Below are 57,671 nucleotides of genomic sequence, written 5' to 3'. Positions count from 1 at the left end.
GGTGACATAATAGAATTATATGGGAAATATTCTGGGGCGATTGTTCAAGCTGCAAAACACAGCCCTTGGAAACGTTCATCAATTAGCTATGGTTTCACCTATAATACGATTGATGATATGAGATCCCCCCATGATGGGTGGTACGTGCATCTGCTTCAGGAATATGCAGGGCTTGGTGGGAGTGCAAAGTTCTTGAAGACCACGGGTAAGGCGATGATGTACAAGACTCTTTCTGACCAGAAGGATATCGTTGGTTTGCTTTCCTTTGGGGGTGGTTATATCCATGAAGTAGGCAAAGAAGGTGTTCGTATTTTCGATATGTTTAAAGTAAATTCTGATATGATTCGAGGGTTCAAATATAATGGAATAGGTCCGCGCCAGGTTTCCAGTAAGGGTGAGGTTTATTTCTTGGGGGGAACGACATATATGAATGCGACTGCTGAAGTACAGTTTCCTATCCCTGTTGTGCCTGAAGGATTCGGGTTGCGCGGTGCTTTATTTGCGGATGTTGCCACGCTTTATGGCAATAATTATAAAGCCGTTTTTCAGGGTGAACCGTCTGTTACCAATACCAAAAGTGCTTGGCGTTCATCTGCAGGTGTGAGTTTGATGTGGGATTCTCCGTTTGGTCCTTTGCGTTTTGATTATGCTTGGCCAATAACGAAGCAGGAAGGTGATCGTTTGCAACAATTGAACTTTGGTATTTCTACGAAGTTCTGATTTGAGCGATTTTAAGAAGGAAAAATTTGAAGAGAATAGCTTAAGCTGGGAGAGAAAGTGTTTTGATGGCGGATACATTTTTTTTTACGCCGTCCCGACGATTGACAGTTGCAAATGCTGCTGAGTTGACGGGTGCAAAGCTTCTTAATCCAGAGTTTTCTCATAAAGTTATCAATACTCTTTCTTCACTTGAGAGTGCGGTGGAAGGTTCACTTGTTTTTGTAGAGCATCGGAAGTTTTCTGATGCTTTACTGGACAGTTCTGCTGTTGCTGTTTTGTGTACGAATGAGATTGTTTTTAAAGTTCCCGAAACTATGGCAATTTTGGTGACATCCACACCACAGCGTGACTTTGCTCAGATTGGTCGTATTTTGTTTCCAGATTCTGTCAAGCCAATGCCTTGGTTGGGGCAGAAGGGGATTTCATTACATGCGCATATTCATCCAACGGCTAAGTTGGCACATGATGTGTGTATTGAAGCGGGAGCTGTTATTGGTAAAAATGTTGAGATTGGTGCAGGAACTCTTATTTCATCCACAGCTGTTATCGGTGAAAATTGCCGTATTGGATGTGACTGCTATATTGCTCCTAAGGTAACAGTTCAGTGTTCTATAATAGGTGATAAGGTTCAGCTTTATCCTGGCGTTTGCATTGGACAAGATGGTTTTGGTTATGTTGGAGGCGGAGTTGGAATCGAGAAAATTCCACAGCTTGGTCGTGTTATTATTGAGGATGGTGTAGAAGTTGGTGCGAACACGACAATTGATCGTGGGACATTTCAAGATACTGTTATTGGTGAAGGAAGCAAGATTGATAATCTTGTACAAATTGCCCACAATGTAAAAATTGGCCGCTATTGTCTTATTGCCGCTCAATGTGGCATTGCGGGAAGTACATCTATAGGGGATATGTCTCAGCTTGGCGGAAGTGTGGGAGTAGCTGATCACATCATAATAGGTAAATCTGTTCAGATTGCTGCTCGTAGTGGTGTTATGAATGACATTCCGGATGGCGAAAAATGGGGAGGTAGTCCAGCGCGACCATTTAAACAATGGTTTCGTGAAGTAGCGGCGTTGCGCAGTATGGGAAAAGTTAAAAAGGAGAAACGCTGATATGATCAGCAGTGAAAAAACTAAAAACTTAGAGGCTGTCGATATTGAAAAACTATTATCAATATTACCGCACCGTTATCCATTTTTATTGATTGATCGTATCGTTGATATTGATGGTGAACAAGAAGCGATTGGTATTAAAAATATAACGATTAATGAGCCACATTTTACGGGACATTTTCCCGCAAAGCCTGTTATGCCTGGAGTTTTGATTTTAGAAGCTATGGCACAAACGGCAGGAGCAATAGCACTTTTAAATTTAGGCAATAAGCAAACAAATTTAGTTTACCTTATGACGGTTGATAATGCGAAATTTCGTAAGCCGGTTATGCCTGGTGATCAGCTCAAGATTCATGTTCAGCTTTTGAAAAAAAGATCTGGTATGAGACGTTTTTCATGTGTTGCAAAAGTAGAAGATGTCCGCGTCGCTGAAGCAGAAATTGCTGCAATGATTGTCGAAGAAGAATAAACGATATTTGATGGGAATTTAAAAATGTCCGGTACGAAAATCCATCCAACTGCTCTTGTGGAGAAGGGAGCGCAGCTTGGTGAGAATGTACGCGTTGGACCATTTTGCCATATTAGTTCAGAGGCTGTTATTGGTGATGAATGTAGTTTGACAAGTCATGTTGTAATAATGGGAAAGACAACATTAGGAGCCAAGAGTAAAGTATTTTCTCATGCTGTTTTGGGGGCAGATCCGCAAAATAATAAACATAAAGGAGGAGCTACAACTCTTTTTATTGGTAAGAATTGTACGATTCGTGAAGGTGTAACAATGCATAGGGGTTCCGATTCGAGTGTAGGAATGACAGTTGTTGGTGATAATTGCCAATTTTTTTGTTATGCGCATATCGCTCACGATTGTTATGTAGGCAATCATGTAACATTTGCCAATAACGCAATGATTGCTGGTCATGTCACTGTTGGTGATTATGTGATTATTGGTGGTGGTGCTGCTGTTCATCAATTTGTTCGTGTTGGACATCATGCATTTATCGGCGGCGTATCTGCACTGGTTGGTGATCTGATACCTTATGGAACAGCTGTTGGTGTGCAGGCAAAACTTGCCGGCCTCAATATTATTGGCATGAAGCGTGCAGGACTTGAGCGTCAAGATATTCATGCACTCCGTCATGCAGTTGCCATGCTTTTTGATCATAGCAAACCATTTAAAGAGCGTGTTAGTGATGTTGCTTCTTTTTATTCTTCTTCTCAGTCTGTTTCTGAAGTTGTTAATTTTATTAAAGAAGAAGGAAAGCGTTTTTATTGTACACCAAAATTTGAAGGTGATAAAATAAAAGAACATAAGGATTAAAAATGCCTATTTGGGGAGCCAGAAGTTTTCTTTCCGGCCGTACTGCTATTATAGCAGGAAATGGTGTTCTACCGATTACTGTTGCGCAGACTCTTGAGAAGAATGGAGAAAATCCTTTTCTTGTGCTTTTGCATGGTGAGGCAGATTCTGTTCTTTATCGCTATGAGCATTGCGAGCTATCAATTGTAGAGTTAGCGCGACTCGTTAAAATTTTAAAAGAGGCTGGTGTATATAATGTTGTTTTGGCAGGTGGTGTGAAAAAGCGTCCACTTCTTAAACAATTGCGACTGGACTGGACAACATTTTTAGCTCTTCCTAAGTTAATCGGAGCTTTGAAGAGGGGAGACGATGCGTTATTAAAAGCTTTTATACGGGTTATTGAAGCACACGGTTTTTGTGTTATCGGTGCTCACGAAATAGTCCCAGATCTTTTAGCTCCCATAGAATTTAATTTAACAGTACGGCGCGCTACTCCAAAAGAGAAAAAAGATATTTTTTTAGCAGTAGAAGCAGCAAAGCTTTTAGGTCAATTAGATATCGGGCAAGCCGTTGTCGTTGTCCAAGGAAGGGTGGTTGCTCTGGAGGGTGCTGAGGGAACTGATAATATGTTGTGGCGTGTTTGTGAAATGCGAGAAAGAGGGCAAATTCCCCTTAAAGGTGGCATTCTTGTAAAATGTGCAAAACCACAACAGGATAATCGCGTTGATTTGCCATCAATTGGGCCAGCGACAATAATGAATATTGCAAAGAGTGGTTTATCTGGTGTTGCGGTGGAGGCAAATAGAAGTCTAATATTATCGGTGAAAACAACAATAGAAAAAGCCAACAAATATTCTCTATTTATAGAGACATTTGAAAGGTTTGGTCATGAATAATTGTTTCTTAAAGATTGCTGTGGTTTCAGGTGAGGAATCTGGTGATTTACTTGGGGCCGATTTAATTACTTGTTTATCACAACAGATAGGATGCAATATTCATTTGATTGGTGTTGGGGGGAGGCATTTAAAGGCATTAGGTTTAAAAAGCTTTTTTGATTCCCATGATATTGCTTTAATAGGTTTAAAGGAAGTATTGAAAAAACTACCATTGTTGTTGCTACATATTCGCAATTTATCCAAATTTATTGCACAAGAACAACCTGATTGTTTAATTATTATTGATAGTCCTGATTTTACACATCGTATTGCAAAAAAGGTACGTGCTTTAGCGCCTTCTATTCCTATCATTAAATATATTGCACCAACCGTTTGGGCATGGAGGCCAGAGCGTGCAAAAGCTATGCGTGGATTTGTTGATCATGTTTTAGCGGTTTTTCCTTTTGAAGAAAAGATTATGCAAGATTTGGGAGGTCCTGCCACGACCTATGTTGGACATCGTCTTTTGACATATCCTCCCCTTTTGAGAGTTCAGTCAGAAAAAAAAAGCCAATTAGAACAAAGAAATTTGATCGATACACAAATATCATCGCCTACATTAGTTATTTTGCCAGGATCACGCAATTTAGAAATTCGTTCCTTAATGCCTATTTTTCGAGAAACAGTAGAGATTCTTGTACAACGTATTCCTCATTTACGTATTATTTTACCAACCTTACCTCATTTGGTAGATAGAATCCGTGATTTTGTGCAAGGCTGGAAAAGCAAGATAGAAATTGTCGTTGGTGAAGATGAAAAATGGCGTGCTTTTGCACAAGCAGATGTTGCTCTTGCGGCACATGGAACTGTTTCACTTGAATTAGCCTTAGCAAAAATTCCTATGGTTCTTTGCTATAAACTTGATCGTTTTTCTAAATTATTTATTTTTCCTAAAATGATGTTATGGAGTGCTGCTCTTCCAAATATTATTGCTGATAAGCCTATTGTTTCGGAATATTTGAATGAATTAATCCGTCCTGGTATGTTAGCAAGACAAGTAGAACAACTTTTGGCTAATCCTTTATTGCGACAGGCACAACTTGATGCCTTTGAGATGGTAGAACAGAAAATGAAAACTGAAGTACCATCGGGGGTTGTTGGCGCACAAACAATTATCGCTCTTTTAAAAAACAAGAATAAAATTGTATAAATAAAGCAATATTTTAATGATTAATATTTAATTTTAGCAAGAAAATTACAAGCACGTTGGCTTTTAGGATTGGTAAAAAATTCTTCAGAGGCTGTATCTTCAACAATTTTTCCATTTTCTAGAAAGAGTATTCTTTCTGAGACTTTACGTGCGAAGCCCATTTCATGGGTAACACAAAGCATTGTGATCCCTGTATCGGACAATCGAGCCATCACTTCCAAAACTTCTCCCACACTTTCTGGATCAAGAGCAGAGGTTGGTTCATCAAAAAGCATGACTTCAGGTTCCATACAAAGTGCACGGGCAATCGCAACACGTTGTTGTTGCCCACCAGAAAGTTGTAAAGGATATTTTTCACAGTGTTTTTCAATACCAACATGTGTTAAGTAACGAATTGCCCGTTCTTGTGCTTGTTGTTTGGAAAGCCCTTGAACGGTCATAGGTGCTAAAATACAATTTTGTATAACGCTCATGTGGGGAAATAAATTAAAATTCTGAAAGACCATTCCTATCTTACGAAGAACTTTTTTTTGCTGTTGTATAGGAGCGGTATGGATATCAACGTTATGGATACAGATTGAACCTTTTTGTGCTTGTTCTAATTGATTAATACAACGAATTAACGTTGATTTTCCTGATCCGGATGGTCCACAAATAACGATATGTTCACCAGCTTGAACATTAAAGTTGATATCATGTAGGACCTGAAAGTTTCCATACCATTTATTTAGATTTTGAATAGAGATCACTGGTTTTTTATTGGGAGAGATCGATTTATTATTTTTCAAATTCATCTTATTTTATTCTTTCATTGATGAATAACGTGATTAATTCAACATTTTGGTTTGGTAAAGTTTTTTATGATCATTTTATTTAACGTAAATATCGAGTGAGGCGCTGTTCGATAAAAACAATAAAACGATGAATGAGTTCAACGATAAAGAGATAGATAAGAGCAGCCCAAACGTAAACTTGAAAATCAAAAGTCCGTGAATAAGTGAGTTTAGCAACTCCCATTAAATCATAAACAGTAATAAGTGAGGCAACAGCACTGGATTTAATCATTAAAATCAACTCATTTCCTAGGGGGCGTAATGCTACAATCATTGCTTGTGGAAGAATAACTCTAAAAAATGTGACAGAGTTACTTAAACCTAAAGCTTTTGATGCTTCACGTTGTCCAGTTGTTACGGATAAAAAACTTCCTTTAAAGATCTCAGATTGATAGGCAGCAGAATTGAGTGTAAAAATAAAAAGACAACAATACCACGCGTTTTGAAAAAACCACCATAGTCCCACCTGTTGCCAAAAACTATTCATTGAACCAAGCCCATAATAAAAAAGAAAGAGTTGAGCTAATAAAGGAGAGCCACGGAAAAAATAGACATAAGCATTTGCAAAATATTGTAAAAATGTATTCTTTGATAGACGAGCAAAAGCGATAAGCATACCAAGAAAAAGACCTAGAGAACAAGAGATAGAAACAAGCTCAACAGTAACAATAAAGCCATTAATAAATTTGGGTCCATAATGGCTTAAAAGATCAGGATTAAAAAGGAAATAAAGCCACTCAGGAATCATTGACCTAGCACCTTTTTATAGCCTATTTGAGTGTATGTTTCCAAATGGCGTAAGATTGCAGTAAAAACCGCTGAAAATAACAAATAGAGTAAGCATGCTACAAAATAAAATAGCATGGGTTTATTGGTAGCAGCGACAGCTAAATTCGTTTGTCGCATGAGGTCAACAAGCGCGATGGTAGAAACAAGGGATGTATCTTTCAGTAAAGTAAGCCAATTATTAGAAAGTCCTGGCAAGGCATTTCGGATGAGCTGAGGGAAGACAATACGAAAAAATGTGGTTGACCGTGAAAGTCCTAAAGCTTTAGCCGCTTCATATTGACCTTTATCAAAAATATTAAATGCTCCAAGCCAAACTTCACAAGAAAAAGCTGCAAGAACCATACTAAGGGCAAGAACACCAGCAACAAATGCATTGATACTGAACATGATTTCAAAATTAAAATAGTCAAATAAATTTTGAATAAGGCTTTGTAATCCGTAGTAAACTAAAAACAAAGTTAAAAGCTCTGGTAGCCCACGGAATACTGTTGAAAAGAGGCGTGCCATAGCTTTGGCCATCTTAATATTGGATCGAATCATCACTGCATTGAGAAGTCCTAGAGGAAATCCTAGAAAGCCACAACATAATGCCAATGACAAAGTCATTCCTGCACTGGAAAGTATAACCACTCCCCATCCACCATTGCTAAATGATAGCAATGCTAAATTTTCAATCATTCCTGTGTTCCTCATGAAAGAGTTCGATAATATTTTTTAGCAATAACCAGTAGGTTTCATTTAAATATCATATCGATATTTAATAAACATCACCTGTAAAATACTTTCTCATAATTTTTTCATAAGTTCCATCCAAACGGATTTCTTTTAGCGCCTTATTGAACTTATTTTTAAGTTCATTATTATTTTGACGGACTGCAATTGCAATAGGAAATCTTGTTTCTTCTAGAGTTCCCAAGAGGAGACAGCAATCTTTTCCTTCATTTTTAAGCCAATTTAATGCTTGTAATTTATCAACAATAATCACATCAAGTCGATGATTTAAAAGGTCACGATTCACTTCTATTGTGGAAGGGTAGAGTTTGATTTTCACCTCTTTAGAAGCATAATGATCTTCTGCATAGAAAGCTTGTGTTGTATTTGATTGCACACCAAGATTTTTACCTCTAAAGTCTTGTGTCGAGATTTCTTTAATTCCCGAAGCTTTGGTAACGATAACAGCCAGTGCTGTATCGTAGTAAGGATCTGTGAAGTCAATTTTTTGTAAGCGCTCTTGTGTGAGAGAGAGGGAAGCAATGATAGCATCATATTTTTTTGCAATAAGTCCAGGGATCATTCCCTCGAAGTCTTGTGTAACAATAGTACACTCAACATTCATTTTTTTACAAAGTGCATAAGATATATCAATATCAAGTCCCTGCAATTTATTATTTGAGTCAATATAACTAAAGGGAGGGTAGGTGCCTTCACTCGCAATTTTTAATGTTTTCGCATCAGCCAATTGGGTGAATAGTACGGCGCTTATTATAAGAGCTCCTGCTAATAATTTCATGATGTTCTCCTATTGGATAAGCGGGCAAATATGAAATCATTATGTTTTTATAATCTGTAAGCTTTTTTGGAGCAATTCAAAAATTTATTAATGCTTATTTTAGATCATTATGTTGGGCATTATTATCAAAAAAATAGATTTTGATACGATAAAAATACAACTTTATCGTTGTCATTAGATTCTATAAAGTGTTTAAATATTGAGGAACAATTAAAAATTATTTTGATAAATGTAAATTTTCTTATAGAAATGCCGAATTTCCAATTATACCTGCATGTCCAATAAAGAGTTAAAGATACTCCTTAAATATACAGATTGAATTTTAATTCATAGTGAGATCTAATCGATATCGAAAGTAAAATATTTTCTCATAATTTTCTCATAGGTTCCATCGGCGCGGATTTCTTCTATTGCTTTATTAAAACTGTTTTTAAGATCATTATTATTTTGACGGAGTGCAATTGCAATAGGAAAATTTGTTTTTTCTAGAGTTCCCAATAGGAGACAGCAGTCTTTTCCTTCATTTTCAAGCCAATTTAATGCTTTTAATTTATCAAAGATGATGATATCAAGCCGATGGCTTAAAAGATCACGATTAACTTCTGCTGCTGTAGGATAAAGTTTGATATTAACTCCTTCAGAGGCATAATGATCTTCCGCATATGCAGCTTGTGTTGTATTTGATTGTACACCAAGGTTTTTACCTCTAAAGGCTTGTGTTGAGATTTCTTTAATTTCCGAATTTTTGGTAACAATAACAGCGAGTGCTGTATTGTAGTAAGGATCTGTAAAATCAATTTTTTGTAAGCGCTCTTTTGTAGGAGAAAGGGAAGAAACAATAGCATCGTATTTTTTGGCAAGAAGACCGGGAATCATCCCCTCGAAGTCTTGTGTGACAATAGTACATTCAACATTCATTTTTTTGCAAAGAGCATAAGATATATCAATATCAAACCCTTGAAGTTCGTTATTTGAGTCAATATAACTAAATGGCGGATAAGAAGCATCGCTTGCAATTTTCAGCGTTTGAGAATTAGCCGATAGGGTAAATAGTGTCGCGCTTATTATAAGAACTCCTGCTAATAATTTCATTATGTTCTCCTATTAGATAAGCTGGCAAATATGAAACCATCATGAATTTTTATAATCTGTAAGCTCTTTTGGAGCAATGTAAAAAATTTATCTGTGGTCATTTTGCTATCATTATGCTGAATATCATTGTCAAAAAATAATTTCTTTTTATCAAGTATGGGAATAAAAAATACAGGAAAGAAGGACACCTCTATTGATTATATGATTTAATGATTTTACTTAAAAAATCAATAATTTATCTTTAAAAGAAAAACTATTAACTTAAATACAAAGAAAATTTCAGCTCTTAACAGGACAAAATGTAAAGTATTTTTATTCGAATCTATTTGAAGAGGGATAAGAAGTTTTGGCATCTTAGAAAAGCACTTAATGTAAGCCTTTTGCAATTTTATCTGAAGAAGATAGAAAGAAAAATTCTGACATTGCTAGATTTTAATATGTAATAGGGCTTTTAAACATGGGGGAATGATAGAGAATACATTTCTATTAAAGATAATGAGGATTATAAGGTAAAATTTTCAATTTCTTTTTGCTAAATGTTTGGCTAATTCGCAGAAAAGTATTCTCAATTTCTTTACAGAGCTAAAACTTAGAATTTTTTAGTAAATTTTTATGATGATGTTATCTCTGTAGAAAGAGTTTTAAAATCACGTTTTATAAAAATTCTTAAAGGATGTTTTTTGATTACTCTCAATAAAGCTTCAGTAAATTGAAGCTTTATTGATCTCTTTTTTTAATTTGCACGTTCATCTATAGGAACATAGTCACGCATAGCATAGCCTGTGTAGAGTTGTCGAGGACGACCAATTTTTTGTGCAGGGTCTTCAATCATTTCTTTCCATTGTGCCACCCACCCGACACTGCGCGCCAATGCAAAAAGGACAGTAAACATTTCAGTTGGAAAACCTAGAGCTTTTAATGTAATGCCGGAATAGAAATCAACATTGGGATAAAGCTTTTTCTCAATAAAATATTCATCACTTAAGGCAATTTTTTCAAGCTCTATTGCAATATCAAGAAGAGGGTCATCTTGAATGTTGAGTTCTTTTAAAACTTTATGACAGGTTTTTTGCATGATTTTTGCACGTGGATCATAATTTTTATAGACACGGTGCCCAAAGCCCATAAGGCGGAAAGGATCATTTTTATCTTTTGCACGTGCAATAAATTCAGGAATTCTTTTAATAGAACCTATTTCTTGTAGCATTTTTAGGCATGCTTCATTGGCACCACCATGTGCTGGTCCCCAAAGGCATGCAACTCCTGCTGCAATACAGGCAAACGGATTAGCACCTGAGGATCCAGCAAGACGTACCGTAGATGTAGAAGCATTTTGTTCATGATCTGCATGAAGGATAAAGATTTGATCCATCGCCCGAGCAAGCACAGGGTTTGTTTTATATTCTTCACAAGGAACTGCAAAGCACATATGGAGGAAATTTGCAGCATAATTAAGATCATTACGTGGATAAACAAATGCTTGTCCGATACTGTATTTATAGGCCATAGCAGCAAGCGTTGGAACTTTTGAGATAAGACGAACAGAAGCAATCATTCTCTGGTGAGGATCTGTAATATCAATAGAGTCGTGATAGAACGCAGACATAGCGCCAAGGCAGGCAACCATGACGGCCATAGGATGAGAATCACGACGGAAGCCATGGAAGAAGCGTGCAAACTGTTCGTGTACCATGGTATGCTGCATAATACATCGATCAAATTCATTTTTTTCTTGCTGTGTTGGGAGTTCACCATAAAGTAAAAGATAACAACTTTCGAGAAAGTCTCCTTTTTCAGCCAATTGATCAATAGGATAACCACGATAAAGCAATATACCTTTATCACCATCGATATAAGTAATTTTTGATTCACAAGAAGCTGTTGAAGTAAAACCAGGATCATAAGTAAAAATATCGGTTTTTTTGTAGAGAGAAGCAATTTCAATGACTTCAGGTCCACTCGTGCCTTTACGCAAGGGAAGCTCTACTTTTTTATCATTCACAATAATATATGCGTTATTCTCAGACATTCGGTATTCCTTTCAGATCCTTCACTTCTAAAAATTAAGACTCTGCTTCATCAGAGTGGGGGATGTATAACTGAAGCTTTTCTTACTTATATTAAGGGTAGATTGCCTCTAAAAGTGAGTACATGCAATCTAAAAATATTTCCTTATTGATCATTATTACTCAATAAGAAATGTATTTCAATGATATAACATAAAAAACTCTTTTAAGGCGCGTTGAGATATCTGTATAGATCCTTATTTGAGGAAATATACTCAGTGCACATCATGGGCATATTGTTGTGATAAGTTGGTCCTTGATGCGATGAAGGGATTCATCGCGTCCTAATAAAATAAGAATATCCAAAACACCTGGTGATGTTGCACATCCTGTAAGAGCTGCGCGAAGTGGTTGGGCGATAGATCCAAATTTGAGATTCTGTGTTTGGACACAAGAGCGAAGTGTTTCATCTAGAGTTTTTGTATCCCAAGAGGGGCACGCTTTCAGAGCAAGATAAAGATCGTTTAAAATGGTTTGTCCATTTTTATCTAAGAGCATTTGAGCTTTTTCATCAAGTTGTAAAGGTCGTTGCGTAAAAATGAAGGAGGCATTGTCAATCAGTTCGCACAGTGTTTTTGAACGTTCTTTCAAATGCGGGATTGCTTTTAAAAATTGAACACGGCGTTTTTCATCAAGTTTTTCAATAATTTGTGCTCCCCTATCGGTTTCTGGTAGAATATTAAGAGCGGCATCAAAAAGTTCTTGATCATTACTCATACGCATATAGTGTCCGTTGATGGAATCGAGCTTTTTGAGATCAAAACGAGCAGCACCTTTGTTAATATCCTCAATATCAAACCAAGAAATCATATCTTTAAGTGACATCAGTTCGTCATCACCATGACTCCAACCTAAACGGACAAGGTAATTGCGCAAAGCAGCAGGAAGATATCCCATTGTTCGGTAGGCATCAACACCGAGCGCACCATGTCGCTTTGATAATTTTGCACCGTTTTCACCATGGATAAGAGGAATATGGGCCATAACAGGAATGTCCCATCCCATTGCTTTAAAGATAATCGTTTGTCGGGCTGCGTTGGTAAGATGATCGTCACCACGTATAATATGTGTGATGCCCATATCATGATCATCAACGACAACAGCATGCATATAGGTAGGCGAACCATCAGAACGCAAAATAATGAAGTCATCGAGATCTTTATTGGGAAAACGGACATCACCTTGAACACGATCATGTACAATCGTTTCTCCATCTTGAGGGGCTTTGATGCGAATAACAGGCTTAACACCTTTAGGAGCTTCAGAACTATCACGGTCGCGCCAACGTCCATCATAACGTGGTGGGCGCCCTTCTGCACGGGCTTTTTCACGCATTTCAGCTAACTCTTCAGGTGAAGCATAACAATAATATGCTTTACCATTCTTGACCAACTGTTCAGCGATTTGGCGGTGACGTTCTGCACGTTCGAATTGCGAAATAGGGGCGCCATCGTAACTAAGACCCATCCAGTGCAAGCCATCTATAATGGCTTTTACAGCTGCTTCTGTTGAACGCTCTCGGTCTGTATCTTCAATTCGTAAAAGCATTTTTCCACCGGTATGTTTTGCATAAAGCCAATTAAAAAGAGCAGTACGAGCACCACCAATATGAAGGAAGCCAGTGGGTGAAGGGGCAAAACGAGTAATAACAGACACGAATATTTTCCTTTAAACTAAGATATTACTTATGGAATTTTATAGAAAAGTCATGTTAGCATAAGTGATGGGGCGTGCAATAGCCGTATTGCGAGTTAAAGTGGGGGACTGATGTTTTATAAAAGTAAAGAGGGTTTATCCGAAAAATCTGTTACAGAAGGAAAAAAGCCATGTCAGATAGGGCAGAGTGTTTTTTCTAGATATGATGATGCAAAGAACGGTAGCTATAACCAACAAAAACTTTTTTTATTGACACTCTTAAAAGAAGTAATCATTTTTTTTCGCAAATGGTTAGAAGATTGTATCAATAAAGAAGTTTCTTTTGGTATCCTTTTTTCGCTGATTTTAGTCTTTTTTGCCCTAGGAATCATTTTCTATTTTCATTTAGAGTGGGAACCAAGTTGGGGACAATTGGGGGCGTTGGTCAGTATTTTTCTGGGAATATTCTATGTTGCACGTTTTTATCGAAAAATATGGATTCCCGTGGGGTTTCTGTTTTGTATTATATTGGGTGCTTTAGCGGCAAAAATAGAAACGTGGCGTATTGCAACACCCATGCTAAGCAGTGACATTGTCACTACATTGACGGGAAGAATTGTTTCTATTGAGTCAGGTGCCAAAGGAGGATTTCGTTTAGTTTTGGAGATTTTGAATACAGAAAATCCTGTATTACGCCATAGTCTTCATCGTGTTCGTTTATCGGCAAGATATTTGCCATCTGGCTTAGCGATTGGTGATGGACTGCATGGAAAAGTTAAGATTCGTGCATTCTCTGGGCCTGTGCGTCCAGGAGGCTACGATTTTAGTTTTCATAATTATTTTAAAAGAATTGGAGCACAAGGCGTTTATTTAGAAAAACCAAGAAAAATATTCGTTTCGCAGCCTGATGGAATATTCGCTATCATTCTACAGAAAATTGAAAATTTACGCACGAAGATGACACAAAGAATCCATATAGCCCTTGAAGGAGAAAAGGGGAGTGTTGCAGCTGCCCTCATAACAGGGCAGCGTGCTGGTATTTCAAATGAGACAAATGAAGCATTACGTACAGCTGGATTAGCTCATATTTTATCAATATCAGGTTTACATATGGCGTTGTTAAGCGGCATAGTTCTTTTGAGTATCCGTAGTTTTTTAGCATTTTTTCCAGTTTTTTCTTCCTATTATTCCAGTAAAAAATTTGCTGCTATCGTTGCTTTTATGATAACAGCTTTTTATTTGTTATTGTCGGGCTTAGCAATATCAGCGCAAAGAAGTTTTGTGATGATTGCTGTTATGTTGGTTGCTATATTGTGTAATCGCTCTGCTATAACAATGCGTAATTTTTCCATTGCAGGGTTGATAACTCTAGCGATGACACCCCATGAAATATTAGGTCCTAGCTTTCAAATGTCCTTTTCTGCGACTGCTGCTTTGATCGCTTTTTTTGATTGGTGGAGTGGAAGATCATTTTTTCGTAAAAGAAAAACAACTCCCTCTTATGTTGGAGGAGGAGTGATAAATTTTGTTTTCTCATCGATGCTTTCAACATGTGCTTCTTCCTTTGTTGCAGGGAGTGCAAGTGGAATTTATGCTGCTTATCATTTTTCTAATATGGCATCTTTGAGCATTATTAGTAATGCTTTTGCTTTGCCTGTCATTTCAATTTTTGTCATTCCCTTTGGATTAATCGCAGTTCTTGCAATGTTAGGAGGATTCGAATGGCTTCCTCTTCAAATTATGGGTTTTGGAGTTGATCTTGTAATAAAGATTGCACATGCTATCAAGGCTATTTCTCCTGATTTGAATCCTGGTTTTATGCCGTTATCAGCGTTAGTTTTATTGAGTATAGGCTTGGTTGGACTGACTTTTTGCAAAACACCCATCCGGCTCTTTTTTAGTTTGTTTATTTTGGCAGGTATTTCTATTTGTGTAATGCATTCACCTGTACAACTGATTATAGCAGATAATATGCGTCTCGTGGGCGTTATCCATGATAAAAAATTATATATTGATCGTTACCATATTTCTAAGTTCACGACATCCATATGGAAAAAGTCATTTCGTGTGAATGAAACGATTAAACCAACAAAATATGGTCCTTCGTTGCACGGACAATTTATTTGTGATTATCATGTATGTACATCTTTATTGGATAATGGATTAAAAGTGATCGTTTTACAGAGAGAAACAGATCAATGTGTAGAGGCAGATATTCTCATTCAGACATTTATGATGCATAATCCAACTTGTTACAAGAAGGCAAAAATAATATTTATGCCTCAACAATTGTTATCACGAGGAAGCGTTATGATGACCAAAGGTGGAGATATTATTTGGTCTTCTCTAGGGTTTCATAGACCATGGAATATGCACAGACAGCATTCATAAAAACATATAATCGGTCATATTTTGCTTCACATTTGGATAATGACAAAACAAAAAATAACAGAAGACTTTTCTCATAATATTTTACGGTATTTAGATTGGTAATTTTATCAATGTCATTGAAACGAGATAATAATCTACAGTTTTCTAGAAATAGATGATTTTTTATATCTGATCATTTTAATTTTTTCAAAAAAATTGATATGTGCATCTTTGTGCATCCTATTGATAGCACAAGATAAATCAAAAATTCTTATTGAATGAAAAAAATGCTAACAAATCTTCTCAAAGAAATAAAAAAGATAATTGTTGATTATTCTATTTTATTCTTATCATATATTTCTATAACGGGTAACATCTCTTCAAGCAAAAGATGATGGTAAATTTAAATAGATTGCGTCAAGAGGTTATCTTTTATTATCATTATTATCGGTGGTAATAGGGGTGATAAATGCTGCTTATACGGATAGAAGGCAAAGTCATTCATGAATGTTCAGCAGTTAAAAAAAATGGCAGCTATTAAAGCGCTTGAGTTTGTTGAAGATGGTATGCGGCTTGGTATCGGATCTGGTTCGACAGTCAATGAATTTATTCGTCTTCTAGGTGAGCGTGTTGCGGATGGTTTGCGTGTGACTGGTGTTGCTACTTCAAGATATTCTGAACAACTCTGTCATAAGTTTGGAGTGCCTGTTAGCACTTTAGAACAAATACCTGAGCTGGACCTTGATATTGACGGAGCAGATGAAATTGGTCCTGAGATGATGCTCATTAAAGGGGGAGGGGGAGCATTGTTGTATGAAAAAATTGTAGCATCGGCATCTCGTGCAATGCTTGTCATTGCGGATGAAACAAAGGTGGTAAAAAGACTTGGTGCTTTTGCACTACCAATTGAAGTTAATCCATTTGGTATCCACACAACATGCAGAGCCATTGAAAAAGTCGCTGATGATTTAGGGCTTTCTGGGAAAATTTCATTGCGAATGAATGGAAAAGATCCTTTTGAAACAGATGGTGGCCATTTTATTCTTGATGCATTTTGGGGCTGCATTTTGCAACCAAAACCATTATCGGATGCACTTCTTGCTATTCCTGGTGTTGTTGAGCATGGCCTTTTTTTGGGGTTGGCTTCACGTGCAATTGTCGCTATGGCTGATGGTCAAATAAAAGTTTTAGAACCGTTTGATTTTTAGAAAAGGCATTTACATGATGATATGTTAGCACAGTAAATAAAGGGTCTTAAAGATTTTAGGTAGAATAACGAATTAAAATTATAATTAGCTATCGGGGTAATCATTAAATGAAAATAATATTTTCTTTTCAGCGTTTTGTCGTATATTTTGGTGTAATTGCTATTTTTTTTGTAAATGTTGGAACGGTTTATGCACAAGGTGTGAGTGATCAACATTTGGATTCAGCGCGAAAGGCAATCAGAGCTATTCATGCAACGGATCAATTTGATAGTTTTTTACCAAATGCGGTCCATGATTTCAAAAATGAACTGATCAGCGATGATCCGAATTTAGCAACAGCTATTTCTGATATTGTTGATAAGCAGGCGCTTGCTTTAATTAAAAGGCGCTCTGATCTAGAAAAAGAGATTGCTCATGTATATGCAAAATATTTTACTCAAAAAGAGCTTGATGCGATAACAACATTTTATAATTCTGATACCGGTAAAAAGTTTTTGACAGAAGTCCCCAATATTGCACGTGATTCTTATTCAGCATTTGATATATGGCGTACTGCTCTTATGCGGGATCTTGTAGAAAATGTGAAAAAAGAGATGTCTGAAACACTTAATTTGAATAATTCTACTATGCCTACAAATATGCCAATAAAATCAGAATCTTCAGAAAATAAAAAATAGCTTGATCGATATCATGACAACAATGGGCAATTTCTGATTTTTTTAATAGCGGCGGTTTTCCCGCCGTTTTTAATATTTTAATGAGAGTAGGTCTTTTTAGAATACTGCTTTATAAAAAATGCTTCTTCAAAAGAAAAAAAGACTTTCATTTGATAATAAAAGACCTTAGCCTACTCTTGCAGCTATATAAGAAGGAATAATTCGTGGGCTCTTTTGATTTTGATTTATTTGTTATTGGAAGTGGTTCTGGTGGAGTGCGTGCAGCACGGCTTGCTGGAGGTCTTGGCAAGCGGGTCGCTATAGCAGAGGAATATCGTATAGGGGGCACTTGTGTTATTCGTGGTTGCGTTCCCAAAAAACTTTATGTTTATGCATCACAATATGTAAAAGAATTTAAGAAAAGTGTTGGTTTTGGGTGGGAATATGCGGATCCAATTTTTAGCTGGGAAAAGTTGGTTGCAGCTAAAAATAAAGAAATATCAAGGTTAGAAGGGCTGTATCGTAAGGGATTAGAAAATAACAATGTGCATATTTATGAAAGTCGTGCTACTTTTATAGATGATCACACATTAGAGCTTTCTGCCACGGGTGAGCGGGTAAGTGCAGAAAAAATTTTGATTGCAACGGGAGCAAAATTTGCACAAAATACTCCCATAGAAGGTGGTGAATTTTGCCTTACTTCTAATGAGATTTTTGACCTTGATCAACTCCCAAAATCAATAGTCATTGTTGGTGGAGGGTATATTGGTGTTGAATTTGCTAATATTTTTCATGAATTAGGTGTAAAAACAACACTTCTCCATCGGAGTGATTTAATCCTTCGTAATTTTGATCATGATTTGCGGCAATTGCTCAGCGATGCAATGATTGAAAAAGGGATTTCTATTCTCTACGGAATAACAATTTCTAAAGTGCAGGCTGCAGAAAATTGTTATGAAGTTGTTTTATCAAATGGGAAAATAATCAGTGCCGATCAGATTATGTTGGCTACGGGGCGTGTACCAAATACAACGGGTTTAAGACTTGATAGGGCAGGTGTTCAAGTGGATGAATTTGGTGCAGTTGTTGTTGATGAGAAAATGACAACAAATATCCCCCATATTTGGGCTGTTGGTGATGTAACAGGTCATATTCAATTAACACCTGTTGCGATTCATGATGCAATGTGTTTTGTTAAGACAGCATTTGAGAATATTCCCACAACACCTGATTATGATTTAATTACAACAGCAGTTTTTTCACAGCCAGAGATTGGAACGGTTGGTCTTTCAGAAGAAGAGGCGGTAAAGCGTTATAAGCGTCTTGAAATTTATCGTACAGTTTTTCGTCCTATGCGTAATGTTCTTTCTGGTAGTTCAGAGAAAATGCTTATGAAACTCATTGTTGATGGTGAAAGCCGTATTGTTGTGGGCGCTCATATTTTAGGGGAAAATGCTGGTGAGATGGCACAGCTTATAGGGATATCTCTCAAGGGTAAGCTGACGAAGGATATCTTTGACGAGACGATGGCAGTGCATCCAACGATGGCAGAAGAATTGGTAACAATGTATAAACCAAGTTATATATATGAAAATGGGAAGAAAATAGAAAGTTAAACAGCATATATTATGGTAAAAAGTTTTTGAGATGCTAATCTTTAAGCTTAATCTTTAGAGAGAGTGTAATGATAAAAGAATGGGCGCCTGACACTTGGAGAACAAGGCCAATTAAACAAGTTCCGACTTATCCGGATAAGTCTATGTTAGAAGATGTTGAGCGAAAACTGAGAAGCTATCCTCCTTTAGTTTTTGCCGGTGAAGCACGTGATTTAAAAAATGAATTAGCAGCCGTTGCGAAAGGCCAAGCTTTTTTATTACAAGGTGGTGATTGTGCCGAAAGCTTTGCAGAACATGAAGCTGATAATATCCGTGATTTTTTTCGCGTATTTTTGCAAATGGCGATTGTTTTAACCTTTGGTAGTTCTAAACCGGTTGTTAAGATTGGTCGTATTGCTGGTCAATTTGCAAAGCCTCGCTCTTCTGATATAGAAAGAAAAGAGGGGGTTGAATTTCCTGCTTATCGTGGGGATATTATTAATGGCATTGAATTTGAAGCCGGTTCTCGTATTCCAGATCCGCAACGGATGTCTATGGCTTATCGCCAATCTGCGGCAACACTTAATCTATTGCGTGCTTTTTCACAAGGTGGCTATGCTAATTTAGAAAATGTTCACACATGGATGTTGAGTTTTGTTTCTAACAGTCCGCAGGGGGAACGTTATGAATTATTGGCAGAGCGTATTTCTGAAGCAATTGATTTTATGCGTTCTATAGGGATTACATCCAAAACACATTCTTCATTGCGTGAAACATCTTTTTATACCAGTCATGAAGCACTGTTGCTTGGTTATGAAGAGGCTTTGACTCGGATTGATTCAACTTCAGGAAATTGGTATGCAACATCTGGTCATATGCTATGGATTGGTGACCGTACGCGTCAGATTGACCATGCTCACGTTGAATATTGTCGCGGCATTAAAAATCCTATAGGATTAAAATGTGGTCCTTCCATTGAGTCTGATGAGCTTTTAAAATTAATTGATATTTTAAATCCTGAAAACGAGTTGGGGCGGCTTACTCTCATTACGCGCTTTGGTTATGATAAAGTTGAACGTTATCTGCCTAAACTCATCCGTGCCGTTGAACGCGAGAAGCGTGCGGTTATATGGTCATGTGATCCAATGCATGGCAATACAATTACTGCCAATGGTTATAAGACGCGTCCCTTTGATTATGTTTTAAAAGAAGTAGAGAATTTTTTTGCAGTGCATCGTGGAGAAGGAACTTATCCAGGGGGCATTCATATTGAGATGACAGGTCGTGATGTTACTGAATGTACAGGAGGGGCGCATGCCATTTCTGTGGACGATCTATCTGATCGTTATCATACGCAATGTGATCCTCGGCTAAATGCAGATCAAGCGTTAGAATTGGCTTTTCTTGTTGCTGAACTCCTTAAAAAAAATCGTGCGACTGACTCGTTAGCAATTGCTGCTGAGGGGTAGGCAAAAATTTACTTAATATTTTTTTTAGGTCATTATGGCAGAAGAGAATTTTTAAAAAAGTGATATTTCCGATGATGAGGAATAAAGTTGTGGTTGCTAAACTGATGAAATGATACAAAGGCTTATGAAAAATGATTTTCGGGTATCAATTGCCCAATTAAATCCTATTGTCGGTGATATTGAGGGGAATTTTTCTTTAGCTGTCATGGCGCATCAAAAGGCCAAAGAAGAGGGGGCTGATCTTGTTTTATTCACGGAACTTTTTATAAGCGCTTATCCGCCGGAAGATCTTGTTCTAAAACCTGCTTTTACAAAAACATGTGAAGAGACTGTTGAGAAATTAGCAAAGATAACCGTAGGCGGACCAGGAATTGTCATTGGTCTTCCATTAAGGCGCAATGGTAATATTTACAACGCTGTCATGGTTCTTGATGAAGGGAGAGTCATAGCCGAAAGTTTGAAGTTTGATTTACCTAATTATGCTGAATTTGATGAAAAGCGTTTATTTTCTTCAGGTCCACGTCCTCAGCCTATTGTCTATCATGGAATCAAATTAGGAATAGTCATTTGTGAGGATCTTTGGAATGATTCCTCTCTGAGTACAGAGCTTAAAGATAAAGGAGCGGAAATTATTCTTGTCCTTAACGGATCTCCCTACTATCGTAATAAAACTTTAAAACGTATAGATGTTATTCATACGCAAGCTCTACAATCTGGAGTGCCAATTATCTACGCTAATCAAGTAGGTGGTCAAGATGAGCTCGTTTTTGATGGTGGGTCTTTTGCCTTGAATGGACAAGGCAAAAAGATATTTCAAATGAAACACTTTGATAGCCATATTGCTTTAAGCCATTGGCAAAAAACAACGACGGGATGGCACTGTATTTCAGGTCCTAATGAAAGTCTTCTCAATGGATTAGCGGCTGATTATCAAGCTTGTGTTTTGGGGTTGAAAGATTACGTTAATAAAAACGGCTTTAAGGATGTTATTCTTGGTCTTTCAGGAGGAATTGATTCAGCCCTGTGTACGGCAATGGCGGTGGATGCTCTTGGTGCTGAGAGGGTTCGCACCATTATGATGCCCTATCATTATACTTCGCAAGAATCATTAAAAGATGCCAAAGAATGTGCACAACTTTTAGGATGTCGTTATGAAATCATACCGATTGAGCAAGCTGTTGAAGCTTTTCTTGAAACAATGGCACCTCTTTTTTTAGGGTTACCCCCTGATATAACAGAAGAAAATCTTCAAAGTCGTATACGCGGTACAGTTTTAATGGCGCTTTCAAATAAATTCGGTTCAATGGTGGTAACGACAGGCAATAAGTCAGAAATGGCTGTGGGATATGCAACACTGTATGGGGATATGAATGGCGGGTTTAATCCTATAAAAGATATTTATAAAATGCAGGTTTATGCATTAGCTGAGTGGCGCAATAAAAATCACTTGCATAATTTAAGAGGACCAGAAGGGATTGTCATTCCATCCAATATTATAGAAAAAGCGCCTTCTGCAGAGCTGCGAGAAAATCAAAAAGATGAAGATTCTCTTCCGCCTTATCCTATTCTAGATGATATCTTACAATCTCTTGTAGAAAATGACATGAGTATTTGTGATATTGTTAAACGTGGACACTCACGAGAAACTGTTGCGAAAGTTGAACAGCTTCTTTATGGTGCCGAATATAAAAGGCGTCAATCTGCGCCTGGTGTAAAAATCAGTTACAAAAATTTCGGACGCGATCGTCGCTATCCCATAGTCAATCATTTTCGCGATAAAAATTGAGTATTATTTTATGGTTAAAGTTCGTTTTGCTCCCTCTCCAACAGGTTATATTCATATTGGCAATATCCGTATTGCGCTTTTCAACTGGCTTTATGCGCAAGCGTATAAGGGAGAATTTATTTTACGCTATGATGATACAGATATTGAACGTTCTAAACAAGAATATATCGATGCTATTGCTGTTGACCTTGAATGGCTTGGTATTCAACCAGATGCAATTTATTACCAATCCAAGCGATTTAATCGATATGATGAAGTGGCAGAAATTCTCAAACAACGTGGTCTTCTTTATCCTTGTTATGAGACAACAGAGGAATTAGAGCGGCGTCGTAAAATCCAGCTTTCACGCAAATTGCCTCCTGTTTATGACCGTGCAGCATTGAAGTTGACAACAGAAGAGAGAAAAAACTTTGAATCACAAGGTCGTAAACCCCATTGGCGTTTTCTTCTTCCTAATTTTGAAAGTGATCCTTTACACACAAAGCGAACAGAAGTTTGCTGGAATGATGCAATAAAGGGAAAGCAGACGATTGATTTAGCTTCTCTTTCAGATCCTGTTCTTATTCGTGAAGATGGAACCTATCTTTATACATTGCCGTCTATTGTTGATGATGTAGATATGGCTATTACGCATATTATTCGTGGGGATGATCATATTACAAATACAGGCGCTCAAATTGCTCTTTTTAAAGCTCTTAATGCAGAATTACCGGTTTTTGCTCATACCAATTTATTGGCGACAGTTTTAGGAAAAGGATTTTCAAAACGTAATAATGATCTTTCTATTCGTTCTCTACGGGAAGAAGGATTTGAATCTATAGCTGTTCAATGCCTTGCCGTTTTGATTGGGACATCGCAAAATGTGCATCCCTATCCCAATCAAGCTGCGCTTTTAGAGCATTTTAATCTCCAAGATACGTCAAGATCCGTTGCAAAATTTGATATTGCTGATCTTCTTGCTTTGAATAGTCATCTTGTCCATGAGTTAACCTATGAGGAAGTAAAAATGCGCCTTAAAAAACTTTCTATTGAGGGAGATAAGGCGGAATATTTCTGGAACGCGATAAGAAGCAATATTAATAAAGTCAATGATGCTGTTTTTTGGTGGAAAATCATTCATGATGAACAGAATTTTGATACAGTAGCACTAGAGGATCGTGCTTTTGTGCACCAATCACTCGATTTCTTACCTGAAGGTGCTTTGAATGAGGAAAGTTGGAAAATTTGGACAACAGCATTAAAAGAAAAAACAGGTCGAAAAGGAAAAGCTTTATTTATGCCATTACGTCAGGCACTTACGGGCATGGATCATGGACCTGAAATGGGAAAAATTTTGCAGCTTTTAGGGCGTGAAAAGGTAACGGAAAGGCTCTCTAGGAAATAAGAGCGGATTTTTTAAAAGTATTTCGTTCATTTCACTCTTAAAGAGAGTAAAGAACGGGTTTATTTACACGTTTTTATAAGCATGAAAGCAGGAATATCATCACCAAATCCAATGGGTGTGTAATTCTTATTTTTTCGTGAGCGTTGTTGCTCAGATGGCTTCTCCTTATTATTTGCATTTTTGATATATTCTATTTTATTCTCTTCTACAGATTTTTTAGTGTGAACAACAGGCTCTTTTGGAGCAGTTTTCTTTGATGGTTTTGAAGATTTTTTCTTTACAACAATATCTTCTGTTTGATCATCAGCTATTAAAGTTGAGAGATCTCCATTGAGCCATTCAATTTTTTCATTACTCATTTCTTCGATGGCATTGATATATTTTTGATCAGCTTTTGTGACAATTGTAAAAGCTTTTCCGCTGCGATTTGCACGCCCTGTACGACCAATTCGATGGATATAGTCTTCAGCATGTGTAGGAACATCATAGTTAAATACATGACTTACAGCTGGAATATCGAGTCCACGGGCAGCAACATCAGAAGCAACAAGAAGTGTAAGTTTATTATTTTTAAAATCAGCTAGGGTGTTCATGCGCGAATATTGGTCCATATCTCCATGAAGTGCCCCTACATTAAAGTTATGTTTAATGAGCGATCTAAAAAGTTCAGAGATATCTCTCTTTCGATTACAGAAAATGATTGCATTTTGAAGCTCTGCACCTTCATTTTGGATAAGCTCTCGTAAAACCGCTCTTTTATCCCATGATTTATTTCCAGATTTGACAAGCCGCTGTGTAATTGTGGTTGCAGTTGAGGATGCTTTTGTAACTTCAACAGATACAGGAGAATGTAAAAATTGTTTCGTTAGTTTTGTAATTTCTGGCGCCATTGTTGCAGAAAAGAACAAAGTTTGACGCGTAAAAGGAGTTAGCTTACAGATGCGTTCAATATCAGGAATAAAGCCCATATCCAACATGCGATCAGCTTCATCAATCACAAGGATTTCAACGCCCATCAGGAGCAGTTTACCGCGCTCGCAATGATCAAGAAGGCGCCCTGGTGTTGCTATAAGAACATCAGCTCCCCGTTCAAGTTTGCGATCTTGGAGTTCAAAAGAAACTCCACCAATCAAAAGAGCAACATTTAAACGATGATTTATTCCGTATTTATCGAAATTTTCTTCAACTTGAGCTGCAATTTCTCTTGTTGGTTCTAAGATGAGCGTACGGGGCATTCGTGCTCTTGCACGACCTTTTTCAAGGAGAGTGAGCATAGGCAATACGAAAGAGGCAGTTTTACCTGTTCCCGTTTGGGCGATTCCTAAAACGTCTTTTCTTTGAAGGACATGCGGAATTGTTTCGCTTTGAATGGGTGTTGGAGCTGTATACCCCGCTGATTTCACCGCATTAATAACCTTTGCGGAAAGACCTAAATCATCAAAACTGTTTAAAGATGGTATCATTTTTTTATCAACTGCTCTGTGATTTTAACTGCGTTATCTAAATGATAATTATAACCAATATTCTACACTCTTTAAAAGTGTTAAGATGTTTTTACAAAAAATTAACTATAACAATCATATACACATAAAACGCATAATACAATCATTAATAGCGAAATTGTTCTGATAAAATGCGCTCATCCCATGAATGATTTGAGTCAAAAAGGATTGAAGCTGTTACTTCTGTTGCCATTGAAATAGTAACTGAATGGACAGATTTAACTTCAATATTATCTGCAGCAGCGTTTACAGGGCGTTTGTCAGGTTCAAGCATATCAAAGCGCACTGTTACTGTATTGGGAAGCAAAGCTCCATGCCAACGCCGAGGGCGAAAAGGGCTAACAGGAGTGAGGGCCATAAGGGGAGCCATAAGAGGTAAGATAGGTCCTTGTGCTGATAAATTATAGGCGGTTGATCCAGCTGGTGTAGCGACGAGGACACCATCACAACTTAATTGTTCCATGCGTACGTTGTTATCAATGGTGATGCGAATTTTTGCGGCTTGATAAGATTGCCGAAAGAGGGATACTTCATTAATTGCAAGCGCCTCGATAGAATCTTGACATTCAGATTTTGCGATCATGCGCAGGGGATGGATTTCTTTTTTATGTGCGGCAGCAATACGATTGGGCAATTTTTTTTCATGAAATTCATTCATAAGAAATCCTACAGAACCTTGATTCATGCCATAAATAGGTTTGCCTGTGTTCATGACGTCTCGTACGGTTTGTAACATTGTCCCATCACCACCGATTGCAACAACAATATCAGTTTCTTCCAGAGAAGAATGACCATAAACGGAAATTAATTTATGGGTAGCTTTGATAGCCTCCTCAGTTTCTGCGGAAATGAAATGAAAGCGACTTGGTAATGTAGCCATTTAAAAATTGTCCTGATACTTATAATTTATGTTGTAACTTATTTATGAGAGTTTTGAAGTTGTAATAAAAGCTCTTTTTATAATAAAAAGAGCATTGAATAAAGAGAAGTTATTTCAAGGTAAAGTATCATTAAAAAGTAAAAGGAGTGCGTCGTTAGATAAATCACAAACAAGTAATTTTTTTATTAGAATGATAATTTAGCATTGAAGCTAAGAGTATGATTAGTTAAAAGACCATAACTGATTTTAATAATCAGTGTGAAGCACCCGTAGCTCAGCTGGATAGAGCGCTGCCCTCCGAAGGCAGAGGTCACAGATTCGAATTCTGTCGGGTGCACCAAATTTTTCAACTTCATATTATCCTAAATAACAATATTACCTAAAAAGAAGCCAATTTCCTCTTTTATGAAAATGGTTATTTGAGTTGTTTATTAAGTTTTTTAGCGAATAAGCAAATGATTTTAAGAGAAGCAAAATTTACGGCTGCGTATATAATTCTTCGGTTAGTCATTTTGAATATCGAGATAAAAAACAAGATTATCTAAATATGCTTTCAATTTAACTATAAACATTTATAACATAAAAATACATATTAATTCAATATGTTATTGTACAACTGATCTGGCGATGTTGATAGTAGATCGCTAAATATATTGTTTTGAGCATTAAAATAGATAGCTAAATTTTCTTTTATTCTATTTTTGGAGCTAAAGGCTGTTATGGTGAGATGGAACGCGGATGAGAAATATCACCAGTTAAAGGAACAATAAGGAGGAAAAACAACCTTCAAGATTTGAATTGTTTCAAAATGCTGTATTCGGTATGGTTTTGATATGGGTATCTGGTGATTTCTCTATACACCAATATTGCCAGTTATGTTGGATGAGGGATTGTTTACCTTTAATCAACGTTCTTATATACCAAGCGCTAATTATGATGGTTATTTAGTTGGGAGTATGTTCTTTACGTTTGGCAGAATTTGGAATATATTCCTTGCTCCTCGTATGCTATCTTATACAGTATAGTAATGAGTGCACTTAATTATTTCCATGGCGTTAATACTTAGTTCTTTTGATCCGTTTTGCTGCTGGTGTTGCGAGTGTAGCAATGATGGTTTTGGGTTCTATTATAGTCATACAGCATAGCCATATGGGCTGGGTTATTGCTTCGCTTTATGCAGGTGTAGGAGTTGGTATTCTACTACTAGGTAATGAATATGTTATTATTAGTTTGAACAGAGCACTTGATTCAACAAACATTTGGTTTGGAGTTGGCTTAATGTCTGTTCAAAACTTTTAAAAACATATAGGCTTAATTATAACAACTATATTAAGAAACACCTCCGTTATTTCTTCCATTACAAATGAAACCGCTCCTGTTAATAAGAAAAACCATCCAAAATATGAATTGACCAATCAAAAGGATTTCGTAACTGGCATTATATCGCATTCGTACTTTAAGAGATTTTGGTGATGTAAAAAAGGCGATCTAGATGCTTTTATTGAAATTGAAAGCAACCTCTCTCATGATGGCAATTGCTGGGTTGCTGATAATGCCTGTGTTGTAAAATCTGGTCGTGTTTATGAAAAGACAAGGGGCTATGGCAATACTGCCATTGGGGGCTATGTCTATGGCAATACCCTTATATGTGATAAAACCTATGTGTATTTTGGTGCTCATGTTTATGACAATGCTCATCTTTTTTATAACGGTTGAGTTTATCATTATGCGTGGGTTTATGGGAATGAAAAATTATCCGGTAGTGTACGTATTTATAGCAATGCCGCGGTTTATGATCATGCGGTTGTTTAGGCAAGGTTTAGGGCAATGCTAGTGTGGGGTGTCATACTAAGGTCTACGGCTCTGTTTATGGCAATGCCAAGATCTCCTGATTATATCGTGATTAGAGGTAATGTATATGGCAATGCAAGACTTGTTGTGATGATAGTATCTACATAATGTCTGCCTATCATTTACTAACTTTTTAGTAAGTGGTGCTTTAAAATTGACTTGTCTTTAAATCCTTTTATGTGCCCTTAATGAATTAAAACCTATCTTATGATAGTTTCAAATGATTATTTTTTTAAGGTTTAGCTCAAAAAAAGAGTAAACCCCATACCATTCTTTAAACGCATGCAATTTATGTTTATCGATAATTTCAAACGATTACGTTTTTAACAATACGATTTGTGTGTGATAAAAACGTATCATAAAATTTATGAACTGTTATGAATGATAGCTGCTTTTCACTTCATTTGAATGTTTACATGCGTTATAACATTTGCATCATGATTTGCTTTTTGTGGTCTATTCATACATGGTAATTGTTTATAAAAAATGGTCAATTAAATCACGTATAAAAGTGTAGATTTTAAATGGGATTTATATAAAATAATTGCACAAAACCTATTGACTTTATTGTGTTTTTTTATGAATAAGATTCCATCTCGTTTAGACGTTGCAAAAGAAATCACCAAAGACCTTATTGATAAGATTCTTCTCTTACACGGCGTTATCACTTTTGTTTGCAAAAATCTGCTTCGCTTTTGACTTTTGATATGGATACAACCTCTTTTGAGGTAGAGCAAAGAATTTTTTCATCATGGAGAGTACAACAGTGCTCTTCAAAAATCTTGATTGGTCTGTTGAAAAATTAAAGAGGTAGATAATTATTCAGCACGTTACCAACTACCAGATTGTGAAGTACAAATTCTTTATAATGACGCAATTATCAAAGGTTATCCGCAATTTGATTTTGGAGTTTCGATTACGACTGGTATTTTAGCTGCTGCCTGCGTGGTAATTGATCCCTATCAATTCTCAGCACTTACAAGATCTACAGCTTGATTTTGATAAAAAGGGGTGGAGAGTTTGTGAAGAAGAAATATATGCAGATTGGTTGGAATTAAGCTTGATTATGTCTTGAAATAGGCGATAGAAAAAATTGATCTTCATAAATGCTTTTATTCCAGATATGGAGCACCACCTTGGCGATAGAGTGAAGTTGGAGGCACATAAAGGTTATCAAGGTATATGATGCAGATTATAGCTTACTTCATATTGGTGCACTGTCTTTATTAGGTGATGTTGCAACCTTACAATCTTATTATCAAAGTTTCAGTGCAGAGGATCATTTAGGCTTTGATGAAAATACCCAACAGATTCATCTGAACGTGCATTGGCTTTAGTCAAAGAAGTGGTGAAATCTAAGCAGCTCAGCTACGCTTTAATTAAAAAGTAGCAAAAATATGAGCTATCTAGAAGAAAAACAAAGTTCTTAATAAGGGCCTTTCCAGAGAGGTTGAGTCTCATTCTTGGAAGGAAAAAAATAGCTAAATTTATCGAAACAAAAGATAAGGAATAGCTCCTTAAGAAATATCAAGAAGATCTAAAAAGATTATAGGAGCCAGAGTCTGGTTTAAAGATGCCATCATCAGTTGAGTGAACTCAACAATGGTGGAGTTTTATCCATTGGCGGAAATCTGATGTTTGAAAGAGGCTTTCTTGATATAAAGGTAATATTGTAATAAATAATTATTATAAATCAATATGTTGTATATATTCATTGTTTTTTAGATTAATGACCATTGACAAATAATTTTGCACCATTTTTTCTCTTCCAGCTTTTCGTCAATCATCAATGAAAATTTTTTATAATGGAAAGTTCATTGATATATAACTTTTGTATGTCATTATTTTACGCTTAAAAAAATATAAAAATAATGAAATGCAATTGAGTTATCAACTGCTTATTCTTTTCAATTTTTAATCATAAAAAAATCTTTTTATTCATTTTGCTGATAAAAAGAATTAGTTTTTTTCTGGTGATACAAGTGGAGAAATAAGGATTTTAGATATGTTTCGGCGTTCCATTTCAATCACTTTAAAGTGTAAACCATCAGTTTCAAAGCTTTCTCCCTCATTTGGTAAATGACCAAACTGCCAAAGCATAAAGCCTGCCAGAGTCGTATAACGATCTGCTTCATCCACAAGGTTACGCCCAAGATAACCACTTAAACGGCGGATATCAGCATATCCCTCAACAAGAAGACTGCCATTTTCAAGTTGTTCTGCGATCATGAGTTCTTCATCGTCATCAGGAAAGTCTCCTGCAATAGCTTCAAGAATATCGGTTGGTGTTGCAATTCCTTCAAAAGATCCATGCTCATCAACAATAATTGCAAGCTGAATCGAAGAATGACGTAATTGCTCCATCAATCGTAAAACACTTGTGTTTTCATGAACAACGAGGGGTTCTCGCATAGCTTTTTTCCAATTAATCTTTTTCCCCTCAGCCAAATTCAAAAGAAGATCTTTTGTCAACGCAACGCCAACAAATTCATCCACTTTTTCACGCGCAAGAATTAAGCGGCTATGTTTAACCTTTTGTAATTCTTCACGCATTTCATTTTCATCAGCATTTAAATCTAACCATTCAATTTCATTACGCGGCGACATGATAGAGCGAACAGGGCGATCAGCTAAATCGAGAACACCACGAATCATCTCCTTTTCTTCTGGTCTAAACAACTCAGATGCTGCGGCCTGTTCAGCAATAACATCTACAGTCTCAGCAAGGTGACTATCTTTGCTTCCTCCTCCTAAGAGCCTCAAAACAGCATCAGCTGTTCTACTGCGTAGATCATTCGTTTTAATCATTTTTTCACGGTTACGACGTCCAATTTGATTAAAAACTTCGATGAGAACAGAAAAACCAATAGCAGCATACAAATACCCTTTTGGAATATGAAAACCAAATCCTTCAACAATGAGAGTAAAACCAATCATCATCAAAAAACCAAGACAAAGGATTACAATGGTGGGATGACGATTAATAAAACGCATAAGAGCACCAGATCCGCACATCATTACTCCCATAGCAGCTATGACTGCGATATACATAACTGCTGCCTGCTCTTTTGCAATCATACCTGTTGCGGTAATAATACTGTCTAGTGAAAAAACGGCATCCAGCACCACGACTTGGACGATTACTTGCCAAAAAACAGCATAACCAAGGCCTGTTTTTCTTTCATGTGATACCCCTTCTAACCTTTCATGTAATTCTAGCGTTCCCTTTGCTAGCAAAAAGGCTCCACCACCGATTAAAATAAAGCTATGCCAACTAAATACAAAAGATGAAAGTGAAAGAATGACCCTATCGAGTCTCATAACCCATCCAATAACTGTAAGAAGGAAAAGCCGCATAATTAATGCTAAAGTAAGACCTATAAAGCGTGCGCGGTCACGCAAATGCAGTGGCAATTTTTCAGCTAAAATTGCAATAAAGATAAGGTTATCTATTCCTAAAACAATTTCGAGAAAAACCAGCGTGATCAAACCAAACCACGCATGGGGATCAGTGATCCATTCCATCATTCCTTACCTTTTATAAGCTTAAAAGCGCGCGATTGACAAAAAAAATTCATAGGCTTTTATTCGTATATTGGATCATGAACATTGTATGTAAGAAAACTTATATTCAAAGAAAAAAACAACACAATATTGCTTGAATGCATGTGATTGCTGATAAAACAAAATGATGCCCCATCCCGCTTACAACCACAAGAAGGTCCCTCTAAATTTTGCTCGGGCATTATGCTCGATAATCCTCTAACTATAGGTTCTGTGTAACAATCAGAACATTTATTTATAAAGCTTCTTATAATGGGTTTATTTTTATATAAGATCAAGTGGTGAATATCATATTTTTAACCTTACAGACAATGAGTTTATATAACAAACAACAAAATATCTGGACATCCATCCTTAGGAGCGTTATAGAAACGCTCATTCTCGTCTTTTGAGAAGCTTATGGGTGATTAGCTCAGTCGGTAGAGCAGCTGACTCTTAATCAGCGGGTCGTGGGTTCGATCCCCTCATCACCCACCATTCTATTTTATACCGTAAATAACTCATTGATTGCGTAAATTTTTTTTAAGATACGAGTTTCTAAATAAAATTGGGCAGTAGGATTTCCCCATATCTGTTTGTTTAAAAGTGAAGATTGTTGATATAGCTTAGTCATCGGTTTTTGTACTTTTTAGGGGACACAAAAAACTTCCAAAGGACATTTAAAGATCTTTTAATGCGTATTGTTTCTTTTTTTAAAGTCGCAATTGGTAAGGAGAAGCTTCTTACCGACAATTATCTTATTTAAAGGGGTATAAAAATCAACAGTTTTCACTTCTTTTAATATAAATTGATTAAATTTTTTTTGGATTTTTAGCATATTGTTTAAAGACAGAAGAAACTTTGCACTTTAGTTGTATTAGCAGCGTGGATATTTTTTGATAACTCTCCCGCTTAAACAAAAAACTTCTGTAATAATCATCAGTATTCTAAGAGGGTAAATCAAGATAAAATAAAGTATTTAGCGGACATAACAGGAATAAAATTAGATCAGTTTAATTGTTTAAAACTAGTACCTGTTAAACGAAAGACAATAGGCTTTAATGAGGCTTCAAGTTTAAAAATATTAAACTATGAAGTTATGCTATGCTGTCTTTCCGTTAGCTTAACCTCTAAAAATATAAATATTAAGAAAGCCGCTCAGAATCATTATAATATATTGATTTATAATGATTAATTATTATTTTTTTAAACTTTACTATCATAAACTTCTTTTGTTTCAATCCCTCTTATAATGAATCAATTAAAATTATTATTTTTGCATTATAAATGGGATTAACGTGCGGATAAAGACTATTGAAGAAAAGCATAAAAATGATTCTTATTAACGTTCTTAGGCGCCAAAAGTTATCACAACATTGGGAAAATAGTATAATGGTGCAGGCTTACTCTTTTATTAAGTATAAAGATGATGTTGCAACAATGACTTTATTATTATACCATTCACGGGTATTGTTGTGTAATGGGGAAGAGCACTGAGAGAGTTTTCTTAAAAAAAATATGTAAATTGGTAACACGATGGTGTCCTGTTCTTATATAGGCACACAAAAAGAAGTAATTGATAACCTTTTATTTATTCAGGTGGTGTTTTGGGGGCTCTTTTCCAATATTGTTGCGCTTCAAAAATGGCGACCACAAATAATGAAATGATGAGCGGTATAATCAAATAAAACATTCTAAAGACAATAAGTGCTGCAATAACATCGGTTGGATTTATATTGGGCATGCCTGTGATGAAGAGAGCTTCAAGAACTCCTACTCCTCCTGCTGGAGCATTAGAGAGAAGAGTTATCGTAAAAGATGCTAGGAAAACACCAAGAACAGAGATAAAATGAATATCTGCGTTGTGTGGGAGAACAGCATATATAATTCCTGCTGCTCCTAAAAGTTCTAGAGGGCTAATGAGAAGCTGTTGAATAACAATTTTCAGCCGTGGATAGGAAAGTTGAATTTTCTTACCCAAGCGTAAGGGTTTTAACTGAAGCCAGCTGCCAAACGTATAAAGTGCTATACAGCTGAGTAAAATTGCTCCAGCTGCTGTTCCTAGCCATTCAGGAAGTTCTTTATGAATGAGGGTGATAATTTCGGGTTGCAGCACCAAAACGATTCCCAAAAGTAAGATTGTACCGATTACAAAAGTAAAAGAGCAAAAACCTACTAATATTGCGATTTCTGTTCCGTTTAACCCTTTCATTTTATAGGCGCGATAGCGTACAACGGCACCAGAAAAAACTGAAGCACCGATATTGTGTGAAAGAGCATAGGTTGTAAATGAACATATAGCGATAAAAATCCAAGAAATTTTATGGCCTAGATGTTGCAAGGCAATTCGATCATATCCAGCAAGAGCAGCATAAGCTAGGAGAGAACATAAACAGGCTAATAACCAGTGCTGTGCATTTAAATTGCTCAAGCGCTCCAATACATCCCCAAATGAAATGGCAGAGAGCTTCATGTAAAGAATTCGAATAGATACCAGCATTGCTAAGATACCAATCAATGGCCATATAAATTGCTTTATTTTCACGATTCTGTATCCATTTTATGTTTTCTGTAAATTTTCATGATTGAGCATATTCCTTACAGATCTTCGTTCTGTTATATACTCTATAATGCCATTGGCAATTTCTTCATCATCTGTTACTACAACATCAGCACCTAAATCAATGAGATATGTTGTTTCTGTGTCGGATAATGCATGTGTGATTATTTGGATATCTTTCTTCATATCACGGATATTCACGATACATTCTCCTACTTCAATGGTACTTCGCATTGTAATAACAACTTTATGTGCATTATTTATATTTGCTGCGTTCATTATTTCTTGTTGAATGATATTGCCGCAAATAGCCTCAAAGCCATCTGCAATCGCTTTATCAGAGAGGCGTTTTGATTCTTCTACGATCACTATAGGTTCACCTCTATTTATTAAAGATAATGCAACACACTTACCGATACGACCATAGCCAATAATTACGATATGGTTATTTTTTAAGGTCATCGGTAAAAAATCTTGGTCAGGATCTTGTGGATCAATATCAATAATTGTTTGGGTATTTTGTGAAGATGCAGAATTTTTTTCTAAACGTTTTTTAATTTTATTACAGGCAATGAAAACAAGAGGATTAAGCAAAATAGAAAAAATTGCTCCTCCAAGAATTAAATCATGAGCGTCATTGTTTAAAAGTCCTAAGCTTAAACTTAAACCAGCAAGGATAAAGGAAAATTCTCCGATTTGGGCAAGGCTTGCAGAAATAGTCAAAGCTGTTGCATTAGAATAGCGAAAAGCCTTAACGATGAAAAAGGCAACAGCAGATTTTCCGATTACGATAATGAATAAGGTTGCTAAGAGAGGGAAAAAATGAGTTAAGAGTTTCTCGGGGTCAAATAACATGCCTACAGAAACAAAAAAGAGAACAGAAAAAGCATCGCGCAGTGGTAAAGATTCTTCCGCGGCACGGTGGCTTAATTCTGATTCGCTCATGACCATACCAGCAAAAAAAGCACCGAGAGAAAGGGAAACACCAAATAAATGAGCAGCTCCGAAAGCTACTCCTAATGCAATAGCAAAGACGCTAAGACGAAATAATTCACGTGATCCCGATTGTGCGCTCATTTTTAAAAGCCATGGGATAACGCGTCGCCCAATGACGAGCATAAGTGCAATAAATACAATTACTTTCAGGATGGTGAGACCAAAAATACCCCAAATACTTAAATCCAACCATTGAACAAGAGGATCCAACGCTTCTTTTTTGGTATTGCTGAGAGCACTTGCCAAGGAAGGGATGAGGACAAGTATAAGGACCATTGCTAAATCCTCAATAATCAACCATCCAACGGCAATGCGTCCTTTTTCTGTTTCAATAAGATGACGCTCTTGCAAAGCACGTAGCAGGATAACAGTACTTGCTATGGATAAAGCAAGACCGAAGATCAAACTACCACTGAAGCCCCATCCCATAATCAGACCAAGGCACAAGCCTAGAAAAGTAGAAAATGCCATTTGTGCAATAGCAGCAGGGACAGCAATAGCTTTGACAGATAAAAGGTCTTTTAATGAAAAGTGGAGCCCAACACCAAACATCAGCAAAATAATACCAATTTCAGCAAGTTGATTAATGATGACGGAATCTATTTTAAATCCGCCTGTATTGGGTCCCACAATAACACCAGCTAATAAATAGCCTACAAGTGGTGAAATACGTAAACGGCTCGCAATCATTCCCAAGAGAAATGCTAAACATAAGCCTGCAACAATAGTTGTGATAAGTGGTGTGTCGTGGAGCATGGATTATTTACTATTCTTGATCAAAAAGCGAATGAATGAAAACGACTATATTTCTATGAGAAGAGAGGCGAGATGTACCATACGCATTAAAGGGCATTTTTATTTCACTTTGATATTTGCACGATTATTTCGCTCACGCCACCAATTTCCTAGCAGGAGTAAAATAGGAGCAGCAATAAAGATAGAGGATGATGTTGCAATAATAATCCCAAAGACCATGGGTAATGCAAAATTATGAACAGCACTTCCACCCCATATCGCCATGGGGAGCATCGCAAGAATTGTTGTAGCTGATGTAAAAAAACAACGTACAAGAACCTGATTAATTGACAGATCAATCAGCTCGCGCAACGGCATTTTTTTATAAAGACGCATATTTTCGCGCATCCTATCATAGACGACAACTTTATCATTTATAGAATATCCAACAATTGTTAAGAGCGCAGCGATAGCCGTTAAATTAAAATCAAATTGAAATAAAGCAAAAAAGCCAATCATTTTTGTGGTGTCTAGAATGAGAGTGATAATTGCTCCAACTGCAAAGAACCACTCGAAGCGTAACCATATATAGAGAGACATGGCAATAGCCGCAAGAATAACAGCAGTAAAAGCAGCTGTGGCAAGCTCGCCTGAAATTTTGGGACCCACAACTTCTATTTGATCGAATGTGGTATCGGGATAGATATTTTGTACAGCTGTTTTAACCTTATCAATGGCGATGGTTTGTTGTGCTTCGCTACCGCTTTGTTTCTGCATGCGAATTAATACGGTGTTTTCGTTATCAATATTTTGCAAGGAAACTTCACCAACATTAAGAGTAGAAAGCTTGGAACGCAGAGTTGCTAGATCTGCTGGTGCTTTCGTGGTAATACTCATTTGGCTTCCGCCAATGAAATCAATACCAAAATTCAATCCAGGCTTAAAAAAGAGAAAAACTGAAGCCATTGATAAAACAATTGAGACGCCAATACCAATGAAGCGTGCTTTCATAAAGTGGAAAGTTGTGTTTTGTGGCATGATGTTGAAAGCAGAGTGAATATGCAACTTTTTAATTTTCCATTTACGAACGATCCAAATCATGATGATGCGTACAATGGTGATATTTGTAAACATGGAGATGATAATACCAAGCAACATTGTTACGGCAAAACCACGAACGGGACCGGTGCCGAACCAAAATAGTAAGACAGTCGCTATAATTGCCGTAACATTTGCATCAACAATGGTTGCAAAAGCGTGTTTAAATCCACGATCTAGGGCTGCAAAAGCACCCACACCTTTTCGACTTTCTTCACGGATACGTTCATTGATAAGGATATTAGCATCAACAGCAATACCGATGCCTAAAATAATACCAGCAATACCAGGCAGCGTAAGCGTAGCTCCCAAAAGACTCAGTGCAGCAAATGTTAAAATCGTGTGCAGAGCTAGTGCTATATTGGCAATTAATCCCCAAATACGGTAGAGAAGAAAAATAAAAATTGCAACAAGAATAAAGCCAATTATGCCGGTGTAAAGTCCCATTTGGATGGCATCAGCACCAAGATTTGGGCCTACGGTTCTCTCTTCAATGACCGTGAGTGGTGCGGGGAGGGAACCAGCACGAAGCAGAGCAGCCAGAGTTGAGGCTTCTTTGGGGTCAAAGTTTCCTGTAATTTGACCTTGTCCATTGGGAATGACACTATTGATGGTCGGAGCGGTTAAAACCTTATTATCCAGAACAATGGCAAAAGGACGGTTAATATTTTGTCGTGTTATATCGGCAAATATTTTTGCGCCAGCGGAATCTAGAGTAAATGAAATAATGGAACGTCCTGGTATTTGGGGGTCAAAACCTGCACGGGCATCTTTCAGGACATTTCCATCTAAAGCAATTTGATCATAAATTGCATAATGTTGTGTTGCATCAGTGTATCCAGGGAGAATAGAAACACCTATAGGGGGATTATTGGGATCCACATTAGAAGGAACAAGATGAAAACTCATCTTAGCGGTTGTTCCTAAAAGATCACGCAGTTGTTTTGGATCTTGTAGGCCAGGCAATTGGACCATAATACGATCATTTCCAACCTTTTGGATGGCTGGTTCTGAAACACCAACTTGATCTATACGACGACGGATGATTTCTAAGCTTTGTTCAATAGCATTGCTTACACGGTCTTTTATACCAGCTTCCGTTAATGTGACGCGGAGAGTTTCATTTTGAGCACTGATCGTGATGTTATGTTCTGTTGTGCCAAAGCTACTGTGTATGGGGGTTATTAATGTTTTCAAAGCAGAGAGTGCTTTTTCAGTTTGCGATGGGTCAGAAATAAGGGCAATAACGCTATCTTCAACGATACGCACACTTGAGGTGCGGATTTGTTTTTCACGCAATACATTGCGCACATTGCTTAAAACTATATGTAACTGATCGCGTTTTAACGTTTTGCTATCAACCTCGAGCAGGAGAGAAGAGCCTCCTTGAAGGTCAAGACCAAGTGCTACGCGGGTGTCGGGTAAGAATTTCGAGTTTTTAACTTGTTCTTGTGAAAATAAATTGGGTAAGGCAACATAAATGCTGCTTAAAAGAATAAAACAATAAAGGGTAGTTAACCAACCAGGTGTACGCATGATATATTCCGCTAATAGGCAATCTAACAGTTATTCAAAGTTAAAAGCACAAGTAAAATAAGATGATCGTTTTTATAATTCAAGGAAGAGAATTAAGTATGTTCATTGGGAGGAGCGCGTTTATTTGAGAAATATTGCGTTTTAACGTTACGAAATCGTGTGTCAACAGCTGGAATCTTTATTAAAAAGAAATCCAATGTTAGGATTCTTTGAACGGTTCTCATAAAAATAGATTCTGCATGGGGTGTTACAAGTTTTTTGTTTTCAGTTGTGGTAGCATTCAACTGATCACACTTATTTTGTAAATCAAATCTATTCGTTTTAATGATATTATTGGTGTGTGATTGTTTGATTAAGTTGGTGTGTGATTGTTTGATTAAGTTGGTGTGTGATTGTTTGATTAAGTAAGCACGCGTTCCTAAGGTACTCGTCAAGAATACACCTAAACTGGATAGAAAAATCCAGGTTGTCAAAGGAAGAAAATCTTCTTTTTTGCAATAAAGGTGCAAAAAAAACATGCTAGAGTGCCTTCGTTAATCTTATTGAGTTCATATTATTTATCATTCTTTTATCTTATTATCAGTATTATAGGATAAGGGAAAGCTTTTATAAGATTATTCTATAAAAGTTGAAAATAGCTGCTTTATACCATATTTAAAAGAGAGGAATAAAATCCTTTTTGTGCTTGTAAGGTAGATATGTATTCATTTTGTAGAAAAAACATCCACATACTTTTCCTTCTTTTGGGGATTATCTTTGTATTTAATTCTGGTGCATGGGGGAATCGGGGGGCACAAAGTACAATTGTCGAACAAACGATAGCTTCTTATTCAGTTGATGAAATTATTCAACAACAACTGTTGATTATTGAGACTCTTGAAGAAAATACTGAAACTTTAAAAAGAGATTTTGACAGAAAGCCAGAAGATGAGCGTGCTTTAGAAGAATTGCGGTTACGTGCACAAGATATCAGTGAACGTGCTATTGAGGCAGCATTTGTTTTGCGTCCTCCTCTTAATGAGATTAATACACTTCTTGATCAATTAACGGAGCTCCATCGTGACGTGAAAAAACTGAAAAGCTCAGTGAAGGAATATTCTTACTTGATAGAGCAAAAAGCTAAAATTAACAGTATCATGCTTCGTTTTGAAGCAATTTTCTTAGCAGCAAATAGAATAGCTGAACTTTCTATTTCTCAATCTCGGGAGCTTTTTAAACGCACGCTTACGTATAGGCTTGAGTTTTCGATTCCGATGGTTAAAAATCTCGCCCAAAAAACAAAAGAGGCTTCATCAGATTTTCTTTTGTTGTTAGATTCTTGGTGGAATTTTATATTTTATTTCAAGTTTTTACAACTATTTCTTTGCTTTTTAATTCCACTTTTTATTACTTTGGGTCTTTCGTATTTTTCTCAAAAAGTTCTTGTTCATGTGTATTGCCACTTTACGAAGTCTAATGAGGAAATATCTTATTTACAACGCTTATTGATTGCCTTTATTTCAGTTCTCTTACCTTCACTTGTATGTATTCTTTGCGTTTATCTTGTGTTGTTTTTGTTTCGTAGTTTTAACTTAGATCTAGGTAAGCTTACAACAGTTTTTGATATGATAGGTTGTCAAATTATTTTAGTATTTTTAATCAATCGCTTAGCGATTGTTCTTTTATCATCGAATATGCCCCATGTGCGTCTTCTCAGTATTGCACCATCATCTGCTTATCAATTAGTGATTTTACTCACTTCTTTAGGGGGTGTTTTGGCATTTGACGCTGTTCTTGATAGTATTTATGAAATCATTTCAGCGCCTCTATCTTTGACAATTGCTAAAAGTTTTATTGCTGTTTTTCTTGTAGCAATATTGCTGTTTATAATATCATTTGTACCTTTGCGGTTTAGACGTAGGCCTTTTCAAGGAGAAAAAAAAGAGCCATACTTTTGTCCATTTTACATACGCATTCCTCTTATTGGCTTGGGATTACTGCTCTTTGTATTGAATTTTTTAGGTTATGTTGGTCTTGCGCGTTTTATTATGCAGCAAATTATGATTGATGGAGCATTTTTAGTTCTCATGTATTTAGGAATACAAAGCGCTCAAGCACTTGGAACTAAAGACCAATTTATGAAAACAACGGTTGGTCACCTTTTGATGCAGAGGTTTCATTTAGAAGAAAAAACGATGAATCAATTGGGAGTTTTTGTGAGCGTTTTTCTCAATTTATTTGTTGTTATATTTTGTGCAATACCAATTGCTGTACAGTTTGGATTTTCCTATTCTGATTTAAAAGCAGTTTTGTGGCAATCGGTGACCGGTTTTCAGATTGGAAATATTACTCTTTCTTTGATTTCTCTTGTAACAGGAATGATTTCTTTTTGTGTTTGCTGGTTTCTTATTCGCCGATTTATTGGTTGGTTAGATAGTGTGGTGTTGGTTCATGGAGAGTTCGATTCTGGTATACGTAATTCTATCAAAACAGTGATAAGTTATGGAGGCATTGTTGTATCTGCTTTGACGGGATTATCAATGGCAGGTTTGGATCTTAGAAATTTCGCTCTTATTGCTGGAGGACTTTCACTGGGTATAGGTTTTGGTTTACAGAATATTGTCCAAAACTTTGTCTCTGGACTTATTATTTTAGTTGGAAGACCATTTAAAATAGGAGACTATATAGAATCTGGATCAGTAGCTGGTATTGTTAAGCGTATTAGTGTGCGTGCAACGGAACTTGAGACTATTCAGCGTAAGACGATTATTATTCCCAATTCAAGCCTTATTAATAATAATGTTAGTAATTGGACACGACGCAATAAAGTAGGACGAATTGATATACCAGTTATTGTATCATCTAAGGTTACTCCAGAGCATGTTGTTGAAATTTTGTTAGAGATTGCTTCTTCGACAGAAGGCGTTTTAAAAAATCCTATCCCACAGGTGAGTTTTACGGCATTTGATCGTAAGAGTTTTTCCTTTAATTTAGCTATTTATGTGCCTAATATTATTTCACCTTCTCATATAACCAACGCTCTTCGATTTAGCCTATATAAGCGTTTTGCTGAGGAAGGAATCTTAGAATGCTGAAATATACTTATGTTTTGATTACAGTTATTCTGTTAAGTATTTTTACCATAACAGCTTTTGCTGCAACAGTGAAGAATACTGATTTAAAGATACAATCTCTCATTGTTGTTGAAGGAAGTATACCTTCAAAAATTTCTTTAAATACTCATCAAACAATTACAATTTGTATGAAGGGATGTTTTATAACTTTTCCTAATAAAGACCGTTTTGCAATAAAGGCAGATGATAATATAGAAATCAATAGGGGAAGAGCAATTTTTAAATAAAATAATTGAGAATTTTTGTTTGGGGACAAGATTTAGAAGGATAATGATATTGTGCGTAATTAATAATCTCATCCTTTAGAAAATGGTAGAAAAAAGGTATGATTTTAGTATAAAATAGGTGTGATTTTTTATACTATGTAGAATCTACAGTTATGCATTTTTGATGTAAGATTATTGAGGTATTTATAATATTTTTAATGGATATCAATTTTCTAAAAATTATTACATCATTTTTAGAATTTTTTCTCATAAAAAATGCATAAAATGTACTATTTTGTGATTTTTTTGCAGTATTATTGGTACAAAATGTTTTATATTTTTTCCTTTTAAAAATATAATAGGTTTTTTTATTAAATATTTATTATTTGAAGTATTGATTATTATAATATTTTAAAATTTATTTGATAATATTAAATTTTGATGTAATGATATATTAGTATAGTGATAGATTTAAATGTAACTATAAAGGAGTACATGCGATTTTGCGGCATAAGATTTTATAAAACTTTGTTTTTCTAAATGTGATTTTTGATTATATTTAAATTTAGCAATGGGGTATAATTTTATGAATACAAAATTTATAACAGCATCTGTTTTTTCGTTAATTTCACCTTCTATAGTACAGGCTGCAGATGTGGTAGCTCACGAAGAGCCAGTACATGTTGCCTCAGAAGTTGTTGCTTCTTCACCTTTTTCTTGGGCAGGTTTTTATTTTGGGGGGCAAGTTGGGGGCTTTTCAAGTAAAATTTCTGCAATAACGCCTCATGTTGATATTCCTCTCCATCATACTGAGGAGAGTAAAAGTAAACCATGGATCCCCATCGAGAAACAGTATCTGCCCGATCTTTCTGGATTTATAGGTGGTTTTTATGCGGGTGTTAATTTTGATCTCGGTAATAATTTTATTATGGGGATTGATACGGATATCGTTTTAACGGAAAAAAAGGATACAAAAACAAAATTTCAGGCTGATGAATCGAGTGCTGGTGGGACTGATACTGATGGAAAGGACACTGAAGGATTGGGTACTAAAGAATCGGGTAGTGATACTGATGCAAGTACAGAAAAAAAAAGTCAAAAAAGGGCAAAACTTGTCAGGAGACAGGGTAGAGGCTTTTCTCGTTCTGCTACAGAGGCTAAAGAAGAGAAAGACAGTTTAACTTTTAATCATACGTTAAAACAAAAATGGACAGGTGCTACACGGGTGCGTGTTGGGTTTTCTGCAGGGCGTGTGATGCCTTATATTGCTGGTGGTGTTTCTTATGGACAGTTTCAAGATATTTTGTCGACAGTAATTACGGGAAGTGAGCCATTTAATAGGACATCGGATGTAACAAAAACGATGATGGGTTATACTCTCGGTGGTGGTGTTGATTTTGCAATGACAGACCATTTTGTTGTGCGTGCGGAATACCGTTACTCAGATTTTGGTAAAAAGAAATTTAAAGACGAGATTGAAGTTAAGTATAAGACGAATGATTTTCGCGCAGGAATAGCTTACAAATTCTAGTTTTGTAGGATAAAGGAGCTTAAATTTAAGAGGTCCTATTTCTTTGATAGGGCCTTTATTTTTTAATTTTATGCATTGCAAATACTATTTTATGGTGAAAAAAGGGAGCTTTGACTTTGAGTGAGAATGAGGAGGTAAGGAAGAGTTACTCAGATTCTTAATTGTTAAGAATGAAAAATTTTTAGTTCACGAGGTGTGGTTGAAATATTTGTTAGCAAAGAAGGATTAATTCGTCTTTCATATTATTACAGTTATCATTTTATAATATCGTTATAGAGTTACAAACAGTAAATTTAAAGAGAGTTTTTACTATCTAAGTAATGAGAAAATAAAGAAAATTCACATGGAGCGATGCGGGCGGCGTGCACGTTTGTGCACCAATTTTTTCTTCCCTTAGAACTCTCTACAATATCATCTGATAGCGCGGTTTATCTTTGTTCTATTTAATAACTAATTGTTTTTATTTATTTATTAAATTGCCTTTTATATATAATCTTTGTACCAGATGAAAGTGCTCTAAGTGCGATTCAAAAGATGGTTTTTAAAAGGTGGTTCGAAGAACAAGAACACGTGATAGACTGTCTGTCTTATCTGTATCTATCTAAAGGCAAATATGCTGACAAAGCTGGTTTATGGCTTATCAAAACTACACCAGATCAAGGATGATAGTTTTTTAGATTTTACCTCAATAAAAGACGACGAGAAATGGGATTAGGCTCTTGTAGCAAGATACCTTTAAAAGAAGCATGGTTCAAAACTTCAGCTTGTTGTGATCTTTTGGATCAAGGAATTGACCCAATTTGCCGAAAACAAAAAGAAAATTTGCGTCGGGCAGGGGAGGTATTTCTTTACGAGAAATTGCCTCCAGTGCGTTTTAAGCAAAAAAACGAATTGAAAAATGAAGGAAAAGCAGCAAGGTGGCTAATATCTCTTGAGTAACATGTTTTTCCTAAATTTGATGATACGCCAATTACTGAACTGACGCAAATTGATATAAAAGGATGCATTTCTCCCATTTGGAAGACAAAAAACGAAACAGCAAGTAAAACTCTATCCCACTTGAATATAGCTATAAAACATGCGGCGGCACTTGGTATAGATGTGGATATGCAATTAAAAGCAAAAGCTTTATTAGAAAAGTTTATTCAAAATACCAAAAATATCCAGCAATGCCATGGAAAAAATGCCTAAGTTTTTTCAATCTTAAAATGATGAGCTTGTATCAAATCTAGCCTTAACACTTCTTATTTTGACGGGGGGAGGGCGTTCTATTCCAATCAGGCATATTCGGTCAGAAGAGATTTATAGATCAATATGGATTATCCCAAAAGAAAATATGAAGAGAATTGTTGGAAAGGTTTCTGACTTTCATGTGCCGCTTACAGCTGAAGCGCTTGCTGTTATTGAAAAAGCAAAAAAATGTTTTTTTATTTGCTGAGAGTTCTGGAAAGCCTATATCGGATGTAGCACTTTCTAACTTCATGAAAGACAAAGGTTTTGATTATAGACTTCATGGTTTCAGATCGATTCTGCGGGACTGGATAGCAGAGACAACGTCAACACCATTTGAAATTGCAGAATCTGTTCTTGCGTATTCAGTTGAGAAGTCAGTGACAAAGGCTTACATGCTGACGGATTTTTTAGAACAGCGCCGTGTCCTCTTAGAACAATGGGCGTCTTTTATATCAGGAGAGGCTTGATAATATGTCTATTATCGAGTCAGGTGTCTAAGAAACACTTAAGCGATTAGCGGATAGATTACGATATAATCTCTCATTCCTTGTTTTAAAAGCGGGGAAGGGTAAAGCTTTCAGTTTTTGGTTAGTCACTGTTTTAAATGTGCACAGACATTGTCTATCACATCCATAAGACGAGCAAAATCAAGGATAAGCAAAAAGAGGATGAATACAATCCATTTTGTATAACGCGACATCACTTTTACACTTTTGTAGTTCATGATGATTTCTTGAAGTATTTCTTTTTCTGCTTCTGTAAGTTCTGTATCGTCTTGTGTTTTTTTTCTAGCCATGTTTCCACCCACACACGCGTTCACCTAGATTATTGTGCTTTAAGATCTCTCTTGCTAAGTTTGAACTGATGGCGTTCAGATCTTGCTGGCTTAAATAAATTGGCAACCAACCAACACAAGAAGAAGCATATTTATTTGTCGTGCAACCAGTCAGAGAGAGCAGCACGCACATCAGCATCACTTTTTTGATTAATTTCATTTTCTACCTCAAGACGGGTTGTGGCTGCTTTTAAAGCTTTTTCTGTTTGCTTTTGTTGCTCTGCTTTTTTCCCAAGAGTAAAAGCTCTTGCCAAGGCAATAAAAAAAGCGGCTAAAGCCGCACCTGTTACCATCAAGTTTCTTTTCATCCATAAGATCATAGACGATGCTCCTGAAAGCGTTTAGCAACAAAGAAAATACCAACACATGCGGCTAAAACCATAATGGTTGCCAAAGCCCATTGGATTGGTCCATTTCCAGCTAACAAACCACCAAGCCCAGAAAAAGAACCAATAATCGGTGCAAGTGCTTCTGCTTTGAAAAGCCCCGTTGGTGCTTGCGTTTCTACTGTTTGATAATTGGAGGAAACAAAAGCCCCTTTCGCCCATAAGCCTGTTTCTGCCGCACGCCGGTGTGCTAGACCTTCAAGACGCTTACCGCCTGCTTTGGTCCATTTCTGTAGCTCTGCAGGGACAGCTTCATATTCACCTTGATTGAGCTTTTTTAACAGTGTCGAGTTACAAAAGGCTCCTGTTCCTACATTATAGCAAAAGGACACTAACGCCACGAATTGTTCATCAGTTAATGAAACTGTAACCGCGCGTTCAACAGCATTATCAAATTGTCTTAAGTCTTGGCAAAGAAGTTCTTCTGCTTGCTTTTCAGGGATTGTCATGCTTTTGTGAACAAAAGGTTTTCCAGCACTGTTTGTATGTCCATAACCTATTGTCCACACCCCAATGGCATTTTTATAGGCGTTCAAACGCAAACCTTCCCATTGTTTAATAAGTGCTAGTCCTTCTGGTGATATTTTTTGCATGTGATTCTCCATAAAAAAAGCTCCGCAAAAAGCAGAGCTGGATTAAAAAATTGACATCTTTCTCATTCGGAAAGATAGCTTGTTAAAATCTATGTAGCATATAAACACAGATGTTTGTTGTCAAAAAAACACTATATTTTATAAAGTGGTTAGATTCATTAAAAGACAAACAAGCGCAAAAGAAGGTTGCTGCACGTATTTTTCGCCTTGAATATGGTCTTTTAGGTGATATGAAATATTTTCGTGAAATTGGAGAATTAAAACTAAATCACGAACCAGGCTATCGTGTTTATTTTTTCAAATAAAGATAAAGAGATTATCTTATTACTGAATGTTGGTGATAAATCTATACAACAAAAGGATATCGAAAAAGCTCTTCAATTAGTAAAGAAAATAAAACATGGAAATTACTAAATTTGATGCAAGTGAATATTTTAATACACCTAAAGATTTTAAGATTTTATTAGAGGATGCCTTCATAGGAGTAAAAAATTTCACAGATATGTCTTATAAACAAGCCAAAATCGCTTTGTTTTCTTTGAAAAAAAAGCAATGCTCGCAAATGAATCAAGCACAATAAGAGCAACAAACGGCGGTGTGAGATGGACAAAGAACAGCAGAATGTTTTCAAGCAAGGTTAGGGAAAGTCACCGCATCTAATGTCTACAACGTACTCAGTAAGACAGCAAAAGGTTTGCCTACAAGCAAATATGAAGACTACAAAACGAAACTCATGACAGAACGCTTAATAGAGGAAATAAGTCAATCTTATACAACACCTGCTATGCAATGGGGCATTGAACATGAAGAGAATGCCTTAAGAGAATATGAATTCATTTATGACACCAATGTCACAAGATGCGGGTTTATCCCCCACCCCAAAATGGAAATGGCGGGGGCTAGTCCTGATGGGTTGATTGGAGAGGACGGTTTAATCGAAGTCAAATGTCCACAATCAACCACGCATTTGCGTTTTTTTATGTATGACGAAATCAAACCAGAATATCACGCACAACTGCAATTCCAAATGGCATGCACTGGACGAAAGTGGTGTGATTTCATGAGCTATAATCCAAACTTTGTAGGCAAATCTACTGGTTTGAGAATGAAAATAAAACGCATTCTCCGTGATGAGAAACACATTGAAGAGATTAATAAAGCGGTCGAAATCTTTTTAGGGGAAATAGAACAAGAGATGCAAAAGATTTTGACAAAAGCCGCTTAAACCTATGGGGGTGCTCTCTCCTTCTCCTCTTTCCTAAGCATCCCCACCCATTTAATTAATATAAAAAAGAGAAAGGTAATGAGATGATATTTGATGATGGAGATAGATGGGAATTTTAAAATAATATAAGATAAAGTTCTTATATTATTTTAAGAATATAATTATTATGTAACGACACGTGAGTGTGTACAGCTTTTTAGTGTATCCACAACAACGATTCGCAATTTGGTGCTTCCAAGGGGGTGTTTCTCGGAGCCATATAAGCTAGGGAGAGCAGTGAGGTGGAGAAAAGAAAGAGATCTTAACCTTCACTCCAAAGAAAAATAAGGAGCAAATAAGAACAAATTAGATAAAATTATATAAACTGTAGAAGGTGGTCTAAAAATGGCTATTTAAAGAAAAAAATCTATATATTTCAATATATTAAAGATACAAAATGGTGCCCAAAAGAGGACTCGAACCTCCACGCCTTACGGCACAGGTACCTGAAACCTGCGCGTCTACCAATTCCGCCATCTGGGCTCATAAAATTCATCTAAGCGCATGACGCAATTCTGTCAATAAAATTATAGAATTTATTTTTTCAGCTTAAAACGATTGAATTGAATTTTTGGGGAGATCATGATTTTAGAAGTTTAAGGTGTGAGGACTTTCTTTGATAAAATTGTTGAATCCGGATTAAATGTGTAAATAATAGGAATACCGGTCGCTAATTCTTGAGATATAATTTCCTCACCGGAGAGACCTTCAAGTGCCATAATAAGAGCACGAAGAGAATTTCCATGCGCTGCGATTAAAACAGTTTGGGAGCGCAAAATATGAGGCTGGATATGGTAAAGATAATAAGGCCAGATGCGTGCACCGGTGTCGCGTAGGCTTTCTCCATTCGGGGGTGCAATTGTGTAGGAGCGGCGCCACATTTGCACTTGCTCTTGCCCCCATTGTTGGCGTACTTCATCTTTATTTAAACCAGAAAGATCACCATAATTACGTTCATTTAATGCAGGATTTTTTATCACTTCTAAATCTGATTGTCCCATTTGCTCTAAAATGTGCTGAGCGGTTTTTTGAGCACGCTGTAAGGCTGATGTATAAGCGATATCAAACTTCAAACCATATTCTTTCAGTTTTTTTCCTGCTGCTATCGCTTCGGCATGACCTTTTTCTGTTAAATCAGGATCTTTCCAACCGGTAAAAAGGTTTTTGAGATTCCATTCACTTTGTCCATGACGAATTAGTGTAAGTATGCGTCCCATTATGCATTGCCTCTATTCTATTGATTGTTTAAAATTCATCGTTCAATCCCAAAACATCGAACATTGAATAAAGACCGCTTTCATGATTTTGTGCCCATAAAGCTGCTTTTAATGCGCCATTGGCAAAGATAGAGCGTTCTTGCGCTGTATGTGAAAGAACAATGCGCTCATTGGAGCCGGCAAAAATGACACTGTGTTCTCCAACAACTGTCCCACCACGTGAACAGGAAAAGCCAATGGTGCCTTTTTTGCGTTTACCTATATGACCATTGCGTTCGTTGACACGCACATTTTTAAGCATAACATTGCGCCCTTCAGCTGCTGCTTGGCCAAGAAGAAGGGCTGTTCCAGAAGGGGCGTCAACTTTGTTAGCATGATGCATTTCATAAACTTCGATATCAAAATCATCGGCTTCTAATGCTTTAGCGGCTTTCTTTACAAGGTTGGCTAAAAGATTTATTCCAAGGCTCATATTTCCGGATTTGACAATTGTTGTATATTTCGCAAAATCTGCAATTTTTTCTTCTTCTGTTTTGCTAAATCCTGTGGTGCCAATAATATGGACAAGGCTTTTTTGAGCAGCGTAGTTAGCATAAAGAATACTGGCTTCTGGTTGTGAAAAATCTAAAATACCTTCTGTATTAGAAAAGGCATTTTCGGGATCGTCAGTGATACCAATCCCAAGAGAATCTGAACCAATTAAGGCACTGGCATCTTTTCCTACAAACGGTGAGCCTTTGCGTACAAGAACAGCACAAAGTTCTACATCTCTCCTCTGCTGGATTGTTGTAATGAGTTCACGTCCCATTCTTCCATTTGCACCAACAACTGTAAGGCGCATTTTTATCTCCTTATAATACTTTACTGTGCAGTATAGGCAAATTCTTGCCTTCTTTCCAATGGTTCTTTTTCTTTATAGAAAAATTTTTTTCCTGCTTTAATTTATCTTGTTGTGCTGTAGAATACTGTTGTTTAGAGCAAGTGATATAAGATCTGCAAATTTAAATAGAGATGTTTTTCGTTAGAGTGTGTGATGAATATTCCTAAGTAAGGTTTGCTTATGTCACCTAAAGGAGATTGTGTATTACTTTACGCTTTTGTTTCTTTCGTTCTTTAAGGGGGGAGCGTTCTTCATGCAAAACAAGATCTCCAAAACAAAATACACCTATGTGGTTAATTCATGCGCTTTTCTTAAAGAAATATTTATCAATTCTTCTAAACTTATTTTATGATAGTGCTCGTGAGTGGTATCACGAGAGAGTATCCATGAATAATATAACATCTATTCTGCGCCACTATCTTTATGCTTCATAAATAGAGAAAATTAGCATTATCACGTTTTGTTAGCCTTTAATGTTTTAATAATTCTTGGCACTTAGGCATTTTCATTCTTTTCTTTAATATTCTTTCATTTACCAATTCCATTTGTGACGCATAAGAAAGCGATTTTGATTGTTTTAAATGTGATGAAGGTAATGAGAAAAAGGTATTTGGAATTGATGATTAAAGTAAAAAAAACGATTATTTATCATTGTATATCAATATGTTACCCATAAATAAAATCACGTAAAAAGGGGATAAAAACAAGGGGCTAACAAGAAGTTGGATTGTTTACACACGAGAGTTGGTCGGATTCTTCATCTTTTAGGAAAGTCAGTTTAAAAAATTGTTATGTTGTAAAAACGCATGATGAGGATTTTTTTATTATAGAGCAAATAGTATATATGTTATGCAATGCGTTTTTTCATATATTGGGGAGACTTGAGGATAACATGCGTTAAATATTGTTATTTTATTTGCCTAGCTTCTAATGATGCTACAGCTCTTGTATTTAAAGAGAGTCGTTAAAATGCTTTCTTAAATATTTTTTATTCCTGTGCTAATCTTTTTTTGTGACACGATAAGAAAGTATTTTTTTTGATTCAATTATAATGGGTCTTATTCCCTGTTGAATACGATTATAAATCATTATATCGTTTATACGCATGCATAAAAATTCATAAACCTATAAATATCCTTTAGATAAAATATCACTTTTATTTTTGTTTGTGAGAGAAGGCTAGAAATCAAGATCTGCATAGTGAGCACTTGCAACAATTCCGCGGATGCGATCTGTTAAAAGAGAACGAAAAGAAGGGCGTGATTTTATTCTCATATACCAGTCTTTGGCAGCAGGAGATTGTTCCCAGTCAATTTCCCCTAGAAAGTCAAGTACAGAAATAGAGGCTGCTGCTGCTAGATCTGCATAGGACAAGGCAGAACCGACTAAGCTATCGCGAGAGGCACAGAGCCAATTGAGATAGTTCATATGTGGTAAAATATTGGCACGTGCATTGCGTAAAATTTGTGAATTAGGGGCACCACCGCCAATGGCAAGTGGCATTTCACGTTTATGGATTCGTTCTCGTACGATATGGCGCGTTGCTTCATTTTCGAATTTATTTAAGAACCAGTCATTGAGACGGCGTACTTCCGCACGATCTAAAGGATTTTCCGGAAAGAGCTTATTTTCTTGTCGTAAACTTCCATGTGTTTCGTCTAAATATTCGCAGATAACAAGAGGACCTGATAATGGAACCTCGTGTTCATCGAGAAAAACAGGAACATGACCAGCGGGATTGAGGGCTAGAAATTCGTGTCTTCTTGCCCATTCATATTCTTCAATCAGTTGAGTGGTTACACCATATTCCCCAAGAATGAGGCGTATGAAGCGCGAGGCAGCGGATAGGGGAGAGTGAAAAAGTGTCAGCATAATTTACACTATCAAATAGAGTTGAAGAGAATTCTTTCAAGTAATCATTTTTATAAAGATGCTTGACTAGAAGTACAAGATCATTAGTAGCTGCTAGTAATTATAATTAATAAATTGTTAATGACTAGGAATTGTTCTCTTATGCGATGGTTTGCAAAATGGCAGCACGTAATTCTTCTAAACCGATAGCTTTTTCTGAAGAGGTTACAAGAAGCTCAGGATAAGCTGCTGGGCGTTTAAGAAGCTTTGTTTGTGTGCTCATAATTAATTTTTCCAAGGCATTTGATTTGATTTTATCGCTTTTTGTCAAAACAATTTGATAAGAAACGGCTGCTTTATCAAGGAGAGCAAGAACATCTTCATCATTATTTTTGATTCCGTGCCGTGAATCAATCAAGATATATACACGTTTTAACGTTGTGCGCCCCCGTAAATAGCTAAAAATCAAATTTTTCCACTCATCAACAAGATTTTTAGGAGCAGCAGCAAAACCATAACCAGGCATATCTACTAATGCTAGAGGGGGAAGGTCTCCTAGTTGCCCACTGAAGCCATCGGGGACAAAATAATTAAGCTCTTGAGTCCGTCCTGGTGTATTTGAGGTACGTGCTAAGCTTTTTTGTTGAACGAGTGCGTTGATTAAAGATGATTTTCCAACATTGGAACGTCCTGCAAATGCAATTTCTGGTGGTCCTTCGGGGGGGAGAAAGCGTATTGCTGGTACACCACGAATAAAAATCCAATTGCGAGAAAAAATTCCAGAAAGGGAAGAATCTCTTGTCATTCATGCACTTCTTTTTTGGGTGATCTTCTCCAGATGGCTTTTAAATTATCAAAAAGCTCAATTTTAACTCCTTGGCGCTTCATCATGATACCTTGCTGAATGATTGATAATATATTGTTCCATGCCCAATAGATGACGAGACCAACAGGGAAAGAGGCGAGCATAAAAGTAAAGACAACAGGCATCCATGTGAATATCATCGCTTGGGTTTGGTCTTGAGGAGCGGGATTCATACGCATTTGTAAAAACATCGTTATTCCCATAATCAAAGGCCATGCACCAATCATAAGAAATGTTGGCGTTGTATATGGCAAGAGACCAAACAAGTTAAAAAGAGAAGTTGGATCGGGTGCCGCTAAATCTTTAATCCAGCCAAAGAAAGGGGCATGGCGCATTTCAATGGTGATATAGAGAACTTTATAAAGAGCAAAGAATATTGGGAATTGAACCAACATCGGCCAACAGCCTGCAAGGGGATTTATTTTTTCGGTTTTATATAGTTCTATTATTGCCTTTTGTTGTTTGGTTTGGTCATCGGGATACTTTTCTTTTATTTCTAGCAACCGCGGTTGTAAAAGCTTCATGCGTGCCATAGATTTATAAGATTTATTGGCTAAAGGGAAAAGAAGAGTTTTTAAGAGCACTGTGACAAGAAGGATGGCGATACCAAAATTCCCTGTTTGTTTATAAAGAATATCAATGAGGGAAAACATTGGTTTGGTGATGAAATCAAACCAGCCCCAATCAATTAAAAGAGCAAACTTTTTGATTTTTAGGTCATTTTGATAACTATTAATAATTTCAACTTGTTTTGCACCAGCAAAAAGACGATTTGTAACAGTTTTTGTTTCATTTGGGGCAATCGTTAAAAGCGACCCTAGCAAGTCAGACTGATAATGTGTTTGCAAACGATCAAAATAAATAAAACGGCTTGTATATTCTTTATTTTGCGGGGGAATAACTGCTACAGCCCAATATTTATCGGTAATACCAATCCAACCTCCTGTTACTTTGGAAAAAGTCACGCTCTTTTGCCCATTATCAGGATTTGGGTCAAGCTCTGCTAAGGTTTTATATTTTTCAGTTTTGAGCGAATCTCCAGCAATACCTATCATACCTTCATGAAGTAAATAGGTTGCATTTGTATGTTCTGGTGGTGCAGCACGTGCAACGCGGGCATAGGACGAGAGATGTATTGGTTGATCACTTTCATTGCTGATAGAATCCTCAATGGTAAACATGAAATGATCATCAACAGAAAGGGTCCGTCGGAAGATTTGTCCCTGTCCATTATTATAAATTAAAGTGATAGGTGTTGAAGGAGTCAGGATTGTATTGTTTCCCTCTACTTGCCATTTTGTATCCGATTGTGGCAAGGCTTTTGCTGGCAAAGACGCACTTGCAAAACCAAATTCAGCAAGGTAGGTCGTTTTGAAACCTTTAGGGTTTAGCAAATCGATTTCCGGTGATTTTTTATCGACTGTTAAACGATATTTTTTGAGGTGAAGATCATCAAATTGTGCACCAACAAGATTAATAGAGCCTTCCAGTTCATTGGTTTGGATCGCAATACGCTCTGTTTTGGCCAATACAGCTTTCCGGATTTCAGGTGTCATTGGCTGTTCGATGATAGATGTTGCTTGATGCGTTGAGGTATCGTCAGAAAAATCCGTCGTGGTAGTAGAAAGGGCTGATTGTTGTTTTGACAATTGCTGTGTGATGACATGTTGTTTTTGTAACTTTGCTTGTTTGGGAGCAACATGAAGAAATTGCCATGCGATGAGCACTACGAAAGATAAGCCAATAGCGATAAAGAAATTGCGGTTATATTCCATCCGTACACCCTTGTTGTTGTTGCTGATGTTTTATTTTTGGTTTTATTCGCCGATTTAATTCACTAATCAAGGATGTAAAAGGCGCATGTAACACATCACGGTACGCTACAATGACATAATCTGTTCCTGCTTCCATGTGGTTTGTTACACCAACTCTCACGGCTTCACGCAAGCGCCTTTTAATACGATTACGTTTCACAGCATTACCGTTTTTACGAGTAACAGTGAAGCCTACACGTGCAAAAAGAGAATCTTTTCTTTCTGTTGTTTGTTCACGAGATTTAACTTCGAGCAAAAATAAAGGACCACGTCGTTTTTCTCCTGTACGGGCAGCCAAAAAATCTGCTCTTTTGCGAATACGGCAGGGATGTTTTTTCTTCATAAAAGAACATTTCGCAATTTCACTAAATGCCTGCAAGCAGGCATTAGAGGTTCATAATGAAAGTTTCACAACGAAGAAATGATGAGCAATTCTCAACGGTTGTGAAAATTTAAATGGTTAGGCAGAGAGCCGCTTACGTCCACGAGCACGTCTTGCAGCAATAACTTTACGTCCTCCAGCTGTAGCCATGCGTGCACGAAACCCATGGCGGCGTTTACGGACAAGTTTAGAGGGTTGGTAAGTACGTTTCATTTATTTAAATACCGCGGAGTGCGGCCCTTCTTAATCTTCGTTTTATGAGCAGTTATGCGCGAGAGGGATAATTTTATCCTATCATACGGCTGTTAACCCATAAGGAAAAATATAAAAAAAGTCAATCTTAGATTGTTTTTCTCTCTCTTGAAAGAATACAAAACACCTTATAACTGTCTGTGACACTTTTTTACAATACTGTAAGAGTGTTAGAAAATAACAATTGAATCTACAGAACGTAAATGGCTAGGGCGTTAAAGAATTAAAGAAAGTGCGACTGATTACTGTATGCTCAATTTAAAATATCCTTTAATATTAAGAGTTTTTTTTACAAAATTTTTATCAGAATATTCATTAAAGTGGTTGTAGCACAAACATGATTAATAGGATTTATATCAGATTTTATGTTTGAGCTTCTTTATTTAAGGATGATTTCATATTTTTAAAGAGAGTAAGATATAAGTAATGTATACTTTATAATGCTGAGTAAAGTAGAAAATTATCAGGTGATAAGCCTGTAAGTATTTTTTGTTCTTATGCTTGTATTTGCTGGTATTTTTATAGAGAGGAAAGAACGTGGATCCTATCACAAGTGAAGCTGTCCGCAACGTATTACGTACAATCAAAGGACCAGATCTTGAAAGCGATATTGTGTCGTTGGGTCTTCTTTCAGAAATATTGATTGCTGATGGTAAGGTTTTCTTTTCTATTACAGTTCCTGATGGAGGTGTGCAAGAATGGGAATCATTGCGTCGTTCTGCTGAAAAGATGGTATGTGCCTTGGAAGGAGTGAAATCTGTTGTTGTCACACTTACAGCAGAAAAAACAACAAAGGCAGTACCTAGACGGAGAGCAAATCTCTTACCGATCAAAATGCCCATAGAAGGTGTGCGGCATGTGATTGCTGTTGCTTCTGGAAAAGGAGGGGTAGGAAAATCTACGATGGCAGTAAATATCGCCTTAGCTTTACAAGATTCTGGTTTCAAGACGGGGGTGATGGATGCTGATATTTATGGTCCTTCGTTGCCACGTTTGACAGGACTTGTTAATCAAAAACCACAGCTTATTGGAGAAAAAAAGATTCAACCTCTTGAAAAATTCGGACTTAAATTGATGTCGATGGGATTTTTGGTTGAGGAAGAAAAGCCGGTAGTATGGCGTGGTCCTATGGTTATGGCAGCTGTAACGCAATTGTTACGAGATGTTGTATGGGGCCCTCTGGACATTTTAGTCGTTGATATGCCGCCCGGTACAGGGGATGCACAATTAACGCTTGCTCAACAGGTACAATTAACAGGTGCGTTGGTTGTCTCTACGCCCCAAGATCTTGCTTTAGTGGATGCGCGTAAAGCAATAGAAATGTTCATGAAAGTCAATGTTCCTATTTTAGGACTCATTGAGAATATGAGTTATTTTATCGCTCCTGATACAGGAAAACGCTATGATATTTTTGGCTATGGTGGTGCACGGGCAGAAGCGGAACGTCGAGAAGTCCCTTTCTTAGCGGAAATACCGCTTGATGCGGCTTTAAGATTTTCTTCAGATGAGGGGGTCCCTATTTTTGTTGCTAAGCCTAGTGAAGAGCATGCTAAACTATATCGTAAAATTGTTGATCAAATAAAAAATCAACTCTTTTGAATGTTTTTTTAAGAGAGTTTATTAAAACACAATCATGAAAGACATAAAAATAGTTTCTTCTTTGTAAGGGGAAGTTTTAATGTGAGAATGGAGTATATTAGGTTAAATAAATAAAAAATTATTCATGCGTTTGGATAACCTGAAGGGGACACAAATTGAAGAGTTGGAGCCGTGAGGTAGAAAAAATATTGGACTTGAGGCTAAAAGAAGAAGACAGAAAATAAAAATAATTTAGAAAAATTGTAAAAGGTTGTAAAAAATATTTTAATAATCAATTTTTTCATAAAATAGTATTTTTTCAGGTGTAAAAAAGCATTTTTCGATGTGAGTTTTCTTGATATACATCTTCAACATTTAGTTTTTTCTTATTGAGATGATAAAAATATTGGTCAAGTCTTTTTAGAAGCATTCATTTTTTGCAAAGTAGCCTCAAGAGCGGTTGTTAAAGCATTCCTTCCCCCTTGATGAGAAAAGTAATCTGACAAAAATTCATTTGTTCCACCCTTTGTTGAAAACTCTTTTTCAAGCAGTGCAAAATCGAGAAATGCAGAATGATCCGTTGCTGTAATTTTACGCATTTCATCCGTAAGATTTCCAAACATCATAGTAAGGAATTCTGCTGATTGCTGTTTTTTTAACCCTTGTGTTATAAACCATTGATGGGCAGTTTCTATAAAATTAAAATATACTCCCATAAGTGAACCTGCTGTCATAAAAAGATTAAACTGCTCTTCCTTATCCAGCACTAATGTGCCCCCCAATGCATCAAATAAAGTGCGTAAAAAGGGATGATCGGGATAGATTGGTGTCAAATTTTTGCATTCTGCAACAAAAGGTAATGGAACAGCACGATAAACTTTATGATTAATCCACTCTTCTATTTCTGCTGCTTTTGCCATAGCAAGTACGGAAATAACCAGCTGTTCTGGACGAAAACAAAGAGAGCGCAAAACGTCTTCTGCAATTTGATTGGGCAAGCAAAGAAAAACACAATCACTAATATCGAGCAACGCTTGGTTATTTTCAGCAATCATAACCGTATCATAGGTGCGTGAAAGGCGCTCTGCTGTTTGTGCATTGCGAGGCGAAACAATAATGGAGGAAACATCAAAGGTGCTTGTCATTAAGCCATTCACCATTGAAGCACTGATTGTACCCGTTCCTAAAAAGCCAAGTTTCATTTCTATTTCTCAGTTTTATATTTTTAAAGGAATCTCAATCAACATTTCAGGTGTTTTAACTAACATAAACGCTAATTGAAGAAGCAACACATAACATAGCAAGAATAATCAAGCCCAAATAGATTTTAGGCTTGTCAAAGAGAACGGCAAAAGCAGAAAAC

The 57,671-nt window shown here is 36.6% G+C and carries 51 protein-coding genes, 3 tRNA genes and 2 pseudogenes (2 of these 56 cut by a window edge); 29 read left to right on the top strand and 27 right to left on the bottom strand.

The features are described from left to right. From bamA to lpxB, 6 genes are all read left to right on the top strand, one after another. Window positions 1-720 carry the 3' portion of an outer membrane protein assembly factor BamA gene (bamA, locus tag ACFILN_RS03275; protein WP_375670846.1) on the top strand. The gene continues 1,677 nt to the left of window position 1, outside the view, so the window shows 720 of its 2,397 coding nt (coding positions 1,678-2,397); the start codon falls outside the window, past its left edge; the stop codon is at window positions 718-720. 65 nt (window positions 721-785) lie between these two features. After that, window positions 786-1,832, top strand: a complete 1,047-nt coding sequence (gene lpxD, locus ACFILN_RS03270; protein ID WP_273790671.1) for a UDP-3-O-(3-hydroxymyristoyl)glucosamine N-acyltransferase — start codon at window positions 786-788, stop codon at window positions 1,830-1,832. A gap of 1 nt (window position 1,833) precedes the next feature. Then, window positions 1,834-2,301 carry a 3-hydroxyacyl-ACP dehydratase FabZ gene (gene fabZ, locus ACFILN_RS03265; protein ID WP_273790672.1) on the top strand — a complete coding sequence of 156 codons (468 nt, stop codon included), beginning with the start codon at window positions 1,834-1,836 and terminating at the stop codon, window positions 2,299-2,301. Between the two features lie 24 nt (window positions 2,302-2,325). Further along, entirely contained in the window at window positions 2,326-3,150 is an 825-nt protein-coding gene (gene lpxA, locus ACFILN_RS03260) for an acyl-ACP--UDP-N-acetylglucosamine O-acyltransferase (protein WP_273790673.1), read from the top strand. 2 nt (window positions 3,151-3,152) lie between these two features. Then, on the top strand, window positions 3,153-4,025 hold the full coding sequence (locus tag ACFILN_RS03255) for an LpxI family protein (RefSeq protein WP_375643547.1): 873 nt from the start codon (window positions 3,153-3,155) through the stop codon (window positions 4,023-4,025). Further along, a complete protein-coding gene (lpxB, locus tag ACFILN_RS03250; protein WP_273790675.1) occupies window positions 4,018-5,214 on the top strand; it encodes a lipid-A-disaccharide synthase in 1,197 nt (398 codons plus the stop codon). The genes ACFILN_RS03255 and lpxB overlap by 8 nt, the downstream gene beginning before the upstream one ends. A 20-nt stretch (window positions 5,215-5,234) precedes the next feature. Here the strand turns inward: lpxB and ACFILN_RS03245 are convergent, their stop codons facing one another. From ACFILN_RS03245 to gltX (ACFILN_RS03215), 7 genes are all read right to left on the bottom strand, one after another. Further along, entirely contained in the window at window positions 5,235-6,008 is a 774-nt protein-coding gene (locus tag ACFILN_RS03245) for an amino acid ABC transporter ATP-binding protein (RefSeq protein WP_273790676.1), read from the bottom strand. 79 nt (window positions 6,009-6,087) lie between these two features. Then, window positions 6,088-6,795, bottom strand: a complete 708-nt coding sequence (locus ACFILN_RS03240; RefSeq protein WP_273790677.1) for an ABC transporter permease — start codon at window positions 6,793-6,795, stop codon at window positions 6,088-6,090. After that, window positions 6,792-7,514, bottom strand: coding sequence for an ABC transporter permease (locus tag ACFILN_RS03235; protein ID WP_273790678.1), 723 nt, complete (start codon window positions 7,512-7,514; stop codon window positions 6,792-6,794). Before ACFILN_RS03235 ends, ACFILN_RS03240 begins: the two co-directional genes overlap by 4 nt. A gap of 79 nt (window positions 7,515-7,593) precedes the next feature. Then, the gene (locus ACFILN_RS03230; RefSeq protein WP_375631231.1) at window positions 7,594-8,346 is read right to left on the bottom strand and encodes a transporter substrate-binding domain-containing protein; all 753 of its coding nucleotides are present in this window, start codon (window positions 8,344-8,346) and stop codon (window positions 7,594-7,596) included. Between the two features lie 339 nt (window positions 8,347-8,685). Further along, window positions 8,686-9,438 (bottom strand): transporter substrate-binding domain-containing protein, encoded by a 753-nt coding sequence (locus ACFILN_RS03225; protein WP_273790680.1) that lies wholly within the window; start codon window positions 9,436-9,438, stop codon window positions 8,686-8,688. Between the two features lie 733 nt (window positions 9,439-10,171). Beyond that, the gene (gene gltA / locus ACFILN_RS03220; protein WP_273790681.1) at window positions 10,172-11,467 is read right to left on the bottom strand and encodes a citrate synthase; all 1,296 of its coding nucleotides are present in this window, start codon (window positions 11,465-11,467) and stop codon (window positions 10,172-10,174) included. 262 nt (window positions 11,468-11,729) lie between these two features. Continuing rightward, on the bottom strand, window positions 11,730-13,160 hold the full coding sequence (gene gltX / locus ACFILN_RS03215; RefSeq protein ID WP_375670844.1) for a glutamate--tRNA ligase: 1,431 nt from the start codon (window positions 13,158-13,160) through the stop codon (window positions 11,730-11,732). A gap of 111 nt (window positions 13,161-13,271) precedes the next feature. Between gltX (ACFILN_RS03215) and ACFILN_RS03210 the strand changes: the two genes are divergently transcribed. The 7 genes from ACFILN_RS03210 (at window position 13,272) to gltX (ACFILN_RS03180) (ending at window position 23,607) form a co-directional block, all read left to right on the top strand. After that, window positions 13,272-15,530, top strand: coding sequence for a ComEC/Rec2 family competence protein (locus ACFILN_RS03210; RefSeq protein WP_375643543.1), 2,259 nt, complete (start codon window positions 13,272-13,274; stop codon window positions 15,528-15,530). Between the two features lie 482 nt (window positions 15,531-16,012). Next, window positions 16,013-16,717, top strand: coding sequence for a ribose-5-phosphate isomerase RpiA (gene rpiA / locus ACFILN_RS03205; RefSeq protein ID WP_273790684.1), 705 nt, complete (start codon window positions 16,013-16,015; stop codon window positions 16,715-16,717). 107 nt (window positions 16,718-16,824) lie between these two features. Then, window positions 16,825-17,394: a DUF2059 domain-containing protein gene (locus ACFILN_RS03200; protein ID WP_273790685.1), complete on the top strand. Its 570-nt coding sequence runs from the start codon at window positions 16,825-16,827 to the stop codon at window positions 17,392-17,394. A gap of 203 nt (window positions 17,395-17,597) precedes the next feature. After that, window positions 17,598-18,989, top strand: a complete 1,392-nt coding sequence (gene gor, locus ACFILN_RS03195; RefSeq protein ID WP_273790686.1) for a glutathione-disulfide reductase — start codon at window positions 17,598-17,600, stop codon at window positions 18,987-18,989. 68 nt (window positions 18,990-19,057) lie between these two features. Further along, window positions 19,058-20,437, top strand: coding sequence for a class II 3-deoxy-7-phosphoheptulonate synthase (locus ACFILN_RS03190; RefSeq protein ID WP_273790687.1), 1,380 nt, complete (start codon window positions 19,058-19,060; stop codon window positions 20,435-20,437). A gap of 124 nt (window positions 20,438-20,561) precedes the next feature. Beyond that, window positions 20,562-22,223: an NAD+ synthase gene (locus tag ACFILN_RS03185; RefSeq protein WP_375670842.1), complete on the top strand. Its 1,662-nt coding sequence runs from the start codon at window positions 20,562-20,564 to the stop codon at window positions 22,221-22,223. 10 nt (window positions 22,224-22,233) lie between these two features. Beyond that, window positions 22,234-23,607 (top strand): glutamate--tRNA ligase, encoded by a 1,374-nt coding sequence (gene gltX, locus ACFILN_RS03180; RefSeq protein ID WP_273790689.1) that lies wholly within the window; start codon window positions 22,234-22,236, stop codon window positions 23,605-23,607. Window positions 23,608-23,666: 59 nt separating this feature from the next. Here the strand turns inward: gltX (ACFILN_RS03180) and ACFILN_RS03175 are convergent, their stop codons facing one another. Continuing rightward, window positions 23,667-25,070, bottom strand: a complete 1,404-nt coding sequence (locus ACFILN_RS03175) for a DEAD/DEAH box helicase (RefSeq protein WP_375631225.1) — start codon at window positions 25,068-25,070, stop codon at window positions 23,667-23,669. A 145-nt stretch (window positions 25,071-25,215) separates the two neighbouring features. Further along, window positions 25,216-25,989: an NAD kinase gene (locus tag ACFILN_RS03170; RefSeq protein ID WP_273790691.1), complete on the bottom strand. Its 774-nt coding sequence runs from the start codon at window positions 25,987-25,989 to the stop codon at window positions 25,216-25,218. 263 nt (window positions 25,990-26,252) lie between these two features. On the opposite strand from ACFILN_RS03170, the gene ACFILN_RS03165 reads away from it, so the two are divergent. The 5 genes from ACFILN_RS03165 (at window position 26,253) to ACFILN_RS03145 (ending at window position 29,177) form a co-directional block, all read left to right on the top strand. Next, window positions 26,253-26,329, top strand: a tRNA-Arg gene (locus ACFILN_RS03165). A 535-nt stretch (window positions 26,330-26,864) separates the two neighbouring features. Next, a complete protein-coding gene (locus ACFILN_RS03160; RefSeq protein WP_375654511.1) occupies window positions 26,865-27,014 on the top strand; it encodes a YbfB/YjiJ family MFS transporter in 150 nt (49 codons plus the stop codon). A 46-nt stretch (window positions 27,015-27,060) separates the two neighbouring features. Continuing rightward, complete coding sequence (locus ACFILN_RS03155; RefSeq protein WP_375654512.1) at window positions 27,061-27,288, top strand: YbfB/YjiJ family MFS transporter; 228 nt, start codon at window positions 27,061-27,063, stop codon at window positions 27,286-27,288. 301 nt (window positions 27,289-27,589) lie between these two features. Next, window positions 27,590-27,823, top strand: coding sequence for a hypothetical protein (locus ACFILN_RS03150; protein WP_375631224.1), 234 nt, complete (start codon window positions 27,590-27,592; stop codon window positions 27,821-27,823). 1,180 nt (window positions 27,824-29,003) lie between these two features. After that, complete coding sequence (locus ACFILN_RS03145; protein WP_375631244.1) at window positions 29,004-29,177, top strand: DUF6990 domain-containing protein; 174 nt, start codon at window positions 29,004-29,006, stop codon at window positions 29,175-29,177. A 622-nt stretch (window positions 29,178-29,799) separates the two neighbouring features. Here ACFILN_RS03145 and ACFILN_RS03140 read toward each other — a convergent pair. Further along, window positions 29,800-31,368: a TerC family protein gene (locus ACFILN_RS03140; RefSeq protein ID WP_273790694.1), complete on the bottom strand. Its 1,569-nt coding sequence runs from the start codon at window positions 31,366-31,368 to the stop codon at window positions 29,800-29,802. Window positions 31,369-31,805: 437 nt separating this feature from the next. Here ACFILN_RS03140 and ACFILN_RS03135 point away from each other — a divergent pair. Continuing rightward, a tRNA-Lys gene (locus tag ACFILN_RS03135) sits at window positions 31,806-31,881 on the top strand. Between the two features lie 1,093 nt (window positions 31,882-32,974). Here the strand turns inward: ACFILN_RS03135 and ACFILN_RS03130 are convergent. From ACFILN_RS03130 to ACFILN_RS03115, 4 genes are all read right to left on the bottom strand, one after another. Further along, entirely contained in the window at window positions 32,975-33,928 is a 954-nt protein-coding gene (locus ACFILN_RS03130) for a YbhN family protein (protein ID WP_273790695.1), read from the bottom strand. A gap of 15 nt (window positions 33,929-33,943) precedes the next feature. Continuing rightward, window positions 33,944-35,695 (bottom strand): YbaL family putative K(+) efflux transporter, encoded by a 1,752-nt coding sequence (gene ybaL / locus ACFILN_RS03125; RefSeq protein WP_375631222.1) that lies wholly within the window; start codon window positions 35,693-35,695, stop codon window positions 33,944-33,946. Between the two features lie 99 nt (window positions 35,696-35,794). After that, window positions 35,795-38,308 carry a protein translocase subunit SecD gene (gene secD, locus ACFILN_RS03120; RefSeq protein WP_375631221.1) on the bottom strand — a complete coding sequence of 838 codons (2,514 nt, stop codon included), beginning with the start codon at window positions 38,306-38,308 and terminating at the stop codon, window positions 35,795-35,797. Between the two features lie 92 nt (window positions 38,309-38,400). Further along, window positions 38,401-38,826 (bottom strand): hypothetical protein, encoded by a 426-nt coding sequence (locus ACFILN_RS03115; protein ID WP_375670840.1) that lies wholly within the window; start codon window positions 38,824-38,826, stop codon window positions 38,401-38,403. 180 nt (window positions 38,827-39,006) lie between these two features. Here ACFILN_RS03115 and ACFILN_RS03110 point away from each other — a divergent pair, with 180 nt between their 5' ends. From ACFILN_RS03110 to ACFILN_RS03090, 5 genes are all read left to right on the top strand, one after another. After that, window positions 39,007-41,382, top strand: a complete 2,376-nt coding sequence (locus tag ACFILN_RS03110; protein ID WP_375670838.1) for a mechanosensitive ion channel domain-containing protein — start codon at window positions 39,007-39,009, stop codon at window positions 41,380-41,382. Next, complete coding sequence (locus tag ACFILN_RS03105; RefSeq protein ID WP_273790700.1) at window positions 41,376-41,648, top strand: hypothetical protein; 273 nt, start codon at window positions 41,376-41,378, stop codon at window positions 41,646-41,648. The genes ACFILN_RS03110 and ACFILN_RS03105 overlap by 7 nt, the downstream gene beginning before the upstream one ends. Before the next feature lie 565 nt (window positions 41,649-42,213). Then, the gene (locus tag ACFILN_RS03100) at window positions 42,214-43,158 is read left to right on the top strand and encodes an outer membrane protein (RefSeq protein ID WP_375670835.1); all 945 of its coding nucleotides are present in this window, start codon (window positions 42,214-42,216) and stop codon (window positions 43,156-43,158) included. 969 nt (window positions 43,159-44,127) lie between these two features. Then, window positions 44,128-44,349 (top strand): hypothetical protein, encoded by a 222-nt coding sequence (locus ACFILN_RS03095; RefSeq protein WP_375631243.1) that lies wholly within the window; start codon window positions 44,128-44,130, stop codon window positions 44,347-44,349. 179 nt (window positions 44,350-44,528) lie between these two features. Next, window positions 44,529-44,858 (top strand): hypothetical protein, encoded by a 330-nt coding sequence (locus ACFILN_RS03090; RefSeq protein ID WP_375670833.1) that lies wholly within the window; start codon window positions 44,529-44,531, stop codon window positions 44,856-44,858. Window positions 44,859-44,983: 125 nt separating this feature from the next. Here ACFILN_RS03090 and ACFILN_RS03085 read toward each other — a convergent pair whose 3' ends face one another. From ACFILN_RS03085 to ACFILN_RS03075, 3 genes are all read right to left on the bottom strand, one after another. Then, window positions 44,984-45,187: a hypothetical protein gene (locus tag ACFILN_RS03085; protein ID WP_375663181.1), complete on the bottom strand. Its 204-nt coding sequence runs from the start codon at window positions 45,185-45,187 to the stop codon at window positions 44,984-44,986. 131 nt (window positions 45,188-45,318) lie between these two features. Beyond that, window positions 45,319-45,546: a hypothetical protein gene (locus ACFILN_RS03080; RefSeq protein WP_375670831.1), complete on the bottom strand. Its 228-nt coding sequence runs from the start codon at window positions 45,544-45,546 to the stop codon at window positions 45,319-45,321. Continuing rightward, complete coding sequence (locus ACFILN_RS03075) at window positions 45,543-46,205, bottom strand: lysozyme (RefSeq protein WP_375670830.1); 663 nt, start codon at window positions 46,203-46,205, stop codon at window positions 45,543-45,545. The genes ACFILN_RS03080 and ACFILN_RS03075 overlap by 4 nt, the downstream gene beginning before the upstream one ends. 110 nt (window positions 46,206-46,315) lie before the next feature. On the opposite strand from ACFILN_RS03075, the gene ACFILN_RS03070 reads away from it, so the two are divergent. From ACFILN_RS03070 to ACFILN_RS03055, 4 genes and pseudogenes are all read left to right on the top strand, one after another. Next, a complete protein-coding gene (locus tag ACFILN_RS03070; protein ID WP_375631215.1) occupies window positions 46,316-46,510 on the top strand; it encodes a hypothetical protein in 195 nt (64 codons plus the stop codon). A gap of 95 nt (window positions 46,511-46,605) precedes the next feature. Then, a complete protein-coding gene (locus ACFILN_RS03065) occupies window positions 46,606-46,785 on the top strand; it encodes a hypothetical protein (RefSeq protein ID WP_273790706.1) in 180 nt (59 codons plus the stop codon). Between the two features lie 27 nt (window positions 46,786-46,812). Continuing rightward, window positions 46,813-47,430, top strand: a pseudogene (locus ACFILN_RS03060) (lambda exonuclease family protein); the annotation flags it as partial. A 165-nt stretch (window positions 47,431-47,595) separates the two neighbouring features. Beyond that, window positions 47,596-47,779 (top strand): annotated as a pseudogene (locus ACFILN_RS03055) (helix-turn-helix transcriptional regulator); the annotation flags it as partial. 88 nt (window positions 47,780-47,867) lie between these two features. On the opposite strand, the gene ACFILN_RS03050 reads toward ACFILN_RS03055, so the two are convergent. The 8 genes from ACFILN_RS03050 to rpmH all read right to left on the bottom strand — a co-directional run bounded on the left by ACFILN_RS03050 (window position 47,868) and on the right by rpmH (window position 54,691). Then, a tRNA-Leu gene (locus ACFILN_RS03050) sits at window positions 47,868-47,952 on the bottom strand. Between the two features lie 113 nt (window positions 47,953-48,065). Next, entirely contained in the window at window positions 48,066-48,686 is a 621-nt protein-coding gene (locus ACFILN_RS03045; RefSeq protein ID WP_273790707.1) for a 2,3-bisphosphoglycerate-dependent phosphoglycerate mutase, read from the bottom strand. Window positions 48,687-48,714: 28 nt separating this feature from the next. Next, on the bottom strand, window positions 48,715-49,527 hold the full coding sequence (dapB, locus tag ACFILN_RS03040; protein WP_375637835.1) for a 4-hydroxy-tetrahydrodipicolinate reductase: 813 nt from the start codon (window positions 49,525-49,527) through the stop codon (window positions 48,715-48,717). Between the two features lie 1,218 nt (window positions 49,528-50,745). After that, the gene (locus tag ACFILN_RS03035) at window positions 50,746-51,438 is read right to left on the bottom strand and encodes a glutathione S-transferase family protein (RefSeq protein ID WP_375631213.1); all 693 of its coding nucleotides are present in this window, start codon (window positions 51,436-51,438) and stop codon (window positions 50,746-50,748) included. Between the two features lie 139 nt (window positions 51,439-51,577). Then, window positions 51,578-52,222, bottom strand: a complete 645-nt coding sequence (gene yihA / locus ACFILN_RS03030; RefSeq protein ID WP_273790710.1) for a ribosome biogenesis GTP-binding protein YihA/YsxC — start codon at window positions 52,220-52,222, stop codon at window positions 51,578-51,580. Further along, window positions 52,219-54,057 carry a membrane protein insertase YidC gene (gene yidC, locus ACFILN_RS03025; protein WP_375660940.1) on the bottom strand — a complete coding sequence of 613 codons (1,839 nt, stop codon included), beginning with the start codon at window positions 54,055-54,057 and terminating at the stop codon, window positions 52,219-52,221. Before yidC ends, yihA begins: the two co-directional genes overlap by 4 nt. Then, window positions 54,047-54,439 (bottom strand): ribonuclease P protein component, encoded by a 393-nt coding sequence (rnpA, locus tag ACFILN_RS03020; RefSeq protein WP_273790712.1) that lies wholly within the window; start codon window positions 54,437-54,439, stop codon window positions 54,047-54,049. The genes yidC and rnpA overlap by 11 nt, the downstream gene beginning before the upstream one ends. Window positions 54,440-54,556: 117 nt before the next feature. After that, window positions 54,557-54,691, bottom strand: a complete 135-nt coding sequence (gene rpmH / locus ACFILN_RS03015; RefSeq protein WP_005864709.1) for a 50S ribosomal protein L34 — start codon at window positions 54,689-54,691, stop codon at window positions 54,557-54,559. 576 nt (window positions 54,692-55,267) lie between these two features. On the opposite strand from rpmH, the gene ACFILN_RS03010 reads away from it, so the two are divergent. Beyond that, entirely contained in the window at window positions 55,268-56,329 is a 1,062-nt protein-coding gene (locus ACFILN_RS03010) for an Mrp/NBP35 family ATP-binding protein (protein WP_375637833.1), read from the top strand. A gap of 389 nt (window positions 56,330-56,718) precedes the next feature. Here ACFILN_RS03010 and ACFILN_RS03005 read toward each other — a convergent pair whose 3' ends face one another. Both ACFILN_RS03005 and ACFILN_RS03000 read right to left on the bottom strand, forming a co-directional pair. After that, window positions 56,719-57,510, bottom strand: coding sequence for a pyrroline-5-carboxylate reductase (locus ACFILN_RS03005; RefSeq protein ID WP_273790714.1), 792 nt, complete (start codon window positions 57,508-57,510; stop codon window positions 56,719-56,721). A 55-nt stretch (window positions 57,511-57,565) separates the two neighbouring features. Beyond that, window positions 57,566-57,671 carry the 3' end of a hypothetical protein gene (locus tag ACFILN_RS03000; RefSeq protein WP_273790715.1) on the bottom strand. It continues 140 nt past the right edge of the window, so the window shows 106 of its 246 coding nt (coding positions 141-246); its start codon lies beyond the right edge, outside the window; the stop codon is at window positions 57,566-57,568.

This window comes from Bartonella sp. CL434QHHD (assembly GCF_042195145.1).
Lineage (GTDB): Bacteria > Pseudomonadota > Alphaproteobacteria > Rhizobiales > Rhizobiaceae > Bartonella.
Note: the sequence above shows the minus strand (reverse complement) of the source record. Positions and strands in the feature narration are given on the sequence as shown.

Coding starts and splice junctions, on each gene's coding strand:
- lpxD (WP_273790671.1), top strand. CDS start 786: ATGGCGGATACATTTTTTTTTACGCCGTCCCGACGATTGACAGTTGCA.
- fabZ (WP_273790672.1), top strand. CDS start 1,834: ATGATCAGCAGTGAAAAAACTAAAAACTTAGAGGCTGTCGATATTGAA.
- lpxA (WP_273790673.1), top strand. CDS start 2,326: ATGTCCGGTACGAAAATCCATCCAACTGCTCTTGTGGAGAAGGGAGCG.
- ACFILN_RS03255 (WP_375643547.1), top strand. CDS start 3,153: ATGCCTATTTGGGGAGCCAGAAGTTTTCTTTCCGGCCGTACTGCTATT.
- lpxB (WP_273790675.1), top strand. CDS start 4,018: ATGAATAATTGTTTCTTAAAGATTGCTGTGGTTTCAGGTGAGGAATCT.
- ACFILN_RS03245 (WP_273790676.1), bottom strand. CDS start 6,008: ATGAATTTGAAAAATAATAAATCGATCTCTCCCAATAAAAAACCAGTG.
- ACFILN_RS03240 (WP_273790677.1), bottom strand. CDS start 6,795: ATGATTCCTGAGTGGCTTTATTTCCTTTTTAATCCTGATCTTTTAAGC.
- ACFILN_RS03235 (WP_273790678.1), bottom strand. CDS start 7,514: ATGATTGAAAATTTAGCATTGCTATCATTTAGCAATGGTGGATGGGGA.
- ACFILN_RS03230 (WP_375631231.1), bottom strand. CDS start 8,346: ATGAAATTATTAGCAGGAGCTCTTATAATAAGCGCCGTACTATTCACC.
- ACFILN_RS03225 (WP_273790680.1), bottom strand. CDS start 9,438: ATGAAATTATTAGCAGGAGTTCTTATAATAAGCGCGACACTATTTACC.
- gltA (WP_273790681.1), bottom strand. CDS start 11,467: ATGTCTGAGAATAACGCATATATTATTGTGAATGATAAAAAAGTAGAG.
- ACFILN_RS03210 (WP_375643543.1), top strand. CDS start 13,272: ATGTTTTATAAAAGTAAAGAGGGTTTATCCGAAAAATCTGTTACAGAA.
- rpiA (WP_273790684.1), top strand. CDS start 16,013: ATGAATGTTCAGCAGTTAAAAAAAATGGCAGCTATTAAAGCGCTTGAG.
- ACFILN_RS03200 (WP_273790685.1), top strand. CDS start 16,825: ATGAAAATAATATTTTCTTTTCAGCGTTTTGTCGTATATTTTGGTGTA.
- ACFILN_RS03190 (WP_273790687.1), top strand. CDS start 19,058: ATGATAAAAGAATGGGCGCCTGACACTTGGAGAACAAGGCCAATTAAA.
- ACFILN_RS03185 (WP_375670842.1), top strand. CDS start 20,562: ATGAAAAATGATTTTCGGGTATCAATTGCCCAATTAAATCCTATTGTC.
- gltX (WP_273790689.1), top strand. CDS start 22,234: ATGGTTAAAGTTCGTTTTGCTCCCTCTCCAACAGGTTATATTCATATT.
- ACFILN_RS03175 (WP_375631225.1), bottom strand. CDS start 25,070: ATGATACCATCTTTAAACAGTTTTGATGATTTAGGTCTTTCCGCAAAG.
- ACFILN_RS03170 (WP_273790691.1), bottom strand. CDS start 25,989: ATGGCTACATTACCAAGTCGCTTTCATTTCATTTCCGCAGAAACTGAG.
- ACFILN_RS03160 (WP_375654511.1), top strand. CDS start 26,865: ATGTTGGATGAGGGATTGTTTACCTTTAATCAACGTTCTTATATACCA.
- ACFILN_RS03150 (WP_375631224.1), top strand. CDS start 27,590: ATGGCAATACTGCCATTGGGGGCTATGTCTATGGCAATACCCTTATAT.
- ACFILN_RS03140 (WP_273790694.1), bottom strand. CDS start 31,368: ATGATGGAATGGATCACTGATCCCCATGCGTGGTTTGGTTTGATCACG.
- ybaL (WP_375631222.1), bottom strand. CDS start 35,695: ATGCTCCACGACACACCACTTATCACAACTATTGTTGCAGGCTTATGT.
- secD (WP_375631221.1), bottom strand. CDS start 38,308: ATGCGTACACCTGGTTGGTTAACTACCCTTTATTGTTTTATTCTTTTA.
- ACFILN_RS03115 (WP_375670840.1), bottom strand. CDS start 38,826: ATGTTTTTTTTGCACCTTTATTGCAAAAAAGAAGATTTTCTTCCTTTG.
- ACFILN_RS03110 (WP_375670838.1), top strand. CDS start 39,007: ATGTATTCATTTTGTAGAAAAAACATCCACATACTTTTCCTTCTTTTG.
- ACFILN_RS03105 (WP_273790700.1), top strand. CDS start 41,376: ATGCTGAAATATACTTATGTTTTGATTACAGTTATTCTGTTAAGTATT.
- ACFILN_RS03100 (WP_375670835.1), top strand. CDS start 42,214: ATGAATACAAAATTTATAACAGCATCTGTTTTTTCGTTAATTTCACCT.
- ACFILN_RS03090 (WP_375670833.1), top strand. CDS start 44,529: ATGTGCCGCTTACAGCTGAAGCGCTTGCTGTTATTGAAAAAGCAAAAA.
- ACFILN_RS03085 (WP_375663181.1), bottom strand. CDS start 45,187: ATGGCTAGAAAAAAAACACAAGACGATACAGAACTTACAGAAGCAGAA.
- ACFILN_RS03080 (WP_375670831.1), bottom strand. CDS start 45,546: ATGATCTTATGGATGAAAAGAAACTTGATGGTAACAGGTGCGGCTTTA.
- ACFILN_RS03075 (WP_375670830.1), bottom strand. CDS start 46,205: ATGCAAAAAATATCACCAGAAGGACTAGCACTTATTAAACAATGGGAA.
- ACFILN_RS03070 (WP_375631215.1), top strand. CDS start 46,316: ATGTTTGTTGTCAAAAAAACACTATATTTTATAAAGTGGTTAGATTCA.
- ACFILN_RS03065 (WP_273790706.1), top strand. CDS start 46,606: ATGGAAATTACTAAATTTGATGCAAGTGAATATTTTAATACACCTAAA.
- ACFILN_RS03045 (WP_273790707.1), bottom strand. CDS start 48,686: ATGGGACGCATACTTACACTAATTCGTCATGGACAAAGTGAATGGAAT.
- dapB (WP_375637835.1), bottom strand. CDS start 49,527: ATGCGCCTTACAGTTGTTGGTGCAAATGGAAGAATGGGACGTGAACTC.
- ACFILN_RS03035 (WP_375631213.1), bottom strand. CDS start 51,438: ATGCTGACACTTTTTCACTCTCCCCTATCCGCTGCCTCGCGCTTCATA.
- yihA (WP_273790710.1), bottom strand. CDS start 52,222: ATGACAAGAGATTCTTCCCTTTCTGGAATTTTTTCTCGCAATTGGATT.
- yidC (WP_375660940.1), bottom strand. CDS start 54,057: ATGGAATATAACCGCAATTTCTTTATCGCTATTGGCTTATCTTTCGTA.
- rnpA (WP_273790712.1), bottom strand. CDS start 54,439: ATGAAGAAAAAACATCCCTGCCGTATTCGCAAAAGAGCAGATTTTTTG.
- rpmH (WP_005864709.1), bottom strand. CDS start 54,691: ATGAAACGTACTTACCAACCCTCTAAACTTGTCCGTAAACGCCGCCAT.
- ACFILN_RS03005 (WP_273790714.1), bottom strand. CDS start 57,510: ATGAAACTTGGCTTTTTAGGAACGGGTACAATCAGTGCTTCAATGGTG.